The organism is Burkholderia sp. JKS000303, from assembly GCF_002563755.1.
GTDB lineage: Bacteria > Pseudomonadota > Gammaproteobacteria > Burkholderiales > Burkholderiaceae > Burkholderia > Burkholderia anthina_B.
Window position 1 is genome coordinate 1,036,377 of sequence record NZ_PDBZ01000001.1, and the last position, 57,196, is coordinate 1,093,572.

A 57,196-nucleotide genomic window follows, 5' to 3' on the forward strand; every position below is an offset into this window, starting at 1 on the left:
CGACCAGCGCGAACAAGGTGTGATCCTTGCCCATGCCGACGTTCTCGCCAGCGTGCATACGCGTACCGCGCTGACGCACGATGATGCCGCCGGCGTTGATTGCCTGGCCGCCGTACACTTTCACGCCGAGACGTTTCGACTCGGAGTCGCGGCCGTTCCGGGAAGAGCCGCCTGCCTTTTTGTGTGCCATCTGATTGCTCCTTTACCGAGACGCTTACGCGTTGATTGCGTCGATGCGCAACTCGGTGTAGTTCTGGCGGTGGCCGCCATGCTTTTGGTAGTGCTTCCGGCGACGCATCTTGAAGATGGTGACCTTGGCATGACGACCGTGCGACACAACGGTGGCCTTGACGGAAGCCCCACTGACCAGCGGCGCACCGAACTTAATCGATTCGCCTTCGCCCACTGCGAGAACCTGGTCGAGCGTGATTTCAGCGTCAATGTCAGCCGGTATCTGTTCTACTTTGAGTTTTTCGCCAACGGCAACTTTGTACTGCTTGCCGCCGGTTTTTATGACCGCGTACATTGAGAACCTCACTCTGGATCCAATTTTTCCGCACACCACGCGCGGAAAACACGTGATTATACATGGGGTTAGCACCGAAGTCAAAACCGATCCGCAATTGCCGCGCGCAAGCCCTGGCCAGACGGCCAAAATCACGGCTGCGGCACGTCCGGCAGACCGGGATATCGCGGATTCGACTTATAATCCGCGGCATCACCCATTTCGATCATCATGTCGTCGTCCACCGCCTCCCCCACCCTCAGCGCCGCCCACCTGCTCGCCCCGATCGCAAGCGACATGGAGCAGGTGAATCGCGTTATCCGGCAAAGCCTCGCGTCCGACGTACTGCTGATCAACCAGATCGCCGAGTACATCATCGGTGCGGGCGGCAAACGGCTGCGTCCCGCCCTGCTGCTGCTCGTCGCCGGCGCACTCGGCGAAACGTCGCACCAGCGGCACGTGCTGGCTGCCGTCGTCGAGTTCATCCACACCGCCACGCTGCTGCATGACGACGTCGTCGACGAGTCCGAACTGCGGCGCGGTCGCCAGACGGCCAACGCGCTGTTCGGCAACGCGGCGAGCGTGCTGGTAGGCGACTACCTCTATTCGCGCTCGTTCGAGATGATGGTCGGCGTCGGCAAGATGCGCGTGATGGAGATCCTGTCGGAAGCAACGACGATCATTTCCGAAGGCGAAGTGCTGCAGCTTCTCAACATGCACGATGCGGACGTCGACGAGACGCGCTACATGCAGGTGATCCGCTACAAGACTGCGAAGCTGTTCGAAGCGTCGGCACGACTGGGCGCCGTGCTCTCGGGCGCCGATGCGCCGACCGAAGCTGCCGCGGCCGAGTATGGCCGCCGCATCGGCACCGCCTTCCAGATCATGGACGACTGGCTCGACTACGCCGGCACGGCCGAAGCGATGGGCAAGAACGCCGGCGACGATCTGCGCGAAGGCAAGCCGACACTGCCGCTCATCTATTTGATCGAACGCGGCACGCCGGAACAGTCCGCCCTCGCCCGCGAGGCGATCGAACAGGGCGGCACCGATCGCTTCGATACGATTTTCGACGCGATCACGCGTTCGGGTGCGCTCGACCATACGCTCGAATGCGCACGTCAGGAAGCACAGGCTGCTGCCGCCGCGATCACTGCGTTCCCGGATTCGATCTACAAGGAAAGCCTGCTCGCGCTGTGCTCGTACTCGACGTCGCGGCAGTCGTAAACGCGCCGCAAATCAAAGGTGATACCTTGGCTCGAAAAATTTCTTCATCAAGGTATTCCCTTTTGGAAAAAACATCGTTATAGTTACGTTCTTGCTTGAGACGACGCAGCGATCTGAACGAAAACTGCGAAGTTGGAAGGGCAAAAAATCGGGGTGTAGCTTAGCCTGGTAGAGCGCTACGTTCGGGACGTAGAGGCCGGAGGTTCGAATCCTCTCACCCCGACCAGATTTTGAAAAAACCGTGCACCGTGTGCACGGTTTTTTTTTGCCTGTTCGCGCGAACCGTCGCGCCATGTGCGACACATCCCGGCCACCGGCCTCTGCTATATTCCCTCCATCCCTGTCCTTCACTGCCCTTTCTGACGCGTGGACCAAATTCCCTTATGGGCGCAAATCGGCGCCGTCTTCCTGCTTCTCCTCTGCTCCAGCTTCTTTTCCATTTCCGAGACCGCGATGATGGCGCTCAACCGTCACCGGTTGAAGCATCTCGCCGGCCAGGGCGTGCTCGGCGCGAAGACCACGCAGGGCCTGCTCACCCGCACCGACCTGCTGCTCAGCGTGATCCTGATCGGCAACAACCTGTTCAACACGATCATCCCGGTCCTGACGACGTCGCTCGCGCTGCATACGTTCGGCCGTAACAACCTCGCGCTGTCGATCGCAACCGGTGTCGTCGCGTTCCTGATCATCGTGTTCGCGGAAATCGCGCCGAAGATCGTCGGCGCGACCTATCCCGAGCGCATCGCGCTGCCCGCGAGCCTCGTGATCGCGCCGCTGATGCGCGTGTTCAAGCCGGTCGTCTGGTTCGTCAACGCACTCGCGAACGGCGTGCTCTGGGTGCTGCGCATCAACACGAAGAAAGGCCGCGACCAGCGGATGTCGGCCGACGAGCTGCGCGCGATCGTGCTCGAGTCGAGCAGTTTCATGCCGACCAAGCACCGCAGCATCCTGCTCAACCTGTTCGACCTCGAGAACATCACCGTCGACGACGTGATGGTGCCGCGCCGCCAGATCGAGTCGCTCAACTTCTACGCGCCGTTCGACGACATCCTGCATCAGATCGAGACCTGCTATCACAACCGGCTCATCGTGTACGAAGGCGACATCGACAAGGTGCTCGGCGTACTGCACGTGCGCAAGACGCTCACCGCGCTGCACAACCAGGATTTCGACCGCGACACGCTGCGCACGCTGCTCGCCGAACCGTACTACGTGCCGTCGGGCACGCCGGTCGTTCAGCAGCTCCAGTATTTCCAGGAAAGCCGGCAGCGCACCGCGCTCGTCGTCAACGAGTACGGTGAGCTCGAAGGGCTCGTCACGCCCGAGGACATCATCGAGGAACTGATCGGCGAATTCACGACGTCGATGCCGCGCGGCGAACGCGCGGGCGGCTGGGACGAGAACGGCGAATGCATCGTCGCCGCCAGCATGCCGCTGCGCGAACTGAACCGCTGGCTGCACCTGCAACTGCCGACCGACGGGCCGAAGACGCTGAACGGCCTGATCCTCGAAATCCTCGAGGAAATTCCGGAAGGCGACGTGTGCCTGAAAATCCGCGACGTGATGCTCGAGGTGATGCGCAGCGACGATCAGGCCGTGCGCACCGTCAAGCTCTTCAAGCCGCGCAGCACGCGCGCACGCGCCGCCACGCGTTAGCCGAACGGCCGACTGCCGGTGCCGACGACGATCCGTGATCATTGACCGGTCACGATCAACAGGCGGCCGACACGCCGGCTCACATGCATTTCAATTCTCCCGCGGCGCCGCTGCACGCCGAGCGGCCGCCGGCTCCCTCCGACACATCGCCAGCATCGAGCGCCCGCCCGCTCGATGCGGCGAAGCTCGACGATTCGCCCGCCGTCCGGTTGCTGACCGACACGCTTCACGCCGCCCGCGTGCGCGATGCGTCCGACATCCACGTCGAACCGTTCGAATCGGGCTGGCGCATCCGCCTGCGCATCGACGGCGTACTCCATGAACATGCGCGGCCGCCCGCTCATCTACGCGACGCGCTCGTCACGCGGATCAAGGTGCTTGCGCGCATGGACATCGCCGAACGCCGCCTCCCGCAAGACGGTCGACTGCGCATTGCGGTCGACGCCGGCATGCGCGGCGACTATCGGGTCAGCTCACTGCCCACGCTGTTCGGCGAGAAACTCGTGCTGCGTCGCCTGGAAACCCTGCCGCCCGACCTCACGCTCGCCCGCCTCGGCTTCGACACACGGCAGGCGACTGCAATGGAGGCTGCGATACGCGCACCGCATGGCCTCGTACTCGTCACCGGGCCGACCGGCAGCGGCAAGACACTGTCGCTCTACTGCGCGCTGCAGATGCTCGACCGCGACGCGCACAACGTCTGCACGGTCGAGGATCCGGCCGAGATCCAGCTCGACGGCATCAACCAGGTCGGCGTCGCCGAGAAGGCCGGCCTCACCTTCGCGACCGCGTTGCGCGCGCTGCTGCGGCAGGATCCGGACGTCATCATGGTCGGCGAGATTCGCGACGCGGAGACGGCCGACGTCGCGATCAAGGCTGCGCAGACGGGCCACCTCGTGCTGTCGACGCTGCATACGAACAACGCACCGGCGGCCGTCGCGCGACTGCTCGACATCGGCGTCGCGTCGTACAACCTCGCGGCCGCGTTGCGCCTCGTCACCGCGCAACGCCTCGTTCGGCGCCTGTGCATCGTCTGTCGCGTGCGCTCCGACGCGCCCGCGTGCGTGCTGCGCGAAGCCGGCTGCGATTCGGCGGCCCTGGAATCCGGTTGGCGCCCGTTCGTCGCCCGCGGTTGTGCCGCCTGTCACGGCATCGGTTATCGCGGCCGGATCGGCCTGCATCAGACGATGCCGGTTTCAGCGGAGATGGCGGAGCGCATCGTGGCGCGCGCGAGTGTCGGCGCACTCGCACAATGCGCGGCGGCCGAGGGCGTGCCCGGCCTACGCGCTGCAGCGCTCGCACACGTTCGCGACGGCACGACGAGCATGGCGGAAGCGCTCGCCGCGACCCCGGACGCGTAACCGCCATGCGCACGCCCCCGCCCGAAACCCGCTTCACGTGGCGTGGCCGTCGACGCGACGGCACACGATGCAGCGGAACCACCATCGCGTTCGATGCAGCCGCGGCGCGCGCGGCGCTGGCGCGCGACGGCGTCGCGGTGCTGGCACTCGACGTGCGGGGCAGAGCCCGGCCGCCAGCGGCCGGTGCACGAGACGTCACGCGCTTCACGCGTCAGCTCGCAAGCCTGCTGCAAGCCGGGCTGCCGCTCGCGCCGTCGCTCGACATGATCGCCCGCACTCGCACGCGTGACGGGTTACCGCGCATCGCGGCAGGCCTCGCGCGCGAAATCGTCGGCGGTCAGCGCTTCGCCGCCGCGCTCGCACGCTATCCGTCCCAGTTCGGCACGCTGTATCGGCAACTGATCGAAGTCGGCGAAGCGTCGGGTGCGCTCGCCACCGTCCTGACGCGCGTCGCGGAGCATCGCGAACGTGCGGATGCCCAGTGGCGCAAGCTGCGTGCCGCGCTGGCCTACCCGACTGCCGTCATCCTGTTCGCGCTCGCGATCTCGGCCGCGTTGATGGTGTGGGTCGTCCCGACGTTCCGGCAGATCTTCGACGGCTTCGGCGCAGCACTGCCGGCGCCGACCCGCGCCCTGCTCGCGCTGTCATCCGCGACGTCGACATGGGGCGGCACGTTCGTCGCCGTCGCGGCAGCGGCGGGGCTCGCGTCGCATCACGCACTGCGACGCTCCGCGGCGCTGCGCTACGCGCTCGCGCGACGCCTGCTGGACACGCCATTTTTCGGCAGCGCACTCACGCAGTTCGCGGCCGCGCGCTGGTGTCGCTCGCTGGCAACGTTGCTCGGCGCCGGCGTACCGCTCGCCGACGCCTTCGCGACGCTCGAACGCACGGCCGGCCACCCGGTGTTCGAACAGGCCACCACACGCATCGCGGCACGCGTGCTGCGCGGCGCACGTCTTGCCGACGCGATGCATGAGGCCGGTTGTTTCCCCGACGACGTGGTGCAGCCGATCGCCGTCGCCGAGGAAACCGGCGCGCTCGACACGATGCTCGCCGACATCGCCGCGCTATGCGAACGCCAGCTCGACGCTCGCCTCGATGCGATTGCCGCGCTCGGCGAGCCGCTGATCGTGATCGTGCTGGGTGCACTCGTCGGCGGCCTCGTGATCGCAATGTATCTGCCCATCCTTCAGCTGGGCAACGTGGTGTAGCATCGCAACCGACTCTGTCGCCTTTAAAGTTCCCACCCGAGCCCATGACGCCCGCGCCCCTGTACACCGTTTTCGATTCACCCGACAGCACGCTGCTTGCGCTGGCGTTGCTGCCGCCCGCGGTGCAGTACGCGTTCGCTGTCGTACTCGGTCTGTGCGTCGGCAGTTTCGTCAACGTGGTCGTGCACCGGATTCCGGTGATGATGCAGCGCGCGTGGGAAGCGGAAATCGCCGAAGCGACCGGCAACACGCATGCCGTGCCCGACGACGGCTATCCGGCTCACTACGATCTATGGCGCCCGCGCAGTGCATGCCCGCATTGCGGCCACGTCCTGCGCGCGTGGGAAAACATCCCGCTCGTCAGCTATCTGATATTGCGTGGACGCTGCCGGCAGTGCGGCCACGCGATCGGCGTGCGCTATCCGCTCGTCGAACTCGCGGGCGCGCTGCTCGCCGCCGGTTCGCTCGCCGCCTTCGGCCCCACCGGCGCCGCACTCGCCGCGTTCGGTTTATGCGCTGCGTTGCTGGCGATGAGCGCGATCGACATCCGGACCGGCTACCTGCCCGATTCGATGACGCTGCCGCTGCTCTGGGCCGGACTCGCACTGAACCTCGGCGGCACGTTCACGTCGCTGCGTTCGGCCGTGGTCGGCGCGATGGTCGGCTACCTGTTCCTGTGGTCGATCTACTGGCTGTTCAAATGGCTGCGCGGAATCGAAGGCATCGGTTTCGGCGACCTGAAGCTGCTCGCCGCGCTCGGCGCGTGGATGGGCTGGGCCGCACTGCCGCAGGTCGTGCTGTTCGCCGCGGTGACGGGCGCGGTCGTCGGACTCATCGCAACGTGGCGCGGTCGCATGCGCTTCGAGGAGCCGATTCCGTTCGGCCCGTTCCTCGCAGCAGGCGGCGTCGCGACGCTGTTTTTCGGCACCCCTTTTTATTCAGCGCTCGGCGGCTGACATGACACGCATGACACGCCGCCCGCATGCGCATCGTTCGCTGTGTCGTGGCGACGCGATTCGCGTCGTTGCGGTGGCCCGGCGGAGGCTCACATGTTTGCAATAGGACTCACCGGCGGCATCGGCAGCGGCAAGACGACCGTCGCCGATCTGTTCGCCGCGCGCGGTGCATCGCTCGTCGATACCGATCTGATCGCGCACCGCATCACCGCTCCGGCAGGTCTCGCGATGCCAGCTATCGAGCAGGCATTCGGGCCGGATTTCGTCGCGGCCGACGGCTCGCTCGATCGCGCCAGGATGCGCGCACTGATTTTCAGCGACGACGATGCACGCCGGCGTCTCGAAGCGATCACGCATCCGCTGATCCGCGCCGAGACCGATCGTGAAGCTGGCGAAGCGCAGGGCCCGTACGTGATCTTCGTCGTGCCGCTGCTCGTGGAGTCAGGTAATTGGAAGGCGCGCAGCGATCGCGTGCTCGTTGTCGACTGTTCCGTCGAAACGCAGATTGCGCGCGTCATGCGGCGCAATGGCTTCACGCGCGAACAGGTCGAAGCGATCATCGCACGACAGGCGACACGCGAAGCGCGTCTCGCGGCGGCCGACGACGTGATCGTCAACGACGCGACGACGCCCGATGCGCTCGCCGCCGAAGTCGACGCATTGCACCGACGCTATCTCGGATTCGCGGCCGCCGCGCGCTGATCGGCACGCGCGATCGTGATGGTGTACGAAATTGGTGCGTTGCTAGGGTAGAGAGTGAGCATTAGAATGTCCTGCATTGTTTCAATCCCTACCCCAAGAGGCGAGCGCGCTTGATTCTTTACGAGTATCCGTTCAACGAGCGAATTCGCACGCTGCTGCGCCTCGAAGACCTGTTCGAGCGCTTTGCGTTCTTTTTGGCTCAGGAGGACCCGCGTGAGCACCACATCGCGCTGACGACGCTGTTCGAAATCGCCGAGGTGACGGGCCGCGCGGATCTGAAATCGGATCTGATGAAAGAGCTCGAACGTCAACGCCAGACGCTCGCCCCCTTTCGCGGCAATCCGGGTATCGAACAGAACGCGCTCGAAGCCGTGCTCGGCGAAATCGAGCAGACGCTCGCCAATCTCGCGCAGATGCAGGGCAAGACCGGGCAACATCTGGTCGACAACGAGTGGCTTGCCAGCATCCGCAGCCGTGCGGTGATTCCCGGCGGCACGTGCAAGTTCGATCTGCCGTCCTACTATGCGTGGCAGCAATGGCCCGCCGAACAGCGGCGCCAGGACATCACGAAATGGATCATGCCGCTGCTACCGCTGCGCGACGCGGTAGCGATCGTGCTGCGGCTCGCGCGCGAATCGGGGCAGGCGTCGAAAGTGATGGCGATGCAGGGCAGCTATCAGCAGATGCTGTCGGGGCGCACCTACCAGCTGATGCAGGTACGCGTGCCGCCGGAACTGCGCGTGATCCCCGAAGCGAGCGCCAACAAATACATGCTGTGGGTACGGTTCACCATGCAGGACGGCGATGTACGGCCGCGCGCGGTGGACATCGACGTGCCATTCCATCTGACCCTGTGCAATCTGTAACGACCGCGTGCCGGTCCGACGTTTCGTATGACTACCGTTGTGAAATGCCCTTCGTGCGGCGCAAATGTGCGCTGGACGCCTGAAAATCAGTTCCGTCCCTTCTGTTCGGCCCGCTGCAAGCAGCTCGACCTCGGCGCCTGGGCGGCAGAAAAGTACCGGATCGGCGGCTCGTCCGACGAAGGCCCGTCGTCCGAGGAAGACGGCACCGACGACCGTCGCGACAGCTGAGCGGCGCGCGATCCCGCGCGCCAGCGATATGACCCGCCTTTCGGGCGGGCCGTCACGGCATCATTGCGATGCCGCTTCCTTCTCCAGCAGTTCGAGCACCGGCAGCGCCGCCGGCAACAGCGGCGCGACCTCGACCGGCAGTTGCTGCCACACGAACGCCTGCCCTTCCTTGCTGTGCGGCTCGCCCGTCCAGCCCGTCACCTTGCAGAAATAGAGCCGCACGTAAGCGTGCGGATAATCGTGCTCGAGCGTATGCCAGCGATGGCTGGCCGTGACGACGATGCCGAGTTCCTCGTGCAGTTCGCGCGCGAGCGCGTCCTCGACGCTCTCGCCGGCTTCCAGCTTGCCACCCGGGAACTCCCAGTAACCTTCGTACGGCTTGCCCAGCAACCGCTGCGCGAGCAGGTAGCGACCATCCGGCTGCACCATCACGCCCACCGCGACCTCCGTCACCTTGCGGCCGTCAGGCGCGCGCACGGCGCCCGCTGCGGAATCCGTGCTCATGCCTTCTCCTTGCGGCCCGACCAGTCGCGCGCGAACTGCCACGCGACACGCCCCGAGCGGGAACCGCGCTCGAGCGCCCAGACGAGCGCATCGCCGCGCGCCGTTTCGATCTCCGCGTCCGGGCAGCCGAAATGGCGCAGCCAGTGCCCGACGATGTCGAGATAGTCGTCCTGCTTGAACGGATAGAAGCTGACCCACAGGCCGAAGCGCTCCGACAGCGAGATCTTTTCCTCGACGACTTCGCCGGGGTGGATCTCGCCGTCCGGCAGATGCTTGTACGACTCGTTGTCGCTCATGTACTCCGGCAACAGATGGCGGCGGTTCGACGTCGCGTAGATCAGCACGTTGTCCGACTGCGCGGCGATCGAACCGTCGAGCGCCACCTTCAGCGCCTTGTAGCCCGATTCGCCGTCCTCGAACGACAGGTCGTCGCAGAACACGATGAACCGCTCCGGACGCTGCGAGATCAGATCGACGATGTCGCCGAGATCGTGCAGGTCGTCCTTGTCGACTTCGATCAGGCGCAGCCCGTCCTTCGCATACGCGTTCAGGCACGCCTTGATCAGCGACGACTTGCCGGTGCCGCGGGCGCCGGTCAGCAGCACGTTGTTCGCCGGCTTGTTCTGCACGAACTGTCGCGTGTTCTGGTCGATCAGCGCTTTCTGCCGATCAATGTTGTGCAGGTCGTCGAGCGTGATCGACGACGTGGCCGACACCGGCTGCAGATAGCCGCGCCCCTGGCGCGTGCGCCAGCGGAACGCGGTGGCGGCATTCCAGTCGACCGCTGCGGGCGCCGGCGGCAGCATTCCCTCGAGGCGGCCCAGCAGCGCTTCCGCGCGCGTCAAAAACTGTTCGAGCTTGTCCATGTCGTTCGAGCGCCCCCGATCAGGAGCGGTAATCTGCGTTGATGCTCACATAATCGTGCGACAGGTCGCACGTCCAGACGGTCGCCTGCGCGTCGCCGCGGCCGAGCACCACGCGGATCGTGATTTCGCTCTGCTTCATCACGCGCTGGCCGTCCTCTTCCTGGTAGGCCGGGTTGCGGCCACCGGCCTTCGCGACGAGCACGTCGTCGAGGTAGAGATCGATCTTGCCGACGTCGAGATCCGTGACGCCCGCATAGCCGATCGCTGCGAGAATGCGACCGAGGTTGGGGTCGGATGCGTAGAACGCCGTCTTCACGAGCGGCGAATGGCCGATCGCATAGGCGATCTGGCGACATTCCGCGACGCTCTTGCCGCCCTCGACCTGCACCGTCATGAATTTCGTCGCGCCTTCGCCATCGCGCACGATCAGCTGCGACAGCACCTGTGCGACCTGCGTGACCGCGTCGCGCAGCGCCGCATAGGCCGGCGAATCGGTCGACGTGATCGCGGGCAGCGTGCTCTTGCCCGACGCGATCAGGATGAACGAGTCGTTCGTCGACGTATCGCCATCGATCGTGATGCAGTTGAACGAGCGGTCGGCCACTTCCTTCACCAGCGTGTCGAGCACCGGCTGCGCCACGTTCGCGTCGAACGCGAGGAAGCCGAGCATCGTCGCCATGTTCGGCTTGATCATGCCCGCGCCCTTGCTGATGCCCGTCAGCGTGACCGTGTGACCGTCGATCGTGACCTGGCGCGACGTCGCCTTCGGCAGCGTGTCGGTCGTCATGATCGCCTGCGCGGCGTCATACCAGTTCGCGGCCTTGCGGTTCGCCAGCGCCGCCGGCAAACCCGCCTTCAGGCGGTCGATCGGCAGCGGCTCGAGAATCACGCCGGTCGAGAACGGCAGCACCTGCGCGGCGTCGATGCCGGCCAGGCGCGCGAGTTCCGCGCAGGTTTCGCGCGTGTTCACGAGGCCCGGCTCGCCGGTGCCGGCGTTCGCATTGCCCGTATTGATGACGAGCGCGCGAATGCCCGCGCCGCCCGCACGCACCTTTGCGAGGTGCTCGCGGCACACCGTGACGGGTGCTGCGCAGAAGCGGTTTTCGGTGAATACGCCGCCGACCGTCGCCCCTTCGTCGACGGAAATGACCAGCACGTCCTTGCGATTCGGCTTGCGGATGTTCGCTTCCGCCCAGCCTAGCGTGACGCCGGCGACGGGATGCAGTTGGGCGGGATCGATCGACGGAAAATTGACAGCCATGGGGCACACCTGCCGGATGGAAAATGCCGGCATGCGCCGGCATCAATTGGAAGAACCGGCGGCCACACGAGCGGGCCGCCGCAACTCACATCACTGATTCGAGACTGCGAACGAAGCGGCACGCGCGATGCGCGCCGCTGCCGATCATGACAGCTTCCCGTGACATTGCTTGTACTTCTTGCCGCTACCGCACGGGCACGGGTCGTTGCGGCCGACCTTCGGCATCTCGCCGCCGGGGCCGCTGTGGGTCATCGCGCTGCCGACCATGTCGGCCGTCGCAGTAGCCGCCGTCGCCGTGGCGGCCGCGACGTTCGCAACCGGCCCGGCTTCCGCGTAGTCGGCGTGCTGGTACTCGACGTTCTCGAGATGACCGCTGCGTTCCTCGATCTGCTCCGCGGCTTCCTCGAGCTGCTCCGGCGACTGGATCTGCACGTTCATCACGATGCGCGTGACTTCCTGCTTGATCGCGTCGAGCATCGCGGCGAACAGTTCGAACGCTTCTCGCTTGTATTCCTGCTTCGGGTTCTTCTGCGCATAGCCGCGCAGATGGATACCCTGGCGCAGGTGGTCGAGCGCCGCGAGGTGCTCGCGCCACAGGCGGTCGACCGTCTGCAGCATCACCGAACGCTCGAACGCGCTGAACGATTCGCGGCCGACCATCGCGACCTTCGCCTCGTACTGCTCGTCGGCGGCGGTCGTCACGGCTTCGAGAATCTCCTCGGCCGTGATCGACGTCGACTCGTTCACCATTTCCTGGATCGCGAGATCGAGCTGCCAGTCGTTGCGCAGCGCTTCCTCGAGCTCGGGCACGTCCCACTGTTCCTCGATGCTGCCTTCCGGCACGAACTGGCGGACGACTTCGGTGATCACGCCGTGACGCATCGCCGAGATCGTCTCGGTGATGTCATGCGCTTCGAGCAGTTCGTTACGCTGCTGGTAGATCACCTTGCGCTGGTCGTTCGACACGTCGTCGTATTCGAGCAGCTGCTTGCGAATGTCGAAGTTGCGCGCTTCGACCTTGCGCTGCGCGGATTCAATCGAGCGCGTGACGATGCCGGCCTCGATCGCCTCGCCTTCCGGCATCTTCAGGCGGTCCATGATCGAACGCACGCGGTCGCCCGCGAAGATGCGCAGCAGCGGATCGTCGAGCGACAGGTAGAAGCGCGACGAGCCCGGATCGCCCTGACGGCCTGCACGGCCGCGCAACTGGTTGTCGATCCGGCGCGATTCGTGACGCTCGGTGCCGATGATGTGCAGACCGCCCGCGGCCTTCACCTGCTCGTGCAGCGTTTCCCACTCGTCGTGCAGCTGCTTGATGCGGCGCGCCTTTTCATCGGCCGGGATCGCGTCGTCGGCGTCGATGAACGCCGCCTGCTTCTCGGCGTTACCGCCGAGCACGATGTCAGTACCGCGACCGGCCATGTTGGTCGCGATCGTGATGCGCTTCGGACGGCCGGCTTCCGCGACGATCGCGGCTTCACGCTCGTGCTGCTTCGCGTTCAGCACTTCGTGCGGCAGCCCCGCCTGCTTCAGCAGATGCGACAGCAGCTCGGAGTTCTCGATCGACGTCGTGCCGACCAGCACCGGCTGGCCGCGCTCGTAGCACTCGCGAATGTCGCGGATCACCGCGTCGTAGCGCTCCTTGGCCGTCTTGTAGATCTGATCCTGCTTGTCGATCCGCTTCGGCGGACGGTTGGTCGGGATCACGACCGTTTCGAGACCGTAGATCTCGTTGAATTCGTACGCTTCGGTGTCCGCCGTACCCGTCATGCCGGCGAGCTTCGCGTACATGCGGAAGTAGTTCTGGAACGTGATCGACGCGAGCGTCTGGTTCTCGCTCTGGATCTTCACGTGCTCCTTCGCCTCGACCGCCTGGTGCAGGCCGTCGGACCAGCGGCGGCCCGCCATCAGGCGGCCCGTGAATTCGTCGACGATGACCACTTCGCCGTTCTGCACGACGTAGTGCTGGTCCTTGGAGAACAGCGTGTGTGCGCGCAGCGCCGCGTACACGTGGTGCATCAGCGTGATGTTCTGCGGCGCGTACAGGCTTTCACCCTCGCCGATCAGGCCCCACTCGGAGAGCAGTCGCTCGGCCTTCTCGTGGCCCGACTCCGTCAGGAACACCTGGCGCGACTTCTCGTCGAGCGTGTAGTCGCCCGGCTTCTCGACGCCCGTGCCGTCGGATTTCTCTTCGCCGATCTGGCGCTCGAGCAGCGGCGGCAGCGCGTTCATCCGCACATACAGTTCGGTGTGATCTTCGGCCTGGCCCGAGATGATCAGCGGCGTACGCGCCTCGTCGATCAGGATCGAGTCGACTTCGTCAACGACTGCGAAATTCAGTGCCCGCTGCACGCGCGCCTCGGTCTCGTAGACCATGTTGTCGCGCAGGTAGTCGAAGCCGAACTCGTTGTTCGTTCCGTACGTGATGTCCGACGCGTAGGCCTGCTGCTTCTGCTCGTGCTCCATGCCCGACAGGTTGATGCCGACCGACAGACCGAGGAAGTTGTAGAGGCGCGCCATCCATTCGGCGTCGCGCTGCGCGAGGTAGTCGTTGACCGTCACGACGTGCACGCCGCGGCCGGCAAGCGCATTCAGATAGACGGGCAGCGTCGCGACGAGCGTCTTGCCCTCGCCGGTGCGCATTTCGGCGATCTTGCCGTAGTGCAGCACCATGCCGCCGATCATCTGCACGTCGAAGTGACGCATCTTCAGCACGCGGCGGCTCGCCTCCCGGCAGACCGCGAACGCTTCGGGCAGCAGCTTGTCGAGCGACTCGCCGCCGGCGACACGCTGGCGGAACTCATCCGTCTTGCCGCGCAACTGGTCGTCCGTCAGCTTCTCGATCTGCGTTTCGAGCGCATTGATCGTCGTGACGGTCTTTTGGTATTGCTTGACGAGCCGCTGGTTGCGGCTGCCAAAAATTTTCTGGAGAAAACCGGTTGTCATCGGATCGGACCCTGCGTCGCAGCACCGGCGCCCGGCGCGTGATGCGCGCCCCGACGCCCGAGCCTCGGCGGCTTAGCGAATTAGTGGACTCAAACGAGGAATTTTAGCACGCGGGAACGCGTGCGCCCGTGTCCCGGCAGGACGCACGCCACGCACCGGCAAGCGGGGCCGCTACGCGGCCAGCCGCCCGAAAGCCGCGCGTGTGCGGGCCGGCGCGGGTACAATCGGCGTCAACGTCTGCACGCATGCGTGCCCGAAGAATTCCTCGATGAACCGATTTAACAAGCGTTTCGGCCCGCTCGCCGCACATCGCCCGCAACCCGTGTCCGAAGTGCTCAACCGCACCGATGCGTTCGCGGCGCTGCGCGCCGGCGTCGAACAGGTCGCGTCGCTGCAGCGCGACCTCACCGCGCTCCTGCCCGACTATCTTGCGAATCATATCGAGCCGGGCTCCATCAAGGACGGCACCCTGACCCTCTTTGCCGCGCACAATGCGCTCGCCGCCCGGCTGCGGCAGGTCGAGCCGCGGCTGCTCGCCGATCTGCAGAAGCGCGGCTGGCCGGTTTCGGCGCTGCGCGTGCGCGTGCGGCCGAAGGACGCGCCGGAACCGCCTCACGTTAAACAGGCACGGATGACGACGGTCGGCGCCACTGCGTTGCGCGACCTCGCCGATCACCTCGAGCCGTCGCCGCTGCAGGCGGCGCTGGCGCGCATGGCCGCGCGACACGGCGCGAAGTCGTCACGCTGAGCGCGCTGCCCCGGCAGCGGCCCAAAAAAACAAAAAAGCGACCCGAAGGTCGCTTTTTTTATGGCTCGTGCCGGACGCCGATCAGGCGAAGGCCGTCTGCGTGTCGAACGCGAAGCCGCTCGGCGCGGTCTGCGGATCGTCGAACGTGACGATCTCGTACGCATCTTCGTGCGCGAGCAGCTCGCGCAGCAGCCGGTTGTTCAGCCCGTGACCCGACTTGTACGCCGTGTACGACGCGAGCAACGGATGGCCGATCACGTACAGGTCGCCGATCGCATCGAGCATCTTGTGCTTCACGAACTCGTCGTCGTAGCGCAGCCCGTCGTTGTTCAGGATGCGGTACTCGTCGAGCACGATCGCGTTGTCCATGCTGCCGCCGCGTGCAAGCCCCATCTCGCGCAGCATCTCGGCCTCGTGCGCGAAGCCGAACGTGCGCGCACGCGCGATCTCGCGCACGTACGACGTGTTCGCGAAATCGACTTCGAGCTCCTGGCCCGTCTTGTCGACGGCCGGGTGACGGAAGTCGATCGAGAACTTCAGCTTGAAGCCGAAATACGGATCGAGGCGCGCGAACTTGTCGCCATCACGGATTTCAACCGTCTTCTTCACCTTGATGAAGCGCTTCGGCGCGTTCTGCTCTTCGATACCGGCGGACTGGATCAGGAACACGAAGGTCGCCGCGCTGCCGTCCATGATCGGGATTTCCTCGGCCGTCACGTCGACATACAGGTTGTCGATGCCGAGACCCGCGCACGCGGACATCAGGTGCTCGACCGTCGACACGCGCACGCCATCCTTCTGCAGCACCGACGCAAGCCGCGTGTCGCCGATCGACGTCGCCGTGGCGGGAATGTCGACGGGCGTGGGCAGATCGACGCGCGAAAAGACGATGCCCGTGCCCGGCGCGGCGGGACGGAGCGTCAGCTCGATCTTGCGGCCCGAGTGGACACCGATCCCAACGGTCTTCACGATGGATTTGATGGTGCGCTGCTTCAACATGGTGTTCTTCGCCTTGATTGAAGATATCAATCAGGAGTTATATTCGATAGGCGGGATTATAGCGTAATTCCCTATTCAACGCTGTTTGAAACTGCGTATCAATCTGTTTCGGCTGTTTACCCGCGTCGATACGGGACGGGCCGATGCCCGGAACGGAGGCGTTTCCGGTCATCGGCCCGTGTTACAACTATCCTGAGGCCCGGTGAGCGACGTTGCCGTCAGGCAACGGCGCACCGCACGATCAGGACGTCAACGTCGCGAGCACACTCGCCGCATCGCTCACTTCGAACTTGCCCGGCGCTTCGACGACCAGCGTCTTGACCACACCGTCGTCGATCACCATCGCGTAGCGCAGGGAACGGATTCCCATGCCACGCGCGGACAAATCCTGCGTCAGCCCCAGCGCATGAGTGAAAGCAGCGCTGCCGTCCGCCATCATGCGCACCTTGCCCGCGGTGTGCAGATCACGTCCCCATGCGCCCATCACGAATGCGTCGTTGACGGACACGCACCAGAGCTCGTCGATGCCCGCCGAGCGCAATTGCTCGGCGTGCTCGACATAGCCCGGCACATGCTGCGCCGAGCAGGTCGGCGTGAAAGCGCCCGGCAATCCGAAGATCACCACCCGCTTTCCCGCAACCTGGTCGCGCACGCTGTAGGCATTCGGCCCAAGCGTGCACCCTTCGCGCGCGTCGTCGATGAATTCGAACAGTTGCGCGTCGGGCAGCGCGTCGCCCACTTGAATCATGGCTGGTCCCTCATAGCGATACGGTTTTTCAGCGTGTTGCGGACAGCACGTCCCATCCCGCTCCGCTCATGCGAAGAGGGCACGTCTCCCGGCCCGGCGTCGCATCCGACGCGGCCTGTCGTGGTCCGTAGCATCCGTCACGCCGGCGTTACCGCGGCGACCCCGCCGCGGCTTCGCCTGTGTGTGCGTCCGTCAGTCAGCCTGCTTGCGCAGGAAAGCCGGGATGTCGTACGTGTCGACACCCTTCTCCTGCAGCGCCTGCACGTGCGATGCCGCGGTTTCGCGCGAGTTGCGCCACACCGCCGGCGTATCGAGCGCGCCGTAGTCGGCCGTGCTGACGTGTTGCGGCTGTGCATAGCCGTGCGAGACCGCGCTGACCGGCTGGTTGTCGGTACCCGTGCGCAGCAGCGTCATCGGAGCCGATTGCTGCTTCTTCGCCGCACGGCCCAGACCCGTCGCCACGACCGTCACGCGCAGTGCATCGCCCATCGCGTCGTCGTACACCGCGCCGAAGATCACCGTCGCATCTTCCGCCGCGTAGCTCTTGATCGTGTTCATCACTTCGCGCGTTTCCGACAGACGCAGCGAACGGCTCGACGTGATGTTGACAAGCACGCCGCGCGCGCCCGACAGATCGACGCCTTCGAGCAGCGGGCTCGCCACGGCCTGTTCCGCCGCGAGGCGCGCGCGATCGACGCCGGCAACCGTCGCCGTGCCCATCATCGCCTTGCCCTGCTCGCCCATCACCGTCTTCACGTCTTCGAAGTCGACGTTCACGAGGCCATCGACATTGATGATTTCGGCGATGCCCGCGACTGCGTTGTTCAACACGTCGTCTGCGCACTGGAAGCACTTGTCCATCTCGGCGTCATCGCCCATCACGTCGAACAGCTTGTCGTTCAGGACGACGATCAGCGAGTCGACGTGATCCTCCAGTTGCTGCGAGCCTGCTTCCGCGACGCGCATGCGCTTGCCGCCTTCGAACTCGAACGGCTTGCTGACGACGCCAACCGTCAGGATGCCCATCTCTTTCGCGATCTGCGCGACCACCGGCGCTGCGCCCGTGCCCGTGCCACCGCCCATGCCTGCCGTGATGAACACCATGTGCGCGCCACGCAGTGCGTCCGCGATGCGCTCACGTGCTTCTTCCGCTGCAGCCTTCCCCATCTCCGGCTTCGCGCCGGCGCCAAGGCCGGTGTTGCCGAGCTGGATCACGGACGGCGCACGCGCACGCGACAGCGCCTGTGCATCCGTGTTCATCACGATGAAGTCGACGCCCTGCACGCCGCGGTTGATCATGTGCTGCACGGCATTGCCGCCAGCGCCGCCAACGCCCACCACCTTGATGATGGTGCCGTTGGTTTCGGTTTCCAGCATTTCGAATTCCATTGTTGCCTCCGTCAAGAAAATAAACCTGCTCGGCCGTTATTCGGCAGGAGATCGGGCAACCCCCTGTCGCGCGCCAGCCGCCGGCACCAGCGCGAATTTCGATTCGTTTCTTGCGTCAGAAGTTGCTCAGGAACCATTCCTTCATCCGCGAGAAAACCTGCCCCGCGTTGCCGGACTGCACGGCGACCTTGCGGCCGCGCATGCGCTGAGCACTGCCTTCGACGAGCAGGCCCATCGCCGTCGAGTAGCGCGGATTGCGCACCACGTCGGCTAGGCCGCCTGCATATTCCGGCGCGCCGATGCGCACCGGCTTCAGGAAAATGTCTTCGCCGAGCTCGACCATGCCGGGCATCATCGACGCCCCGCCGGTAATGACCACGCCGGAGCTCAGCAGTTCTTCGTAACCCGACTCGCGCACGACCTGCTGCACGAGCGAGAACAGTTCCTCGACGCGCGGCTCGATCACGGCGGCGAGCGCCTGGCGCGACAGCGTGCGCGGACCGCGTTCGCCGAGGCCCGGCACTTCGACCATCTCGTCCGGATCGGCGAGCGCCTGCTTCGCGATCCCGTAGCCGACCTTGATGTCTTCCGCATCCGGCGTCGGCGTGCGCAGCGCCATCGCGATGTCGCTCGTGATCTGGTCGCCGGCGATCGGAATCACCGCGGTGTGACGGATCGCGCCTTCGGCGAAGATCGCGATGTCGGTCGTACCGCCGCCGATGTCGACCAGCACCACGCCGAGATCCTTCTCGTCTTCCGTCAGCACGGCCAGCGACGACGCCAGCGGCTGCAGGATCAGGTCGTTCACTTCCAGCCCGCAGCGGCGCACGCACTTGACGATGTTCTGCGCGGCACTGACCGCGCCCGTCACGATGTGCACCTTCACCTCGAGGCGGATGCCGCTCATCCCGATCGGCTCGCGCACGTCTTCCTGGCCGTCGATGATGAATTCCTGCGTGAGGATGTGCAGCACCTGCTGGTCGGTCGGGATGTTGATCGCCTTCGCGGTCTCGATCACGCGCGCGACGTCGGTCTGCGTGACTTCCTTGTCCTTGATCGCGACCATCCCGCTCGAATTGAAGCTGCGGATGTGGCTGCCCGCGATCCCCGTAAACACGTTGGTGATCTTGCAGTCGGCCATCAGCTCGGCTTCCTCGAGCGCGCGCTGGATCGACTGCACGGTGGCCTCGATGTTGACCACCACGCCCTTCTTCAGACCTTTCGATTCGCTCTGGCCGAGGCCGATGACCTCGTAATGGCCTTCGCCCTTCAGCTCGGCGACGATGGCCACCACCTTCGACGTGCCGATGTCGAGGGAAACCAGCAGATCCTTGTAGTCTTTGCTCATAAAGTGCTCTTGCGTGTGATCTCTCGTTACTTCTTGCGCTTGTCGGTATCGGTCAGGAACCGCATGCCTGCCGCACGAATCGCGAATCCGTTCGGATAACGCAGGTCCGCGTACTCGATGTCGTTGCCCCAACGCTCCGTGACGGCCGGCCACGCGGCGACGAGGCGCTGGCTCCGGTCGTGCAGGGTTTCGCTGGTGCGTTCCTTGCCCAGCTCGACCTGCATGCCGTTCGACAGCTTCACCGTCCACGCGTAACGCGCCGACAGCGTCACTTCTTCAGGCGCCGCCTTCAACGGCGCAAACCAGTTCGTGAAGTCGCGATACCGCGTGACGACTTCCTTCGCACTGCCCTCCGGGCCATCGAACGCGGGCAGTTCGTGATCCAGCTCGCCCTGGTTCGCGGTGAACAGCTCGCCATCGGTGCTCACGAGCTGCGCGCTACCCCAGGTCCCGAGCGGTTTGTACTCCTCGAGCGTGACAGCCAGCGCATTCGGCCACACCCGCCGCACGCTCGCGTGCCGCACCCACGGCATCTGCTCGAACGCGGCACGCGCCGTGTCGAGATCGACCGTGAAGAAATTGCCCTTCAGCCTGCCGACCACGCCGGCGCGCACCGTCGGCGTGTTGATGTGCTCGGTGTCGCCGTCGATCCGGATTTCGCGCAGCGCGAACGTCGGACGCTGGATCAGCCAGTAGCAGCCGGCCGCCGCCAACACGAGCAGCAACAGCGCGTACAGCGCGCTGGCGGCAAGGTTGAGTTGGCGAACGTTGTTCCACATACGTCGTTCCGTTCCTGCGTCAGTCGTTGAGCGTGAGCGACAGCACCTTCACGACCAGCTCCGAATAGCTGATGCCGATCGAGCGCGCGGCCTTCGGCGGCAGCGAATGGTCGGTCATCCCGGGGGCCGTGTTCACTTCCAGGAAATACGCGTTGCCGGCGGCGTCGAGCATGAAGTCCGCGCGGCCCCAGTCGGTGCAGCCCAGCACGTCGAAGGCGCGGCGCGCGATGCGCTTCAGTTCGGTTTCCTGTTCGGCCGGCAGCCCGCACGGGATCAGGTACTGCGTATCGTCGGCGACGTACTTCGCGTGGTAGTCGTAGAACTCGCCGGCCGGCACGATCTTGATCAGCGGCAGGTCGAGATCGCCGGCGATGCACGCGGTGTATTCACCGCCGCCCTCGATGCTCTTCTCGACGATCACGATCTTGTCATGCGTCGCCGCCTCCGACAGTGCGGCGGGCAACGCGTCGGCCGTCTTCACCTTCAGCACCGCGACGCTCGACCCCTCGCTCGCCGGCTTCACGAACAGCGGCAGGCCGAGCTTCGCGACGATCTCCGTTGCACGCGCCGCGTAATCGTCGCCGCGCATCACCGTTTCGAACGGCGGCGTCGGCACGCCCGTCTGCTGCCACACGAGCTTCGTGCGGAACTTGTCGAGACCGAGCGCCGAGCCGAGCACGCCGCTGCCCGTGTAGCGGATCCCGTAGAAATCGAGCGCGCCCTGGATCTGGCCGTTCTCGCCGTAGCCGCCGTGCAGCGCGTTGAACGCGCGCACGAAGCCTTCGTCCTTCAGCGCCGACAACGGCCGCTCGGCCGGGTCGAACGGATGCGCGTCGATGCCCGCATCGCGCAGGCCCTGCAGCACGAGGCGGCCCGAGGTAAGCGACACCTCGCGCTCGGCGGATTCGCCGCCGAACAACACCGCCACCTTGCCGAAACGTTTCGGATCGATCCCGCTCATGTCATCCCTTCTGTTGCGTGTTCTGCACGATCTTCGCCGGCACACCGCCGATCGAACCCGCGCCCATCGTGATCACCACGTCGCCGTTCTGCGCGACCTTTGCCAATGCATCCGGCACGTCGTCGACCGACGCGACGAACACAGGTTCAACCTTGCCCGCGGCGCGCAGCGCGCGCGACAGCGCGTCGCCGTTGGCCGTCGCGATCGCCGCCTCGCCGGCCGCATAGACTTCCGTCAGCACCAGTGCGTCGACCGTCGACAGCACGTTGACGAAGTCGTCGAAACAGTCGCGCGTGCGCGTATAGCGGTGCGGCTGGAACGCCAGCACGAGGCGCCGCCCCGGGAACGCACCGCGCGCGGCCGCGACCGTCGCGGCCATCTCGACCGGGTGATGACCGTAGTCGTCGATCAGCGTGTACTGGCCGCCGGCCGCGCACGGCACCTCGCCGTAGCGCTGGAAGCGCCGGCCGACGCCGTTGAACTCCGCCAGCGCCAGCTGGATCGCGTCGTCCGACACGCCGAGATCAGTCGCGATCGCGATCGCCGCAAGCGCGTTCTGCACGTTGTGCAGGCCCGGCATGTTCAGCACCACGGCGAGCGGCGCACGGCCTTCGCGGATCACCGTGAAATGCATCCGGCCGTCGCGCGCGTCGATGTCTTCCGCGCGCACCTGCGCGTCCGGCGACAGCCCGTAGCGCACGACCGGCTTCGAGATGAACGGGATGATCTGGCGCACGTTCGGATCGTCGACGCACACCACCGCGCTGCCGTAGAACGGCAGGCGCTGCGTGAATTCGATGAACGCCTGCTTGAGCCGCGCGAAATCGTGGCCGTAGGTGTCCATGTGGTCGGCGTCGATGTTCGTGATGACTTCGATCACCGGATACAGGTTCAGGAACGACGCGTCCGACTCGTCGGCTTCGGCGACGATGAAGTCGCCCGTGCCGAGCCGCGCGTTCGCGCCGGCGCTGATCAGCCTGCCGCCGATCACGAAAGTCGGGTCCAGCCCGCCCGCCGCGAGCACGCTCGCGACGAGGCTCGTCGTCGTGGTCTTGCCGTGCGTGCCGGCGATCGCGATGCCCTGCTTCAGGCGCATCAGCTCCGCGAGCATCACCGCGCGCTGCACGATCGGCACGCGCTGGTGACGCGCGGCCAGTACTTCCGGGTTGTCCGAGCGCACGGCCGTCGATACGACGACCGCATTCGCGCCCTCGATGTTCGCCGCATCGTGGCCGATCGCGATCCGCGCGCCGAGCGCCTCGAGACGATCGGTCACCGCGTTGCGCGACAGGTCCGAACCGCTGACCTCGTAGCCGAGGTTGACGAGCACTTCGGCGATGCCGCTCATGCCCGCGCCGCCGATCCCGACGAAATGAATATGTTTGACGATGTGTTTCATTGCAGTTCTTCCAGGTTCGCGCCGGCCACCTTCGCGCAGACGCGCGCGACTTCGTCGGTGGCCTCGGGCTTCGCCAGCGAGCGCGAACGCTCCGCCATGTCCGCGAGCGACGCCCGCGACTGGCCGCGCAGCCAGTCGGCAAGCAGTTCCGCCGACAGGTCGCGTTGTTGCACCAGCACCGCTGCCCCCGCATCGGCGAGGAACGCGGCGTTGGTCGTCTGGTGATCGTCGACCGCGTACGGGAACGGCACGAACAGCGCCGCCACGCCCACCGCCGCGATCTCCGACACCGTCATCGCGCCGGAGCGGCAGATCACGAGATCCGCCGCCGCGTAAGCGGTCGCCATGTCGTCGATGAACGGCACGAGCCGCACATCGTCGCCGCCGGCGAAACCGGCCGCTTCATAGTTCGCCTTCAGCGCGTCGATGTGCTTCGCGCCGGCCTGGTGCACGATGCGCGGGCGCTCGCCCGGCGTCAGCAGCGCCAGCGCGCGCGGCACGACTTCGTTCAGCGCGGCGGCGCCGAGACTGCCGCCGACGGCCAGCACGTTCAGCGGACCGCTGCGCGATGCATAGCGTGCTTTGGGCGTTTCCGTGCGCGCAAGTTCCGCGCGGATCGGGTTACCGGTCCATTCCGCGTGCGGCAGCGCACCGGGGAACGCGACCAGCACGCGCTTCGCGAATTTCGCGAGCACCTTGTTCGCGAGGCCCGCGATCGAATTCTGTTCGTGCAGCACGAGCGGACGGCCCGACAGCGCGGTCATCACACCTGCCGGGAACGTGATGTAGCCGCCCATCCCGAGCACGACGTCCGGCCGCACGCGGCGCAGCGCGCCGAGGCTTTGCCAGCATGCGCGCAGCAGGTTCAACGGCAACGTCAGCTTGGTCTTCAGGCCCTTGCCGCGCAGCCCGCCGAAGCGCACGTACTCCATCGGAATGCCGTGCTTCGGCACGAGCGTCGCTTCCATCCCGGCCGGATTGCCGAGCCATACCACGCGCCAGCCCGCCGCTTCCATCCGGTGCGCGACAGCGAGCCCCGGGAACACGTGGCCCCCGGTGCCGCCTGCCATCACCATCAGCGTGCGTCGCGACGCGGTCATACTTTCCCTCCGCGCATCAGTACGCGATTTTCATAGTCCACCCGCAGCAACACCGCGAGCGCGACGCAGTTCAGCAGAATGCCCGAGCCGCCGTAGCTCACGAGCGGCAGCGTCAGGCCCTTGGTCGGCAGCAGGCCGAGGTTCACGCCCATGTTGATGAAGGTCTGCGCACCGAACCAGATACCGATGCCCTTCGCCATCAGGCCCGCGAACGTGCGATCCAGCGCGAGCGCCTGGCGGCCGATCTCGAACGAGCGGCGCACGATCCAGTAGAACAGCAGGATCACGACCAGCACGCCGACGAAGCCGAGTTCCTCGCCGATCACCGCGAGGATGAAGTCGGTATGCGCTTCCGGCAGGTAGTTCAGCTTCTCGACGCTGCCGCCGAGGCCGACGCCGAACCACTCGCCGCGGCCGAACGCGATCAGCGAGTGCGTGAGCTGGTATGCCTTGCCCTGCGCGTAGCGTTCGTCCCACGGATCGAGATACGCGAAGATCCGCTCGCGACGCCACGGCGACAGCCACACGAGCATCGTGAAGGTGCCGACCGCCGTCGCGACGAGGCCGCCGAACAGCTTGCCGTTCACGCCGCCGAGAAACAGCACGCCCATCGCGATCGCGGCGACCACCATGAACGCGCCCATGTCAGGTTCGAGCAGCAGCAGCGCGCCGACGAGACCGACCGCGAACGCCATCGGCAGGAAGCCCTTCGCGAAGCTCTGCATGTACTCCTGCTTGCGCACCGTGTAGTTCGCCGCGTAGATCGTCACCGCGAGCTTCATGATTTCCGACGGCTGCATGTTCGTGATGCCGAGCGGAATCCAGCGGCGCGCGCCGTTCACGCCCTTGCCGATGTGCGGAATCAGCACGATCACGAGACCGACGAGCGCTATCAGGAAGAGATGCGGCGCGTATTTGTCCCACGTCGAGATCGGCACGCGGAACGCGATCACCGCCGCGATGAACGCGACGACGAGCGAGATGACGTGGCGCATCAGGAACGCGTAATCGTGGTACGACGCGTATTTCGGCGAGTCGGGCATCGCGATCGACGCCGAATACACCATCACGACGCCGAGCCCGAGCAGCGCGATCGCGACCCACAGCAGCGAGTAATCGAAGTCGAGCATCCGCGAACGGCTCGGCCGCACGCCGTTGACGACGCTCGCGAGGCCGCCTGTCGCGGCACGCGTGGCCGATGCGACGCGGCCGCCCGCGGCATTGCCGCCGGTGTCGCGTCGATCGTTGAAACGGGAGACGAGGCGATCGGACCAGCTCATGACGTCGCTCCTTTGTCGATGGCGATTTCATCCACCGCCGCGCGGAACACGTCCGCGCGATGGGCGTAGTTCTTGAACATGTCGAGGCTCGCGCAGGCGGGCGACAGCAGCACCGCGTCGCCCGGTTCGGCGAGCTCGGCGGCGGCATGCACCGCGCCTTCGAGCGTCACGTGATCGACGAGCGGCACGCCGGTTTCGGCGAGCGTGTCGCGGATCGCCGGCGCATCGCGGCCGATCAGCATCACCGCACGGCACCAGCGCGCGACCGGCGCGACCAGCGGCGCGAAATCCTGCCCCTTGCCGTCGCCGCCCGCGATCAGCACGATCTTCTGTGCAAGCCCGTCGAGCGCGGCCACCGTTGCACCGACGTTCGTTCCCTTGCTGTCGTCGACGTAGTCGACGTCGTCGATCGTCGCGATCACTTCGACGCGATGTGCCTCGCCGCGGTATTCGCGCAGCGCGTGCAGCAGCGGCGCGGCCGGCAGGTCGATCGCTCGTGCGAGCGCGAACGCGGCCAGCGCGTTCGCCGCGTTGTGCAGCCCGCGGATGCGCAGCGCGTCGGCCGGCATCAGGCGCTTCTGCGCGATGTCGGGCGTATGCACGCCGTCGCGCTTGCGCCGGCGGCTCGTCATCGTCTCGTCCGGCGCATCGCGGTCGACCGCCTCCACCAGCCATGCGATGCCGTTATCGCGCGAGAGCCCGTAGTCGCCGTCCTGCACCGGTTCGTTCAGGCCGAACGTGACCGTGCGTGCCGCATCGGCAGCGCCCGCCGCCGGCGCGAACTTCATCACGGTCGCATCGTCGCGGTTCAGCACGCGCGTCGTCGTCGCACCGAAGATCCGGCCCTTCGCCGCCGCATACGCGTCGAAGCTGCCGTGCCAGTCGAGGTGATCCTGCGTGATGTTCAGGATCGCGGCTGCATCGGGCGCGAACGTGCGCGCGGTTTCGAGCTGGAAGCTCGACAGTTCGAGCACCCACACGTCGGGCAGCGCGGTGTCGTCGATCGCGCCCGCGAGCCGGTCGAGCATCGCCGGGCTGATGTTGCCGGCGACGGCAACCTTCTTGCCGGAGCGCTGGCACAGCAGGCCCGTGAGGCTCGTCGTCGTGGTCTTGCCGTTGGTGCCGGTGATCGCGAGCACCTTCGGCTGATAGCCGCTCGTGCCGAGCGCGCGCAGCGCCTGCGCGAAGAATTCCAGTTCGCCCCACACCGCGATCCCGCGCTCGTTCGCGGCCGCGACCAGCGCGGCGAGTTCCGGTTCGAGCGGCGACAGGCCGGGGCTCAGCCCGACGATCTCGACGCCGCCGTCGAGCAGTGCGGGCGCGAACGGCCCGCCGACGAACTCGGCATCGATCCCTTCAGCCTGCAACGCGGCAAGGTTCGGCGGCGCCTCGCGGGTATCGGCAATACGCAGCCGGCACCCGTGCCTCGCGCACCACCGCGCGATCGCGAGACCCGACTCTCCGAGCCCCAGCACGAGCACCATCGGCCGTTGCCGATCTCCAAACATCTCGCCAGACATCCTTGTTACCTTTCCTTTACCGCAGCTTGAGGGTGGACAGACCGAACAGGCACAGCATCAACGTGATGATCCAGAAACGCACCACGACCTGCGTTTCCTTCCAGCCGGACAATTCGAAATGGTGATGCAGCGGCGCCATCTTCAGCAGGCGGCGCCCTTCGCCGTAACGCTTCTTCGTGTACTTGAACCACGACACCTGCAGCATCACCGACAGCGTTTCCGCGACGAAGATGCCGCCCATGATGAACAGCACGATTTCCTGGCGCACGATCACCGCGACCGTGCCGAGCGCGCCGCCGAGCGCCAGCGCGCCGACGTCACCCATGAACACCTGCGCGGGGTGCGTGTTGTACCAAAGGAACGCGAGCCCTGCCCCGCCCATCGCGGAACAGAAGATCAGCAGTTCGCCCGCGCCCGGAATGTGCGGAAACAGCAGGTATTTCGAATAGACCGAACTGCCCATCACGTACGCGAACACGCCGAGCGATGCGCCGACCAGCACGACCGGCATGATCACGAGACCGTCGAGGCCGTCGGTCAGGTTCACCGCGTTGCTCGCGCCGACGATCACGAAATAGGTCAGCACGATGAAGCCCCAGACGCCGAGCGGATAGCTGATCGACTTCAGGAACGGCAACATCAGGTCGGCACGCGCGGGCAACCCCATCGACAGACCGCTCCGCACCCACGCCATGAACAGGTCGAACACGCGCACGTTGCTCGCTTCGGATACGCTGAACGCGAGATAGACGGCCGCGAACAGCCCGATCACCGACTGCCAGAAATACTTTTCGCGCGACGACATCCCGCGCGGGTCCTTGTGGACGACCTTGCGGTAGTCATCGACCCAGCCGATCACGCCGAAGCCGAACGTGACGAGCATCACGATCCAGATGAAGCGGTTCGTCAGGTCACCCCACAGCAACGTCGCGACCGCGATGCCGATCAGGATCAGCACGCCGCCCATCGTCGGCGTACCCGACTTGACGAGATGGCTCTGCGGGCCATCCTTGCGGACCGCCTGCCCGACCTTCATTTGCGTCAGCTTGCGGATCACCCACGGTCCGCACACGAGCCCGATCCCGAGCGCCGTGATGGTTGCCCCCACGGCTCGGAACGTCAGGTACGTGAACAAGCGCAAAAAGCTTGCGTCTCCTTGCAGCCATTGCGCCAGCGCCAGCAGCATGCTTCCTTCCTTCTACTCAGTGTGCGGCGGGCGCGGTGCCCGCTGCGGGTTGGTTCGTCAGCGCGTCGACCACGCGCTCCATCTTCATGTACCGCGAGCCCTTCACGAGCACCGTCGCCTGCGCGCCGTAGCCCGCTGCAAGCAGCGCGTCGACCAGCGGGCCAACGTCGCCGAAATGGCGGGCCGTGTCGCCGTACGCGGTACAGGCATCGCGCGACGCGTCGCCGAGCGCGAACAGCGCATCGATTCCGCGCTCACGCGCATATGCGCCGATCTCGCGGTGAAATGCCGGCCCTTCGTCGCCGACTTCGCCCATGTCGCCGACCACCAGCACGCGCGGCACCGGTTGCGCGGCCAGCACGTCGATGGCCGCGCGCATCGAGTCGGGGTTCGCGTTGTAGGTGTCGTCGACGATCGTCGCGCCTGCGAGACTGCCGGCGCTCGCCTTGCGGACCTGCAAGCGGCCCTTCACCGGCTCGAACGATTCGAGGCCCTGCTTGATCGCCGCCAGCTCGACCCCGGCTGCGAGCGCCGCGGCCGTGGCCGCCAGCGCGTTGCGGGCGTTGTGCTCGCCGAGCGCGCGCAGCCGCAGCGTCACCGTGCCCGACGGCGTGTCGATCGCAAGTTCGCCGCCGTGCAGGCGACCTTTGACCTGCGCATCGACCTGCCGATCGGCGTCGTGCAGCGCGAAATCGAGGATCCGGTTACCGGTCGCCGCGACACGCCAGATGCTGGCGTACGCGTCGTCCGCCGGAAACACCGCGACGCCGTCCGGCGTCAGCGCGTGGATCACCGCCGCGTGTTCGAGTGCGACGGCTTCGACCGTCGCCATGAATTCCTGATGCTCGCGCTGCGCGTTGTTGACGAGCGCAACGGTCGGCGCCGCGATGCGCGCGAGGATGTCGGTCTCGCCCGGGTGGTTCATCCCGAGCTCGATCACCGCGATGCGATGCGCGGCCGACAGGCGCAACAGCGTCAGCGGCACGCCGATGTCGTTGTTCAGGTTGCCGGCCGTCGCGAGTCTTGCGTCGGCACCGACTGCCGCAGCGAAGATCGACGCGATCATTTCCTTCACGGTCGTCTTGCCGTTGCTGCCCGTCACCGCGACGAGCGGCACCGCGAATTGCTTGCGCCAGCCGTGCGCGAGCGCGCCGAGCGCGGCACGCGTTTCGCCGCCTTCGATGACCGGCATCGCAAGGCCCGCCGGCGCATGCGCGACGAGCGCCGCGGTCGCGCCGCGCGCGGCCACGTCACCGAGGAAGTCGTGCGCGTCGAAGCGCTCGCCTTTCAGCGCGACGAACAGGTCGCCCGGGCCGACCGTGCGGCTGTCCGTCGAGACGCGCTCGAACGTGGTGGCCGGATCGCCGTGAACGGTGGCGCCCGGGATCAGGCGGGCGGCTGCGCCGAGACTGAGCATCGTCATTCGCCAGCCCCCTTGCCGTGCGTCGCGCGCGCCGCAAGTGCGAGCCGCGCGTGATCCTGATCGGAGAACGTGCGTTTCTTGCCCATGATTTCCTGCGTCGCCTCGTGGCCCTTGCCGGCCAGTACGACGACATCCTCGCGGGCGGCTCCGCGCACGGCCTGCAGGATCGCGCTCGCGCGATCCTCGATGCGACGTGCGTGATCGGGCACGGTCATGCCCGCGATGACCTGGTCGATGATGCGCTGCGGATCCTCGCTGCGCGGGTTGTCGCTCGTGACGACGATTTCGTCGGCGAGCCGCTCGGCGATCGCGCCCATCAGCGGACGCTTCGTCGCATCGCGATCGCCGCCGCAGCCGAACATGCAGACGAGCTTGCCGCCGCGCGCCGCGGCGATCGGGCGCAGCGCGTCGAGCGTCTTCTCGAGCGCGTCGGGCGTATGCGCGTAGTCGATCACGACCAGCGGTTCGTCGTTCTGCAGGCGGCCGCCGAGACGCTGCATCCGGCCGTTGACGGACTCGAGCCGTGCAATCTCGGCCACGGCCGCGTCGAACGGTACGTCGGCCGCGAGCAGCGAGCCAAGCACCGCGAGCAGGTTGCTGACGTTGAACGTGCCGAGCGTGCCGACTTCGACGTCCGTGTCGCCCCACGACGAGCGCAGGTGAAATGCGGTGCCCGTGGCGGTCGCGCGCACGTCGAGCGCGATCAGTTCGCGATCGGCGTCGGGCGCCTGCGCGTCGCCGATCCCGTACGCGATCGTGCGCACGCGGCCGGCCAGCTTCTCGAGCAGGCGGCGGCCGGCAGCGTCGTCGCGGTTGACGACCGCCGCGCGCAGCCCGCGCCACGCGAACAGTTTCGCCTTCGCGGCTTCGTACGCGTCGAACGTGCCGTGATAGTCGAGGTGATCCTGCGTGAGGTTCGTGAATACGGCGATGTCGAACGCCGTGCCGTTCACGCGCCCCTGATGCAGCGCGTGCGACGACACTTCCATCGCGATCGCCTTCGCGCCGACGTCGCGCAGTTGCGCGAGGCTGCGCTGCAGCTGCGGCGCGTCCGGCGTCGTGAAACCCGTCGGCACCAGGTGGCCCGGCATGCCCGTGCCGAGCGTGCCGATCAGCGCGCACGGCTGGTGCAGCGCCGTCAGCGCGGCGGCGATCCATTGCGTGCACGACGTCTTGCCGTTCGTGCCGGTCACGCCGACCGCGAGCAGGCTGTCGCTCGGATCGCCGTACCAGCCGCTGGCGATCTCGCCGGCCAGCTGGTCGAGCGCCGGCACCGCGAGCGCGACGGGTGCGGCCGGTGCCGCTGCGAGACCGTCCGGCTGATACAGCACGGCGGCCGCGCCACGGGCGACGGCGTCGGCAATGAAAGCGCGATTGTCTGCCCCGTCGACCGCATAGCCGAGAAACACGTCGCCGGCCTGCAGGCTGCGCGTGTCGGCATGCAACTGCGCCGCGGGGGCCACATGCTGACGCAGCCACGCGAGCGCGGCTGCGATCTGCTGATGCGCCGGATGGGAACTGCGAGCGGCGCTCATCGAACAACTCCTGGTGAATTACGCGTCGTGCTGGACACGATCATATGCTTCGCGGTGCCGCCTGCCGCCAGCTTTTGCGGGCCCGGCTTGTCGGCGGGCGCGCCCGGCGTATCGTCGGAGACGACGAGCTGCTTGATCGGCATGTTCGGCGGCACGTTCAGCGCGCGCAGCGTATCGCCCGCGATCGCCGAGAATACGGGGCCCGACACCTGGCCGCCGAAGTGGCTGCCGGCGGTCGGTTCGTCGACCGACACCGCGACCACGATGCGCGGATTCGGCATCGGCGCCATCCCGACGAACGACGCGCGGTACTTGCGCGTATAGCCGTGGCCTTCATGCTTGTACGCGGTGCCGCTCTTGCCGCCGACGCGATAGCCGGGCACGGCGGCGTCCGGCGACGTGCCGCCCGGCGCGACCACGGTCTCGAGCATCGTGCGCACTTCGCGCGCGGTGTTCGCCGAGAACACCTGCGTTCCCGTGACCTTCTGGTTGGGGTCGGTCTTGAAAATGGTCACCGGCATCTCTTCGCCGTCGTGCGCGATCGCGGTGTACGCCCGCGCCAGCTGGAACAGCGACACCGACAGGCCGTAGCCGTACGACATCGTCGCCTGCTCGATGCGGCGCCAGCTCTTCCATGGGCGCAGGCGGCCGGCCGCGGCGCCCGGGAAGCCGACCTTCGGCGCCTGGCCGAGGCCGATGCTGGTATACATGTCCCACATTTCCTCGGGCCGCATCGTCATCGCGATCTTGGTCGCGCCGATGTTGCTCGACTTCTGGATCACGCCACCGACCGTCAGCGTGCCGAAGCCCGCATCGTCGCTGATCGGCGCGCCGTCGAGCACGAAGTGCCCGTTGCCCGTTTCGACGAGCGTGTTCGGCGTCACGCGATGCAGGTCGAGCGCGAGCGATACCGTGAACGGCTTCATGATCGAGCCCGGCTCGAACACGTCGGTGAGGATCCGGTTGCGCAGCTGCTCGCCCGTCAGGTGCGAGCGGTCGTTCGGGTTGTAAGTCGGATAGTTGACCAGCGCGAGCACCTCGCCGGTACGCACGTCGACGACCATCGCCGCGCCGGCCTTCGCCTTGAACTTCTCGACGGCGGCCTTCAGGTTTGCGTATGCGATGTACTGGATCTTGCTGTCGATCGACAGGTCGACGTCGGTCCCGTTGTGCGGCGGAATCTGTTCGGCGACGTCCTCGACGATGTGCCCCATCCGGTCCTTGATCACGCGGCGCACGCCCGACGTGCCGGCCAGCATCTTCTGGTCGCCCAGCTCGACGCCTTCCTGCCCTTCGTCCTCGACGTTCGTGAAGCCGATCAGGTGGGCGGTGATCTCGCCTTCCGGATAGAAGCGCTTGTATTCGTTGCGCTGGTAGATGCCCGGGATATCGAGTGCCGCGACCTTGTCCGCGACGTCGATCGGCACCTGGCGCCTTACATAGACGAAACCCTTGTCTTCCGACAGCTTCACGCGCAGTTCCTTCGGCGTCATGCCGAGGAGCTTGCCGAGCTGGTTGATCTTGTCCGCGTCGAGATCGTCCGGCACCGCGTCGGGAATCGCCCAGATCGCGCGCACGGGCAGGCTCGTCGCGAGCACGAGCCCGTTACGGTCGAGAATCTTGCCGCGCGTGGCCGGCAGTTCGAGCGTGCGCTGGTAGCGGCTTTCGCCCTGCTTCTGATAGAACGCGTTGCCCGGCCCCTGAATCCAGAACGCCCGCGCGGCCAGCGCGACGAACGCCATGAACAGCATGAACACGACGAGCTTCGAGCGCCACATCGGCAGGTGCACGCCGAGCACCGGGCTCGACGAGAATTTCACGTCCTGACGCTTCTGCGACGGTTTCATCGCACGCCTCCGTTGCCCTTGGTGGCCGCGTCGGCCGAAGCGGGAATCGGCGCGTCGATCGCCTTCACGGCGCCCGGCGGCAGCGTCAGGTATTGGGTACGGCCCGTCGTGATCGGCTGCATCTTCAGCGAATCGTTCGCGAGTTGCTCGATGCGCGAGGTCTTCGACAGCGCGCTCTGCTGATACTGAAGCTGTGCATAGTCCTGCTGGAGCTGACGCTCCTGCGACTGCGCGCGCTGCAGCTGGATGAAGAACTGGCGCTGCTGATTCGTCGAGTTGACGACCGACAGTGCGCACCCCATCACGATGATCAGCAGGAAGATATTGAAGCGGCTCATGGCGTGACGCGCTCCGCGATGCGCATCACGGCCGACCGGGCGCGCGGATTCGCGACGACTTCCGCTTCACTCGGAAACTGACGGCTGATTATCTTGAGCGGCGGGCTCGGGAGGTCGACGGCACGGATCGGCAGGCGACGATCGACCGCAGGCGCACTCGCGTGCGCCTGCATGAATCGTTTGACGATCCGGTCCTCGAGTGAATGAAAGCTGATGACCACCAGCCGCCCCCCTTGCTCCAGCAACGACAATGCCGCGCCTAGTACGACTTGCAGGTCCGCAAGCTCTTGATTGACGTGAATCCGTATAGCCTGAAAGGTGCGGGTTGCCGGATCCTTGCCCTTCTCACGGGTTTTGACGACGTGACCCACGATTTGGGCAAGCTCGCCCGTGGTGTCGAGAGGCCCAAGACGGTCGGACTCTGCCCGGCGAGCAACAAGCGCCTTTGCAATCTGAAAAGCAAACCGTTCTTCCCCATAATCCCGTATCACCTCCGTCAGTTCCTGCACCGATGCCCGTGCGAGCCATTCAGCGGCCGACTCGCCGCGCGTCGGATCCATTCGCATGTCCAGCGGACCATCGGCGCGAAAGCTGAAGCCGCGCGCCGGATCGTCCACCTGCGGCGAGGACACGCCCAGGTCCAGCAACACACCCGACACCTTCTCGACGCCGCGCGCCGCAAGCGCGTCGCGCATCGATGCAAAGCTGTCATGCACGATCGAGAAGCGCGCATCCTCGATGCGCTGCGCCGTCTCGATCGCCCTCGGATCCTTGTCGAACGCGATCAGCCGTCCGGCGGGCGCCAGCCGCGCGAGTACCGCGCGGCTATGACCGCCACGCCCGAACGTGCCGTCGACATACACGCCGTCCGGTCGCGTCACGAGCGACTCGACTGCTTCGTCCAGCAACACGGTCCGATGCTGCAATTCGTTTCCCATCGCGGGCGTCTCCGTCACCGCAATCAGAACGTGAAATTCTTCAGCGCGTCGGGCATGCCCTGCGCCATCGCTGCCTGCTCCTTCGCGATGTAGGTCTGCGAATCCCACAGCTCGAAGTGACTACCCATTCCCAACAACATGACTTCCTTTTCAAGTCCGGCTGCCATCCGCAGCTCGGGCGATACAAGAATCCGGCCCGCGCTGTCGAGATCGACATCCATCGCATTACCGAGAAAAATCCGCCGCCACCAATGTGCGTCCATCGGCAGCGCGGCGATCTTGGCGCGGAATACTTCCCATTCAGGGCGTGGAAACAGCAACAGGCAGCCGTCCGGGTGCTTGGTCACAGTCACCCGTCCTTCTGCCTGTCCTTGCAGCGCTTCGCGATAGCGAGCTGGCACCGACATCCGCCCTTTCGCATCGAGCGTCAGCGCCGACGCCCCTTGGAACACTTTCCGCTCTCCCGTTCAGGGCACCGAAGCACCCGCTCAACGCTCAGAATTTAGCCGGAATTGCCCGCCAAATCACACAAAAATACACTTTCTCACACTGTCTCCCACTTTAGAGGAAGGGTTTGGCACGGTCAAGGGAGCGGTCCGGTTTTTTGACGAATTTTGTTAGTTAGAACAAGGACTTACGCGAACATGCTCATGCGGCCCCTCATTCCAAAAACCGTTATAAATGAATGAGCTAGTGCAACTTGTGAAGGTGATACGTGAGAAAGGCGGGCCAGACTGGCGTTCGGACGGGGCTTTCGGGGGCGGGAAAACGCGGAAAAAACGGGCGGTATCGGGGACGGCGGACCGGGGCGGCGCCGTGCGCCGCCCCGGTCCAAATCTCAGAGATAGTACGCAGTGCTCGTCATGACTTTCGACGCTGCGCGCATCAGCATTCGCGCGGGCAGCGGCAGTTCGATTCCGCCGGCGTCGGTCGCGGCCTTGCCGTGTTTCACCTCGTCGGCACGCATCTGCTCGACGATCGCGCGCGACGCCGTGTCGGTCGCCGGCAGCTCGGACAGATGAGAGTCGAGGTGGCTCTCGACCTGGCGCTCCGTCTCCGCCATGAAGCCGAGGCTGACCTTGTCGCCAAGCGTACCGGCTGCCACGCCGACCGCGAGCGCGCCGACGTACCACAGCGGGTTGAGCACGCTCGGGCGCGAATCGAGTTCCTTCAGCCGATGCGCGGTCCAGGCGAGATGGTCCTCCTCCTCGCGTGCGGCTTCCTCGAACATCGTTTTCGACGTCGACGAGCGCGCGGTCAGTTTCTGCGCCTGGTAGAGCGCCTGCGCACACACTTCGCCGACGTGATTCACGCGCATGAGTCCTGCCGCATGCGTGCGCTCCGCGGGCGTGAGTTCGCCGGCCGGCGGCTCCGCCGGCACGGGCACTGCGCGGCTCATCCGGCTGACGCCGGTCAGCGATCGCAGGCCGCGATCGAATTCGCTGATCAGTTCATCCAACACCATCCTGTTCTCCTGGCTGCGTGTGCTGCCGCGGGCGGCAAGAACACGTGATCCGCTGCGTAACCGACTTGATTATTCAGCGGAAATTGCGGTTAACCCGTGATTTTAACCATTGTTGCATAAAGGAAACATGGCAGCCTTGGGGTGCGGCATTTCGCTTTGTGGCAAAAAACGGTTTTGCTACATTACGAGCGACTTCTTGTGAAGTTGATGGGGCCCGTCAACACAACATAACTATCTGCCCCGTCAAAAAAAATTCAGTGATTCTTGGAGATCCGTTAATGAAAAAGTCGCTTCTCGCGCTCGTCGCGCTGGGCGCGTTTGCTGGCGCAGCCCATGCGCAAAGCAGCGTGACGCTTTACGGCATCATCGATGAAGGCCTTCTGTTCAACAACAACGCAGGCGGCAAGCACCTGTACAGCCTGGGCAGCGGCGTGATGCAAGGCAGCCGCTTCGGCCTGCGCGGCACCGAAGACCTCGGTGGCGGCCTGAAGGCGATCTTCACCCTCGAAAACGGTTTTGACGTGAACAGCGGCAAGCTCGGTCAGGGTAGCCTGATGTTCGGCCGCCAGGCTTTCGTCGGCCTGTCGAGCAACTACGGTACGGTGACGCTGGGTCGTCAGTACGACTCCGTCGTCGACTTCGTCGGCCCGCTGGAGGCAGGCGACCAGTGGGGCGGCTACATCGCAGCTCACCCGGGCGACCTCGACAACTTCAACAACGCCTATCGCGTGAACAACGCGGTCAAGTTCACGAGCGCAAACTACGGCGGCTTCACGTTCGGCGGCTTGTATAGCTTCGGCGGTCAGGCAGGCCAGTTCTCGAAGAACCAGGTCTGGTCGCTCGGCGCAGGCTACAGCAACGGCCCGTTGGTCTTGGGCGTCGGCTACTTGAACGCACGCACGCCGAACCAGTACGGCGGCATGTTCAACAACGGTTCCACGTCGGCTTCGGTCTCGTCGCCGGTCTACGGCACGTACGCGAACAATGCGAACACGTACCAGGTCATCGGTGCTGGCGGCGCCTACACGTTCGGCGCAGCGACGATCGGCGCGACGTACTCGAACGTCAAGTTCAAGGGCTTCTCCGCGGGTCCGTTCGTGAACCAGACCGCGACGTTCAACAACGGCGAAATCAACTTCAAGTATCAGTTGACCCCGGCACTGATCGTCGGCGCAGCGTACGACTACACGCAAGGCAGCAAGATCGACGGCAACTCGGCAGCCAAGTACCACCAGGGCTCGCTGGGCGTCGACTACTTCCTGTCGAAGCGCACGGACGTCTACGCGATCGGCGTGTATCAACACGCATCGGGCACCGTGCTCGACGCGGATGGCGATCCGGTCCAGGCAACCGCCTCGATCAACAACCTCGCAGGCTCGAGCACCAGCAACCAGGTCGCAGCCCGCGTGGGTATCCGTCACAAGTTCTAATCAGCTTGCCTGACAAGCCGCAGCATATTGAAGGCGCCTTCGGGCGCCTTTTTCTTTTGCGGTCCGAAAGGAGTGCGTTTCGCGGCACCGCGTCGCCGACCGATCGACTCGTCCACGTCCACGCTACTTCGCCGGCACCCGTGCACCGCGCATGCGTTGAAGCACAGCAGCGACTGCAGCGCTCGATGGCGAAGCAGCCATCGACGATCCGGCGAAGTGCGCTCCGCCGGCACGCGTCCGACGCATGGCGTTCAGGCCATATCAGGTGAAGGTGTAACGGCGGCAACGGCATCTGCCGCTCGCCCGCCACAAAAGAAAAAGCCCGGCACATGCCGGGCTCGTTCGTTCGACTTCGGTGTTACGCGCGGCCGTCGCGCAGTTCGCGCCGCAGGATCTTGCCGACGTTCGTCTTCGGCAACTCGGTGCGGAACTCGACGAGTTTCGGACGCTTGTAGCCGGTGAGCCGCTCCTTGCAGTACGCGAGGATGTCCTTGTCGGTGAGCGCCGGGTCCTTCTTCACGACGAACAGCTTCACGGCTTCGCCCGAATGCTCGTCCGGCACGCCGACCGCCGCTACTTCGAACACGCCCGGATGCGATGCCACCACGTCCTCGACCTCGTTCGGATACACGTTGAAGCCGGATACGAGGATCATGTCCTTCTTCCGGTCGACGATCTTCACGTAACCGCGCGCGTCCATTACGCCGACGTCGCCCGTCTTGAAGAAACCGTCAGCGAACATGACCTTCGCGGTTTCGTCCGGACGATTCCAGTAGCCGGCCATGACCTGCGGCCCGCGGATGCAGATTTCGCCGGGCTCGCCGAGCGCGACGTCGTTACCGGCGTCGTCGCGAATCGCCACCTCGGTCGACGGCAGCGGCAACCCGATCGTCCCGCTGTACTCGGTCGCCGTCACGGGGTTGCAGGTCGCCACCGGCGACGTTTCGGACAGGCCATACCCTTCGATGATCGCGGTATGGGTCTTCTCGTACCAGCGCTTCGCGACGCCTTCCTGGATCGCCATGCCGCCACCGTTGGCGATCACGAGCTTCGACAGGTCGAGCTGGTTGAATTCGGGATGATTCAGCAGCGCGTTGTACAACGTGTTGACGGCCGGAATCGTCGAGATCTGGTACCCCTTCAACTCCTTGATCATGCCGCCGATGTCGCGCGGATTCGGGATCAGGATCCCCATGCCGCCCGTGCGCATCGTCAGGAAGCCGCAGACGGTCAAGGCGAACACGTGATAAAGCGGCAGCGCGACGACCGTCACGAACTGCTTTACGTCGGGGTGCTTCTCGTGGGCCGGATGGTGCCACGCGCCGGCCTGCAGCACGTTCGACACGATGTTCCGGTGCAGCAGCGTCGCGCCCTTCGCGACACCCGTCGTACCGCCCGTGTATTGCAGGAACGCGACATCGTCGGGGCCGAGCTTCTGCGGCTTGAACGTTTGCCGTGCGCCTTCCGACAGCGCGGCCTTGAAGCGCGTAAACGACGGAAGCTGCCAGGCCGGCACCATCTTCTTCACGTTGCGCACGACGTAGTTGACGAGCCAGCCCTTGATGCCCAGCAGGTCACCCATCGACGCGACCACGACATGCTTGACCGCGGTATTCGCAATGACGGCCTGAAGCGTCGACGCGAAGTTCTCGAGAATGACGATCGCTTCCGCCCCGCTGTCCTTCAGCTGGTGCTCGAGTTCGCGCGGCGTATAGAGCGGGTTCACGTTGACGACGGTGTAGCCCGCGCGAAGCACCGCGACGATCGCCACCGGATACTGCAGCACGTTCGGCATCATGAGTGCGACGCGCGCGCCGCGTTTCAGACCGCGCGACTGCAGCCACGCGCCGAACTGGCGCGACAGCGCATCGAGCTCACCGTACGTGATGCTCTTGCCCATGCAGACGAACGCCTTCCGGTCGCGATACTGCCGGAAGCTTTCGTCGAGGAGATCCGGAATGGATGGATACGGGGACGTGTCAATTTCGGCTGGAACGCCGGGTGGGTACGATTTCAGCCAAATTTTGTCCATGCCGCGCGTCTCCTCACAGATTTTCGAATGGTCGTGCTAAAACGCATCGTAGCGGCTCGCCCGTCCCGAGACAACAGGGTTAGATGCCCACTTCGAACTTTCAGACAAATTCGTCTGATCATACTCATAAATTCGGTCAAATCCGCTCTACTTCCACAAGACAATCGTAAAACGTCGCCGAATTGCCGAGATCGGTCAGAGCCTGACTCGTCACTTCATTCGCGTTCCGGCCATCCGGCGAGAGCTTCTTCCACCAGATCGACAACCCGACGACGAGTCCGGCCCGCGCGCGATCGGTCACGCGCGCAAGCGCCTGCATCGATCCGCGGTCGTTGAAAACGCGGACGACGTCGCCGTCGCCGATATCGCGCGCGTCGGCGTCGGTCGGATGGATATCGAGATGCGGCTGGCCTTCCGTGTTGCGCAGGCTGTCCACGTTCACGAACGTGCTGTTCAGGAAGTGCCGGGCCGGCGGCGAAATCATCGCAAGAGGATAGCGGGCGGCGAGCTCGGGCGCCGCTTCCTCCGATTCGAAGGGCGGCAGGTAGTCCGGCACCGGATCCATACCCATCTGCTCGAGCCGTGCGCTGTAGAACTCGCACTTGCCGGACGGCGTACGGAAGCCGCCGTTCGCGAACGGTGCGTCCGCCACGTTGAGCTTGAGCCACCCGGCGCGCTTCAGGGTGTCCCAGTCGCTGTCGAGCGCGGGGTCATCCCAGCGAAGCGCCGCACGCGCGACGTCTTCGTCGCTGTGATACAGCGCCGGCTCGTCGAGCGCCATGCTGCGCGCGATCCCGCGAAAGATCTCGGTGTTCGACCGCGCGTCGCCCACCGGCGCAATCGCGGGCAGATTCGCCATCACGTAGGTGTGACCGTACGATTTGTGGATGTCGAGATGTTCGAGCTGCGTCGTGGCCGGCAACACAATGTCGGCGAAATCGACCGTATCTGTCTTGAAGTGTTCAAGAACAACAGTGAACAGGTCTTCACGCGCGAAGCCCGCTGCGACCTTCGACGAGTCCGGCGCGACAGCCACCGGATTCGAGTTGTAGACGATCACCGCTTCGACCTTCGGGCCGAACGCCGTGTCGCCCGGGTGCAACAGCGCGTCGCCGATCGCGTTCATGTTGATGATGCGCGGCAGTTTGTGCGGCCATCCGGGCATCAAATCAGGACGCAGCAGCGCCGTCTGATTGACCGGCGCGGATTCCGACGACGACAGCAGCAACCCGCCCGCCCGATCCCGCCACGCGCCCGTCAGCGCGGGCAGGCTCGCGATCGCGCGCACGGCGTTGCCGCCACCACGCACGCGCTGCATGCCGTAATTGAGGCGAATCGATGCCTTGCGGGTCGCGCCGTAGCGACGTGCGAGTTCGACGAGTTCCGACGCGTCGATGCCGCAAATCTGCGCAACGCGCTCCGGCGGATAGGACAAGGCTCGCGCCTTGAGGGCATCGAAGCCGAGCGTATGCTGCGCGATGTAGTCGTGATCGAGCAGATCTTCGGTGATCAGCACATGCATCATGCCGAGCGCGAAGGCGCCATCGGTGCCCGGCTTCAGCGCAATGTGCTGATGGCACTTTTCGGCCGTCAGCGAGCGATAGGGGTCGATCGCGACCAGGCGTGCGCCGCGGCGCTTGGCTTCCTGCGCCCGAGTCCAGAAGTGCAGGCTCGATGCGATCGGATTGGCGCCCCAGATCAGGATCAGTTCGCTTTCCTCGAAGTGCTCGAGATGCATTCCGACGCTGCCGCCGTACGTGTAGCGCAGGCCCGCCGCGCCGGCCGCCGCGCAGATCGTACGCTCGAGCCGGGAGGCGCCGAGTTTGTGGAAGAAGCGTTGCGCGATGCCTTCGCCCTGCACGAGCCCCATCGTCCCCGCATAGCTGTACGGCACGATCGCTTCCGGCGCGCGCGCGGCGATTTCCCCGAGGCGGCGACCGATCTCGTCGAATGCCTCGCTCCAGCTGATCGGCACGAAGCGCCCTTCCCCCTTCGCACCGACACGCTTGAGCGGAACGGTGAGGCGATCCGGATGATGGACGCGGTCAGCGTATCGACTGACTTTCGTACACAACACGCCTTGCGTAGGCGGATGGTCCGGGTCACCGGTGACCTTGATCGCCTTGCCGTTCTCGACAGTCACGCGCATGGCGCATGTGTCCGGGCAATCGTGAGGGCAAACGGCCCGGGCTATCTGAGTGGCGGCGCTCATCGTTCTGGATGCGTGGATGGAGATTCGCGAATTTTACGTGGCCGTGCCGAATAAGGCTTCATTTCGCACGGATTTCCAGCCTGTTTTGAGATAAAACGGGATGAGGGAATGGTTGATCTCGACCTCGACACGACTCCGATGGGCTGGTGCGACGGTATCGACGGACGAATACATGATGAAGGACGCCGGTGAACTGCCTCGACGAGGGCGGCGAGTCGCCTTTTGGGACGTGAAATGCGTGGAGATATGCCTGGAAACGGCACTAGATCGCGGGATGCGCTCGGGGCGGGGCGGTGGGGCTTAAGGAGAGGTAGCGGCACGCATGGGCGAGGCCGCGAACAGTATGCCCCGCCCACCTGCATTTCCGCCGCTCAAATGCAAAAACCCCCGCCTTTCGGGCGGGGGTTCTCGGCTTAGGGAGCCTGACGATTACCTACTTTCACACGGGAATCCGCACTATCATCGGCGTAGAGTCGTTTCACGGTCCTGTTCGGGATGGGAAGGGGTGGGACCGACTCGCTATGGTCATCAGGCAAAGAGGGTTGTTGTGCTGCTTCGCAGCACAACCAATCTTGGAAGAAGCAGTAATTTTTTGAGTTGTGTGTATCGCACACACGAGAATCCAACCCGTCCGACGCGCTATCCAGCGCGAAACAGACTTGTTATAGGATCAAGCCTTACGGGCAATTAGTATCAGTTAGCTGAACGCATTACTGCGCTTACACACCTGACCTATCAACGTCCTGGTCTCGAACGACCCTTCAAGGGGATCTAGTCCCCAGGGATATCTCATCTTAAGGCGAGTTTCCCGCTTAGATGCTTTCAGCGGTTATCTCTTCCGAACATAGCTACCCGGCGATGCCACTGGCGTGACAACCGGTACACCAGAGGTTCGTCCACTCCGGTCCTCTCGTACTAGGAGCAGCCCCCTTCAAATATCCAACGCCCACGGCAGATAGGGACCAAACTGTCTCACGACGTTTTAAACCCAGCTCACGTACCTCTTTAAATGGCGAACAGCCATACCCTTGGGACCGGCTACAGCCCCAGGATGAGATGAGCCGACATCGAGGTGCCAAACACCGCCGTCGATATGAACTCTTGGGCGGTATCAGCCTGTTATCCCCAGAGTACCTTTTATCCGTTGAGCGATGGCCCTTCCATACAGAACCACCGGATCACTATGACCTGCTTTCGCACCTGCTCGACTTGTCGGTCTCGCAGTTAAGCACGCTTATGCCATTGCACTATCAGCACGATTTCCGACCGTACCTAGCGTACCTTCGTACTCCTCCGTTACGCTTTGGGAGGAGACCGCCCCAGTCAAACTGCCTACCATGCACTGTCCCCGACCCGGATCACGGGCCAAGGTTAGAACCTCAAACAAACCAGGGTGGTATTTCAAGGACGGCTCCACCGAAACTAGCGTTCCGGTTTCATAGCCTCCCACCTATCCTACACAGATCGGTTCAAAGTCCAATGCAAAGCTACAGTAAAGGTTCATGGGGTCTTTCCGTCTAGCCGCGGGTAGATTGCATCATCACAAACACTTCAACTTCGCTGAGTCTCGGGAGGAGACAGTGTGGCCATCGTTACGCCATTCGTGCAGGTCGGAACTTACCCGACAAGGAATTTCGCTACCTTAGGACCGTTATAGTTACGGCCGCCGTTTACCGGGACTTCAATCAAGAGCTTGCACCCCATCATTTAATCTTCCGGCACCGGGCAGGCGTCACACCCTATACGTCCACTTTCGTGTTTGCAGAGTGCTGTGTTTTTATTAAACAGTCGCAGCCACCAGTTTATTGCAACCCCTTCACCCTTTGCCCGCAGGGGCATCAAGCTACAAGGGCGTACCTTATCCCGAAGTTACGGTACCAATTTGCCGAGTTCCTTCTCCCGAGTTCTCTCAAGCGCCTTAGAATACTCATCTCGCCCACCTGTGTCGGTTTGCGGTACGGTCATCGTTAGACTGAAGCTTAGAGGCTTTTCTTGGAACCACTTCCAATTGCTTCGCTCCCTAAGGAGCTCGCGCCACACCCTTGAATCCTGCGCCCGGATTTGCCTAAGCGCCTTCTCCAATGCAGCGACCGGGACTTCCAACACCCGGACAACCTTCCGCGATCCGTCCCCCCATCGCATCTAACAATGGTGCAGGAATATTGACCTGCTTCCCATCAGCTACGCATTTCTGCCTCGCCTTAGGGGCCGACTCACCCTACGCCGATGAACGTTGCGTAGGAAACCTTGGGCTTACGGCGAGGGGGCCTTTCACCCCCTTTATCGCTACTCATGTCAGCATTCGCACTTCTGATACCTCCAGCATCCCTTCCGAGACACCTTCGCAGGCTTACAGAACGCTCTCCTACCATGCGTGCAAAGCACGCATCCGCAGCTTCGGTATATAGCTTAGCCCCGTTACATCTTCCGCGCAGGACGACTCGATCAGTGAGCTATTACGCTTTCTTTAAAGGGTGGCTGCTTCTAAGCCAACCTCCTGACTGTTTTAGCCTTCCCACTTCGTTTCCCACTTAGCTATATTTGGGGACCTTAGCTGGCGGTCTGGGTTGTTTCCCTCTTGACACCGGACGTTAGCACCCGATGTCTGTCTCCCGTGATTGCACTCTTCGGTATTCGGAGTTTGCTATGGCGGGGTAATCTGCAATAGACCCCCCAACCATGACAGTGCTCTACCCCCGAAGGTGAGACACGAGGCACTACCTAAATAGTTTTCGGAGAGAACCAGCTATTTCCAAGTTTGTTTAGCCTTTCACCCCTATCCACAGCTCATCCCCTAACTTTTCAACGTTAGTGGGTTCGGACCTCCAGTACGTGTTACCGCACCTTCATCCTGGCCATGGATAGATCACTTGGTTTCGGGTCTACGCCCAGCAACTGAACGCCCTATTCGGACTCGCTTTCGCTACGCCTGCCCTATACGGTTAAGCTTGCTACTGAACGTAAGTCGCTGACCCATTATACAAAAGGTACGCCGTCACCCCTTTCGAGGCTCCGACTGTTTGTATGCATGCGGTTTCAGGATCTATTTCACTCCCCTCCCGGGGTTCTTTTCACCTTTCCCTCACGGTACTGGTTCACTATCGGTCGATCACGAGTATTTAGCCTTGGAGGATGGTCCCCCCATCTTCAGACAGGATTTCACGTGTCCCGCCCTACTTGTCGCACACCTAGTTCTTTCGTACTGTTTTCGCCTACGGGGCTATCACCCGCTATGGCCACACTTTCCAGAGTGTTCGGCTAACAATACAAATAAAGAGTGCAAGGCTCATCCCATTTCGCTCGCCACTACTTTGGGAATCTCGGTTGATTTCTTTTCCTGCGGTTACTTAGATGTTTCAGTTCACCGCGTTCGCTTCGCATAGCCTATGTATTCAGCTATGGATACTCCAAAAGGAGTGGGTTTCCCCATTCGGACATCTACGGATCAAAGCTTGTTTGCCAGCTCCCCGTAGCTTTTCGCAGGCTACCGCGTCCTTCATCGCCTGTGATCGCCAAGGCATCCACCACATGCACTTGTTCGCTTGACCCTATAACGAGTCTGTCTCATCGACAGTTCGTTACAGGTTGAGTTCTCGCATTTGTGCCGTATTCCAATTGAGTCAAACATAGAGTTCGAATCATCTTGAGATACATCGATACAATCACAACCCGGATAGTTTTCACGTCCATCTCATAGACGCTTCCGCTATCCAAATTACTTACTTCTTCCAGATTGTTAAAGAACGACAGCCGATATGGTGTTACTCATATCACTCTGACTGGCTCAATCGCCAATGACAAACGTTCGACGAAGTCGAACGCTTGTCATTGAAGATTGGTGGAGGCAGACGGGATCGAACCGACGACCCCCTGCTTGCAAAGCAGGTGCTCTCCCAGCTGAGCTATGCCCCCATGTACAGGTATGCCTCAGGGTGTACCGTCCGCCAAGACGGTGGTGGGTCTGGTTGGATTCGAACCAACGACCCCCGCCTTATCAAGACGGTGCTCTAACCGACTGAGCTACAGACCCTGAGTCTGTCTTTAATTTACAGCCGATAAGCGTGAGCGCTCAACTTTGCGAGAAGCTCTAGAAAGGAGGTGATCCAGCCGCACCTTCCGATACGGCTACCTTGTTACGACTTCACCCCAGTCATGAATCCTACCGTGGTGACCGTCCTCCTTGCGGTTAGACTAGCCACTTCTGGTAAAACCCACTCCCATGGTGTGACGGGCGGTGTGTACAAGACCCGGGAACGTATTCACCGCGGCATGCTGATCCGCGATTACTAGCGATTCCAGCTTCATGCACTCGAGTTGCAGAGTGCAATCCGGACTACGATCGGTTTTCTGGGATTAGCTCCCCCTCGCGGGTTGGCAACCCTCTGTTCCGACCATTGTATGACGTGTGAAGCCCTACCCATAAGGGCCATGAGGACTTGACGTCATCCCCACCTTCCTCCGGTTTGTCACCGGCAGTCTCCTTAGAGTGCTCTTGCGTAGCAACTAAGGACAAGGGTTGCGCTCGTTGCGGGACTTAACCCAACATCTCACGACACGAGCTGACGACAGCCATGCAGCACCTGTGCGCCGGTTCTCTTTCGAGCACTCCCACCTCTCAGCAGGATTCCGACCATGTCAAGGGTAGGTAAGGTTTTTCGCGTTGCATCGAATTAATCCACATCATCCACCGCTTGTGCGGGTCCCCGTCAATTCCTTTGAGTTTTAATCTTGCGACCGTACTCCCCAGGCGGTCAACTTCACGCGTTAGCTACGTTACTAAGGAAATGAATCCCCAACAACTAGTTGACATCGTTTAGGGCGTGGACTACCAGGGTATCTAATCCTGTTTGCTCCCCACGCTTTCGTGCATGAGCGTCAGTATTGGCCCAGGGGGCTGCCTTCGCCATCGGTATTCCTCCACATCTCTACGCATTTCACTGCTACACGTGGAATTCTACCCCCCTCTGCCATACTCTAGCTTGCCAGTCACCAATGCAGTTCCCAGGTTGAGCCCGGGGATTTCACATCGGTCTTAACAAACCGCCTGCGCACGCTTTACGCCCAGTAATTCCGATTAACGCTTGCACCCTACGTATTACCGCGGCTGCTGGCACGTAGTTAGCCGGTGCTTATTCTTCCGGTACCGTCATCCCCCGACTGTATTAGAGCCAAGGATTTCTTTCCGGACAAAAGTGCTTTACAACCCGAAGGCCTTCTTCACACACGCGGCATTGCTGGATCAGGCTTTCGCCCATTGTCCAAAATTCCCCACTGCTGCCTCCCGTAGGAGTCTGGGCCGTGTCTCAGTCCCAGTGTGGCTGGTCGTCCTCTCAGACCAGCTACTGATCGTCGCCTTGGTAGGCCTTTACCCCACCAACTAGCTAATCAGCCATCGGCCAACCCTATAGCGCGAGGCCCGAAGGTCCCCCGCTTTCATCCGTAGATCGTATGCGGTATTAATCCGGCTTTCGCCGGGCTATCCCCCACTACAGGACATGTTCCGATGTATTACTCACCCGTTCGCCACTCGCCACCAGGTGCAAGCACCCGTGCTGCCGTTCGACTTGCATGTGTAAGGCATGCCGCCAGCGTTCAATCTGAGCCAGGATCAAACTCTTCAGTTTAAACCTGTTACTGTTTTCGGTTCAGTTAAGAACCGGTCGCTCACTCAAAGCTGACAGGAATATGAATTGCTTCATAAACCTGACTTACTTTAGTGTGAGACTCTTGATACTTTCGCTATCTGATCCGAGGATCAGCTCGCGTCCATCAAGCGCCCACACTTATCGGCTGTTAATTTTTAAAGAGCATTTCTGCGAGGAACTTCGTGTCTCTCAGCAGCGCTGCGTTTTCAGCAGCAGAGAAGCGAGATTATGAACCGTCTTTTTCAACTCGTCAACAACTTTTTTAACTACTTCGTTGCGACGGTTGGGGTTCAACGCCTTGTGCGCCGGGGCTCTACAGCAACCTCGACCGCACTGCTTCCCTTCCTTCTTCTCTCGCGCTGCGTTTCCGTTAGCGCGAAAGAGGCGTGATTCTAAGCACCCACCCCGATCTCCGCAAGCCCTTTGTGAAAATATTTTGAAAAAGCCTCCGTGCGCTGCCGCGCACGGAGGCTTTGGGCTCTCGGCATCGAGGGATCGCGCCGGCGACGGCTACCCGCCGCCCGCCCTGCACCGCCCCGCCGCAGCCGGATCAGCGGTTCTTGAACTCCGGCTTGCGCTTCTCGACGAATGCCGCCATCCCTTCCTTCTGATCTTCCGTCGCGAACAGCGAATGGAACAACCGCCGCTCGAAATGGACGCCTTCGGCCAGCGTCGTTTCGTACGCGCGATTCACCGACTCCTTGACCATCATGACCGCCGGCAGCGAAAACTCGGCGATCGTCGTCGCAGCGGCAATCGCCTCGTCGAGCAGCTTGTCGGCCGGCAACACGCGCGACACGAGCCCGGCCCGCTCCGCTTCGGCCGCGTCCATGAAGCGCGCGGTCAGACACATGTCCATTGCCTTCGCCTTCGACACCGCGCGCGGCAGCCGCTGCGTGCCGCCCGCCCCCGGCATCACGCCGAGCTTGATCTCGGGCTGGCCGAACTTGGCGGTATCCGCCGCGAAGATGATGTCGCACATCATCGCGAGCTCGCAGCCGCCGCCGAGCGCAAAGCCCGACACGGCGGCAATGATCGGTTTGCGGATCTCGCGGACAGTCTCCCAGTTGCGGGTGATGTAGTCGCCGCGGTAAACATCCATATAGGAATAGGTCGCCATCATGCCGATGTCGGCGCCGGCGGCGAATGCCTTCTCGCTCCCCGTCACGACGATCGCACCGATACCGTCGTCCGCATCGAACGCCTTCAGCGCAGCGCCCAACTCATCCATCAGCGCATCGTTCAGCGCATTCAGCGCCTTCGGACGATTCAGCGTGACCAGCCCGACTCGCCCCCGGGTCTCCACCAGGATGTTCTCGTAAGACATCTATTCCTCCTCGATCAATGAAATGAGAAACGCCTCGCACATGCGGATAGTTTGATGCTACCATTCTCCGACCAACCGGTCGGTTAATTAATCAAACCAATTCCCCTCAACGTCCATCAGGCTGCCGTCATGACCCATGCACTGTTCACGAAGCACGAAGACACGCTGAAACACGCCCTCGCCGCCATCGAGAGCCGCGGGTACTGGAGCCCGTTCGCCGAAATGCCGAGTCCCAAAGTGTACGGGGAAAGCGCCAACGCCGATGGTGAGGCCGCGTTCAAGGCGCACCTCGACAACACGTTCGCGCTCGACCAGCCGGCGTCCGGCGAGACGGTCGGCGCGGAGCAGTCGCCGTACGGGATCGCGCTGGGCATCCGCTATCCGAAATCGACGCCCGACGAGCTCATTGCCGCGGCAGCCGCCGCTCAGCGCGCGTGGCGCGAAGCCGGCCCCACGGCCTGGATCGGCGTCAGCCTCGAAATCCTCGCCCGCCTGAATCGCGCGAGCTTCGAAATCGCCTATAGCGTGATGCACACCACCGGCCAGGCGTTCATGATGGCGTTCCAGGCCGGCGGCCCGCACGCACAGGACCGCGCACTCGAAGCAGTGGCCTACGCATGGGACGAACTGCGCCGCATCCCGGCCGACGCCCATTGGGAAAAGCCGCAAGGCAAGAACCCGCCGCTCGCGATGCACAAGCGCTACACGATCGTGCCGCGCGGCACCGGCCTCGTGCTCGGCTGCTGCACGTTCCCGACGTGGAACGGCTACCCGGGCCTGTTCGCCGATCTGGCAACCGGCAACACGGTGATCGCCAAACCGCATCCGGGCGCGATCCTGCCGCTCGCGATCACGGTCCGCATCGCACGCGACGTACTGCGTGAAGCCGGCTTCGATCCAAACGTCGTCACGCTCCTCGCGACCGAGCCGAACGACGGCGCACTCGTGCAGGACCTCGCACTGCGCCCCGAAATCAGGCTGATCGACTTCACGGGCAGTACGCAAAACGGCACGTGGCTCGAGCGCAATGCCCACCAGGCACAGGTGTATACGGAGAAGGCAGGGGTCAACCAGATCGTGATCGACTCGACCGACGACCTGAAGGCCGCGGCCAAGAACATCGCGTTCTCGCTCGCGCTGTACTCCGGTCAGATGTGCACCGCACCGCAGAACATCTACGTGCCGCGCGACGGCATCCGCACCGCGGACGGCCATGCGAGCTTCGACGAAGTCGCCCAGGCGATCGCCGTCTCCGTGCAAAAGCTCACCGGCGACCCGGCGCGCTCGGTCGAACTGATCGGTGCGATCCAGAACGATGGCGTGACCGCGCGCATCGACGACGCCCGCAAGCTCGGCCGTGTGCTCGCCGACAGCCAGGCACTTCAGCACCCCGCCTTCCCCGACGCCCGCGTGCGCACGCCGCTCGTGATACAGCTCGACGTGGCCGACCGCGCAAAATTCACGCAGGAGTGGTTCGGCCCGATCTCGTTCGTGATCGCGACCGACTCGACCGCGCAGTCGCTCGATCTCGCCGGCGCGATCGCCGCCGAGCACGGCGCGCTGACACTCTCCGTCTACAGCACCGACGACAAGATCCTCGACGCTGCACACGATGCAGCGGTGCGCGGCGGCGTCGCGCTGTCGATCAACCTGACGGGCGGTGTGTTCGTGAACCAGTCGGCCGCGTTCTCCGACTTCCACGGCACCGGCGCGAACCCGGCAGCCAACGCGGCGCTGGCCGATCCGGCATTCGTCGCCAACCGGTTCCGCGTGGTTCAAAGCCGCGCCCATGTTGCGCCGAAGGCAGCGCCCGCGGAAGCCGGCCAAACGGCATAACCCGAATGGCCGACGTGCAAACGCCGCCACGTTCTCTACCATGAACGAATCCGCCAACCGGCGGGTTCGCTGCCCATCGATACGCCCATGACTGACGCCTACATCTGCGACGCAATTCGCACTCCCATCGGCCGCTACGGCGGTGCCCTGAAAGACGTTCGAGCCGACGATCTCGGCGCGGTGCCGCTCAAGGCGCTGATCGAACGCAACAGCAACGTCGACTGGTCGGCGATCGACGACGTGATCTACGGCTGCGCGAACCAGGCCGGCGAGGACAACCGCAACGTCGCGCGCATGTCCGCGCTGCTCGCGGGCCTGCCGACCGCCGTGCCCGGCACGACGCTGAACCGCCTGTGCGGCTCGGGCATGGACGCGGTCGGCACAGCCGCGCGCGCGATCAAGGCGGGCGAGGCACGCCTGATGATCGCGGGCGGCGTCGAAAGCATGACGCGCGCGCCGTTCGTGATGGGCAAGGCCGCGAGCGCGTTCGCGCGCCAGGCCGCCATTTTCGACACGACCATCGGCTGGCGCTTCGTCAATCCGCTGATGAAACAGCAATACGGCGTCGACTCGATGCCCGAGACGGCGGAAAACGTCGCGGTCGACTACAACATCAGCCGCGCCGACCAGGACCTGTTCGCGCTGCGCAGTCAGCAGAAGGCCGCCCGCGCGCAGCAGGACGGCACGCTCGCCGCGGAAATCGTGCCGGTCACGATTGCGCAGAAGAAAGGTGACGCGCTCGTCGTGTCCGTCGACGAGCATCCGCGCGAAACATCGCTCGACGCGCTCGCGAAGCTGAAGGGCGTCGTGCGCCCGGACGGCTCGGTGACGGCCGGCAATGCGTCGGGCGTCAACGACGGTGCATGCGCGCTGCTCCTCGCCAACGCGGAAGCCGCCGAGCAGTATGGGCTGCGCCGCCGCGCACGCGTCGTCGGCATGGCGACCGCCGGTGTCGAGCCGCGCGTGATGGGCATCGGCCCCGCGCCGGCCACGCAGAAACTGCTGCGTCAACTCGGCATGACGATCGACCAGTTCGACGTGATCGAGCTGAACGAAGCATTCGCGTCGCAAGGTCTCGCAGTATTGCGCATGCTCGGCGTCGCCGACGACGATCCGCGCGTGAACCCGAACGGCGGTGCAATCGCGCTGGGCCATCCGCTCGGCGCATCGGGCGCCCGGCTCGTGACCACGGCGCTTCACCAGCTCGAGCGTACGGGTGGCCGGTTTGCGCTCTGTACGATGTGTATCGGCGTCGGCCAGGGCATCGCGATCGCGATCGAACGCGTGTAACCGTCGCGTCGCGCGCCTATAACGAAGTCATGAAGGAGACACTGCATGTCATATCAGGCGATCCAGCTGGATATCGATCAGACTGCCCGCGTGGCCACGATCACGCTCAACCGTCCGGACAAGCTGAACAGCTTCACGCGGGCGATGCACCGCGAACTGCAGTCGGCACTCGATGAAGTCGAAGCAGCCGGTGCGCGCGCGCTGATCCTGACGGGTGCGGGGCGCGGCTTCTGCGCGGGCCAGGATCTGGCCGACCTCGACTTCACGCCGGGCGCAGCCACCGACCTCGGTACGTTGATCGAAGAGCACTTCAATCCGCTGATCCGCCGCCTGCAGCGCATGCCGATTCCGGTGATCGCCGCGGTCAACGGCACGGCGGCCGGCGCCGGCGCGAATCTCGCGCTCGCATGCGATCTCGTGTTCGCCGCGCGCTCGAGCAGCTTCATTCAGGCTTTCGTCAAGATCGGGCTCGTACCCGATTCGGGCGGCACATGGTTCCTGCCACAACGCGTCGGCATGGCACGCGCGCTGGGGCTTGCCCTCACCGGCGACAAACTCGGCGCCGAACAGGCCGAGCAATGGGGCTTGATCTGGCGGGCAGTCGACGACGACGCACTCGCCGCGTCGGCCCGTCAGGTCGCGACCCAGCTCGCGCAGCAACCGACGCTCGCGATTGCAGCGATCAAGCAGTCGATGCGCGACAGCGTCACGAACACGCTCGACCAGCAGCTCGACCTGGAGCGCGACCTGCAACGCAAGCTCGGCCAGTCGCACGACTACGCGGAAGGCGTCCAGGCGTTCATCGAAAAGCGTGCACCGCGCTTCGAGGGGCATTGACATGACCACCGCCACCGACACGCTCGACCCAGATTCGCTCGCCCGCGCCACGGCGCAGGCCATGTACGACGCGGACGCCTGCAGCCGCGCCTTCGGGATGGAAATCGCCGAAGTGCGCGCCGGCTATGCACGCCTGCAGATGCGCGTGCGGCCGGAGTTCCTGAACGGGCATCAGACCTGCCACGGCGGAATCATCTTCACGCTCGCCGATTCGACGTTCGCGTTCGCATGCAATTCGTACAACCTGAATACCGTTGCGGCCGGCTGTTCGATCGAATACCTGCGCCCCGTACACGGCAACGACTTGCTGACGGCCGAGGCGATCGAGCAGACGCGCAGCGGCCGGCACGGGATCTACGACATCCGCGTCACGAACCAGACCGGCGACACCGTCGCGATGTTTCGCGGCAAATCGGCCCAGATCAAGGGCACGGTTCTTCCGGAAGATCGCTGACGTTCACGGCTCGCTCATAACAAACACTGGAGACACGCATGACAACCCCGCTACCGCTCGAGCCGATCGAGACCGCCTCACGCGACGAGCTGACCGCGCTGCAGCTCGAACGCCTGAAGTGGTCGCTCCGGCATGCGTATGAACATTCCCCCGTCTATCGCCGCAAATTCGACGAAGCGGGCGTGCACCCCGACGACCTGAAGACGCTCTCCGACCTGTCGCGCTTCCCGTTCACGACCAAGAGCGACTTGCGCGACAGCTATCCGTTCGGGATGTTCGCGGTGCCGCAGGACCAGATCTCGCGCATTCATGCGTCGTCGGGCACGACGGGCAAGCCGACCGTCGTCGGCTATACGGCGCGCGACATCGACACGTGGGCGAATCTCGTCGCGCGCTCGATCCGCGCGGCCGGCGCGCGCCGCGGCGACAAGGTCCACATCAGCTACGGCTACGGGCTTTTCACCGGTGGGCTCGGCGCCCACTACGGCGCCGAGCGCGCGGGATTGACGGTGATTCCGTTCGGCGGCGGCCAGACCGAGAAGCAGGTGCAACTGATCCAGGATTTCCGGCCCGACATCATCATGGTGACGCCGAGCTACATGCTGTCGATCGCCGACGAGATCGAGCGTCAGGGTCTCGATCCCGCACAAAGCTCGCTGCGCATCGGTATTTTCGGCGCGGAGCCGTGGACCAACGACATGCGCGTCGCGATCGAGCAGCGGATGGGAATCGACGCGGTCGACATCTACGGGCTGTCCGAAGTGATGGGCCCTGGCGTCGCGTCGGAATGCGTCGAGACCAAGGACGGCCCGACCATCTGGGAAGACTACTTCTACCCGGAAATCATCGACCCCGAAACCGGCGAAGTGCTTCCGGACGGCGAACTCGGCGAGCTGGTCTTCACGTCGCTGACGAAGGAAGCGCTGCCGATCATCCGCTACCGCACCCGCGACCTGACGCGGCTGCTGCCCGGCACCGCGCGCACGATGCGCCGGATGGAGAAGATCACCGGCCGTTCGGACGACATGATGATCGTGCGGGGGGTGAACGTCTTCCCGACGCAGATCGAGGAGCAACTGCTGAAGCAGCGCGCACTCGCCCCGCACTATCAGATCGTACTGACGAAGGAAGGCCCACTCGACGTGCTGACGCTCAACGTCGAGCCGTGCCCCGAAACGGCGCCGGACACGGTGGCGATCGACGCGGCCAGGCAGGCGCTCGCATACGACATCAAGTCGCTGATCGGCGTGACGGCCGTGATCAACGTGCTGCCCGTCAACGGGATCGAGCGCTCGGTCGGCAAGGCGCGTCGCGTCGTCGACAAGCGCAAGGGCTGACGCACACCGCGGCACGCCGGTCGCGCGGAGCAACATCCCGCGCCCCAAGAAAAAACAGCCCGATCGGCGATGCCGATCGGGCTGTTTCGTTCTGACGTGCCGGCCATACGCCGTATCTACCGGCACCGCTGCGCTTCACGAGTTCGGGAACAGCAGCCACATCCGGCCGACCTGCTTCATCCGCCCGGCCAGATCGCCTGCGTCGTCGCCGAGCCCCCAGAAATAGTCGGCTCGCACGCCGCCCTTGATCGCCGAACCCGTATCCTGCGCGAATACGAGCCGGTTCATCGGCGTATTCGTGAGCGGACGCGTGGTCTGCAGGAACACGGGCGTGCCGAGCGGGATCGACGACGGATCGACCGCGATCGAGCGCTCCGGCGTGAGCGGCACGCCGAGCGCGCCGATCGGGCCGTCCGCGCCGCCGTGCGGCGCATCTTCCTTGCTCGGCATGTCGCGGAAAAACACGAAGCGCGGATTGGTGTCGAGCAACGCGTCGACGCGGGTCGGGTTCGCCTTCGCCCAAGCCTTGATGCCCTGCATCGTCGCCTGCGCCGGCGTCAGCTCGCCGCGATCGAGCAGCCACCGGCCGATCGAACGGTACGGCTGATTGTTGGTGCCGCCGAAGCCGACCCGCATCACCGAACCGTCCTCGAGCAGCACGCGCCCGGAACCCTGAACCTGCAGGAAGAACGCTTCGATCGGATCGTCGACCCACACGAGTTCGTTGCCGTTCAGGATGCCGGCGCGCTCGAGCTGCGCGCGAGGCGGCAGCGCGGCACCGGCGCGATAGCCGGCAGGCCAGCGATAGAGCGCGTACTGATACGGACCGCGACGCACACGGGAACCGTGCAGCAACGGCTCGTAATAACCGGTCACGAGCCCGTCGAGGGTGCCGTCGGTATTCGCCAGTTGAAACGGCGTGAAATACGTTTCGAAGAACGCGCGCGCGCTGCTGACGTCGAGCTCGTCGAGACGGTCGGCGGCCGCGCAAGCGCGCTGCCACGCCGGCTGGCGCGCGAGCCGCACGCAGTTCTGCCGCAGCGCGGCCGCAGCGCCGATCAGCGAATCGTCCTGCCAGCCCGGCACCTGCTGCCAGGCGACCGGCGTGAGCCGCTTCGCGGCGATCTGCCCCGGCACGATCGCCGCGCCGGTCGGCGGCTTCAGCGCCGACGTCCGCGTCGGCGCGCTGCCGCATGCGGCCAGCAGTACCGCCGCTGCGGCTGCCGCCATCCAGCCGGCCACCCGGGGCCCAAACCACATACAATGTCCGTTCTTGATGGAAACCGCCATGTCAGATTTTCTCGACCAATATCCGATGCTCATCTTCGCGCTCGAAGCTTTCGTAGCGCTTGCCCTGCTGATCTTCATCGTCGTGTGGACGTCGTCGGGCAGGAAGAAGCACGCCCGCAACAACGACCGCCAGCCGCGCTGACCCGCTCCCGCACGCTCAATGCAGCGTGCGCGGCATGTGCAGCGCAAACTCGTCGACCGGCGCGTCGAACCGCTCGCCGTCCTCCGCCACGCAGAAGTACGCGCCACGCATCGTGCCGACCGGCGTCGCGATCACGGCCCAGCTCGTGTATTCGAACTGTTCGCCCGGCTGCAGCAGCGGCTGGTGCCCGACGACGCCGAGCCCTTTCACTTCCTGCACGTGGTTGTCGCTGTCCGTGATGATCCAGTGACGCGCGATCAGCTGCGCCGCGACCTGTCCGGTGTTGCGGATCGTCAGCGTGTACGCGAATGCGTATTGACGTCGATCGGGGTCGGATTGTTCCGGCAAGTAGCTGGTTTTCACCGAAACGGTGAATTGATACTGACTCATGGTGTTTCCGCTGTAAGTAACCGCCCGCGCCAACTCGAGCGGCGAGGCCGCGGGCGCGCCGCACTGGTTCGGCATTCTATGCGGAATCGGGCCGCAACCGCACGGCCTGTCGCCGCGCATCGGGTCGCCGGACGGTAGAATGGCGGTTTTGCGTCGCAGCGTCCCCGCTCCCCTGTCATGACTCAATTCCGCATCGCTCCCAGCATCCTGTCGGCCGACTTTGCACGGCTCGGCGAAGAAGTCCGCAACGTGGTCGCCGCCGGCGCCGACTGGATTCACTTCGACGTGATGGACAACCATTATGTGCCGAACCTCACGATCGGCCCGCTCGTCTGCGAGGCGATCCGCCCGCACGTGCAGGTGCCGATCGACGTGCACCTGATGGTGCGCCCGGTCGACCGGATCGTGCCCGATTTCGCGAAAGCCGGCGCGAACCTGATCAGCTTCCACCCGGAAGGCTCCGATCACATCGACCGTACGCTGTCGCTGATCCGCGATCACGGCTGCAAGGCCGGCCTCGTGTTCAATCCGGCCACGCCGCTGAACTATCTCGACCACGTGATGGACCGCCTCGACTTCGTGCTGCTGATGTCGGTGAACCCGGGCTTCGGCGGCCAGTCGTTCATTCCGGAAACGCTGAACAAGCTGCGCGAAGCACGCGCCCGCATCGACGCGTACACCGAGCGCACCGGCCGCGAGATCCTGCTCGAAGTGGACGGCGGCGTGAAGACCGACAACATCGCGGAAATCGCAGCGGCCGGCGCGGACACGTTCGTCGCCGGTTCGGCGATCTTCGGCAAGCCCGACTACCGCAAGGTGATCGACGAGATGCGCGCGGCGCTCGCCACCGTCGAGCGGAGCTGACGCCGTGGCCGATTCCTCGCTGGCCGGTCACGCACCGGCCGAAGCCGACGGCCCGATCCGTTTCGCGACGCCGCGCATCGACGCCGCGCTGATCGACCTCGACGGCACGATGGTCGACACGGTCGACGATTTCACGGCCGGGCTGAACGGGATGCTCGCGCAACTCGGCGCGCCGGCGACGTCGCGCGACGAGGTGATCGGCTACATCGGCAAGGGCTCCGAGCACCTGATCCAGAGCGTGCTGAAGCCGCGCTTCACGCCCGACGAAGCGCACGCGCGCTTCGACGATGCGCTCGCGATCTACCAGACCGAATACGCGAAGATCAACGGCCGCCACACGCGCCTCTACCCGGAGGTGGCAGCCGGCCTCGACGCGTTGCACGCGGCTGGCATCCGGCTCGCGTGCGTGACGAACAAGCCGCACCGCTTCGCGGTCGAGCTGCTCGAGCAATACGGGCTGATCGATCGCTTCGGCATCGTGCTCGGCGGCGACAGCGTCGCGCGCAAGAAACCCGATCCGCTGCCGATGCTCACGGCGTGTGATGCACTCGGCGTCGCGCCCGACGCGGCGGTCGCGATCGGCGACTCGGAAAACGATGCGCTGGCGGGCCGCGCGGCCGGCATGGCGACGCTGACTGTGCCTTACGGCTACAACCACGGCAAAGCTATACAAACGATAAATTCGGATGGTATAGTCGATTCGTTGCTGGTCGCAGCCCGCGCGATCACCGCGCACAACGCCGGCCGGCCAACCATCTGATTATTTCTTCCATCCGCATGTTTCTGAATAAAAAACGGAGTCTGAGCAGCATCGACCG

At 64.4% G+C, this 57,196-nt stretch carries 47 protein-coding genes, 3 tRNA genes and 3 rRNA genes (1 of these 53 running past the window's edge); 19 read left to right on the forward strand and 34 right to left on the reverse strand.

Annotated elements, in window-relative coordinates:
* On the reverse strand, positions 1 to 190 hold the 5' portion of the coding sequence (rpmA, locus tag BX604_RS04940) for a 50S ribosomal protein L27 (protein ID WP_006476999.1). The gene continues 74 nt to the left of window position 1, outside the view; only the first 190 of its 264 coding nucleotides appear in the window; the start codon lies at positions 188 to 190; the stop codon falls past the left edge of the window.
* A gap of 24 nt (positions 191 to 214) precedes the next feature.
* Complete coding sequence (gene rplU, locus BX604_RS04945; RefSeq protein ID WP_027783472.1) at positions 215 to 526, reverse strand: 50S ribosomal protein L21; 312 nt, start codon at positions 524 to 526, stop codon at positions 215 to 217.
* A 210-nt stretch (positions 527 to 736) separates the two neighbouring features.
* Between rplU and BX604_RS04950 the strand changes: the two genes are divergently transcribed.
* The 9 genes from BX604_RS04950 to BX604_RS04990 all read left to right on the forward strand — a co-directional run bounded on the left by BX604_RS04950 (position 737) and on the right by BX604_RS04990 (position 8,712).
* Positions 737 to 1,732 (forward strand): polyprenyl synthetase family protein, encoded by a 996-nt coding sequence (locus BX604_RS04950; protein WP_098549835.1) that lies wholly within the window; start codon positions 737 to 739, stop codon positions 1,730 to 1,732.
* A 149-nt stretch (positions 1,733 to 1,881) separates the two neighbouring features.
* A tRNA-Pro gene (locus tag BX604_RS04955) sits at positions 1,882 to 1,958 on the forward strand.
* Between the two features lie 140 nt (positions 1,959 to 2,098).
* On the forward strand, positions 2,099 to 3,388 hold the full coding sequence (locus BX604_RS04960; RefSeq protein ID WP_098549836.1) for an HlyC/CorC family transporter: 1,290 nt from the start codon (positions 2,099 to 2,101) through the stop codon (positions 3,386 to 3,388).
* Positions 3,389 to 3,471: 83 nt separating this feature from the next.
* A complete protein-coding gene (locus tag BX604_RS04965; protein ID WP_098549837.1) occupies positions 3,472 to 4,749 on the forward strand; it encodes a GspE/PulE family protein in 1,278 nt (425 codons plus the stop codon).
* 5 nt (positions 4,750 to 4,754) lie between these two features.
* Positions 4,755 to 5,960, forward strand: coding sequence for a type II secretion system F family protein (locus BX604_RS04970; protein ID WP_098549838.1), 1,206 nt, complete (start codon positions 4,755 to 4,757; stop codon positions 5,958 to 5,960).
* A gap of 44 nt (positions 5,961 to 6,004) precedes the next feature.
* Complete coding sequence (locus BX604_RS04975; protein ID WP_098549839.1) at positions 6,005 to 6,916, forward strand: prepilin peptidase; 912 nt, start codon at positions 6,005 to 6,007, stop codon at positions 6,914 to 6,916.
* 93 nt (positions 6,917 to 7,009) lie between these two features.
* The gene (coaE, locus tag BX604_RS04980) at positions 7,010 to 7,618 is read left to right on the forward strand and encodes a dephospho-CoA kinase (protein ID WP_098549840.1); all 609 of its coding nucleotides are present in this window, start codon (positions 7,010 to 7,012) and stop codon (positions 7,616 to 7,618) included.
* Between the two features lie 110 nt (positions 7,619 to 7,728).
* Positions 7,729 to 8,484: a cell division protein ZapD gene (zapD, locus tag BX604_RS04985; RefSeq protein WP_098549841.1), complete on the forward strand. Its 756-nt coding sequence runs from the start codon at positions 7,729 to 7,731 to the stop codon at positions 8,482 to 8,484.
* Between the two features lie 27 nt (positions 8,485 to 8,511).
* Positions 8,512 to 8,712, forward strand: a complete 201-nt coding sequence (locus tag BX604_RS04990; protein WP_098549842.1) for a DNA gyrase inhibitor YacG — start codon at positions 8,512 to 8,514, stop codon at positions 8,710 to 8,712.
* Between the two features lie 60 nt (positions 8,713 to 8,772).
* On the opposite strand, the gene BX604_RS04995 is transcribed toward BX604_RS04990, so the two are convergent.
* The 4 genes from BX604_RS04995 to secA form a co-directional block, all read right to left on the reverse strand.
* Positions 8,773 to 9,216, reverse strand: a complete 444-nt coding sequence (locus tag BX604_RS04995; RefSeq protein WP_096506172.1) for an NUDIX domain-containing protein — start codon at positions 9,214 to 9,216, stop codon at positions 8,773 to 8,775.
* Positions 9,213 to 10,082 (reverse strand): ATP-binding protein, encoded by an 870-nt coding sequence (locus BX604_RS05000; protein ID WP_098549843.1) that lies wholly within the window; start codon positions 10,080 to 10,082, stop codon positions 9,213 to 9,215. Before BX604_RS05000 ends, BX604_RS04995 begins: the two co-directional genes overlap by 4 nt.
* 19 nt (positions 10,083 to 10,101) lie before the next feature.
* Positions 10,102 to 11,343, reverse strand: coding sequence for a bifunctional glutamate N-acetyltransferase/amino-acid acetyltransferase ArgJ (gene argJ, locus BX604_RS05005; RefSeq protein WP_098549844.1), 1,242 nt, complete (start codon positions 11,341 to 11,343; stop codon positions 10,102 to 10,104).
* A 144-nt stretch (positions 11,344 to 11,487) separates the two neighbouring features.
* Positions 11,488 to 14,289 carry a preprotein translocase subunit SecA gene (secA, locus tag BX604_RS05015; RefSeq protein WP_098549846.1) on the reverse strand — a complete coding sequence of 934 codons (2,802 nt, stop codon included), beginning with the start codon at positions 14,287 to 14,289 and terminating at the stop codon, positions 11,488 to 11,490.
* Positions 14,290 to 14,557: 268 nt separating this feature from the next.
* Between secA and BX604_RS05020 the strand changes: the two genes are divergently transcribed.
* Positions 14,558 to 15,037, forward strand: coding sequence for a DUF721 domain-containing protein (locus tag BX604_RS05020; RefSeq protein WP_098549847.1), 480 nt, complete (start codon positions 14,558 to 14,560; stop codon positions 15,035 to 15,037).
* Positions 15,038 to 15,118: 81 nt separating this feature from the next.
* Here the strand turns inward: BX604_RS05020 and lpxC are convergent, their stop codons facing one another.
* From lpxC to coq7, 18 genes are all read right to left on the reverse strand, one after another.
* Positions 15,119 to 16,036, reverse strand: a complete 918-nt coding sequence (gene lpxC, locus BX604_RS05025) for a UDP-3-O-acyl-N-acetylglucosamine deacetylase (protein ID WP_096506164.1) — start codon at positions 16,034 to 16,036, stop codon at positions 15,119 to 15,121.
* A gap of 241 nt (positions 16,037 to 16,277) precedes the next feature.
* Positions 16,278 to 16,784 carry a peroxiredoxin gene (locus tag BX604_RS05030; RefSeq protein ID WP_098549848.1) on the reverse strand — a complete coding sequence of 169 codons (507 nt, stop codon included), beginning with the start codon at positions 16,782 to 16,784 and terminating at the stop codon, positions 16,278 to 16,280.
* A 192-nt stretch (positions 16,785 to 16,976) separates the two neighbouring features.
* Positions 16,977 to 18,173, reverse strand: coding sequence for a cell division protein FtsZ (gene ftsZ / locus BX604_RS05035; RefSeq protein WP_011883181.1), 1,197 nt, complete (start codon positions 18,171 to 18,173; stop codon positions 16,977 to 16,979).
* A gap of 115 nt (positions 18,174 to 18,288) precedes the next feature.
* Positions 18,289 to 19,521 carry a cell division protein FtsA gene (gene ftsA, locus BX604_RS05040; protein WP_059500905.1) on the reverse strand — a complete coding sequence of 411 codons (1,233 nt, stop codon included), beginning with the start codon at positions 19,519 to 19,521 and terminating at the stop codon, positions 18,289 to 18,291.
* A 26-nt stretch (positions 19,522 to 19,547) separates the two neighbouring features.
* A complete protein-coding gene (locus BX604_RS05045) occupies positions 19,548 to 20,300 on the reverse strand; it encodes a cell division protein FtsQ/DivIB (protein ID WP_096506160.1) in 753 nt (250 codons plus the stop codon).
* A gap of 19 nt (positions 20,301 to 20,319) precedes the next feature.
* Positions 20,320 to 21,261 carry a D-alanine--D-alanine ligase gene (locus BX604_RS05050; protein ID WP_098549849.1) on the reverse strand — a complete coding sequence of 314 codons (942 nt, stop codon included), beginning with the start codon at positions 21,259 to 21,261 and terminating at the stop codon, positions 20,320 to 20,322.
* A 1-nt stretch (position 21,262) separates the two neighbouring features.
* Entirely contained in the window at positions 21,263 to 22,660 is a 1,398-nt protein-coding gene (murC, locus tag BX604_RS05055; RefSeq protein ID WP_098549850.1) for a UDP-N-acetylmuramate--L-alanine ligase, read from the reverse strand.
* Positions 22,657 to 23,760, reverse strand: coding sequence for an undecaprenyldiphospho-muramoylpentapeptide beta-N-acetylglucosaminyltransferase (gene murG, locus BX604_RS05060; RefSeq protein WP_098549851.1), 1,104 nt, complete (start codon positions 23,758 to 23,760; stop codon positions 22,657 to 22,659). Before murG ends, murC begins: the two co-directional genes overlap by 4 nt.
* Positions 23,757 to 25,040 carry a putative lipid II flippase FtsW gene (ftsW, locus tag BX604_RS05065; protein ID WP_096506152.1) on the reverse strand — a complete coding sequence of 428 codons (1,284 nt, stop codon included), beginning with the start codon at positions 25,038 to 25,040 and terminating at the stop codon, positions 23,757 to 23,759. Before ftsW ends, murG begins: the two co-directional genes overlap by 4 nt.
* Positions 25,037 to 26,548 carry a UDP-N-acetylmuramoyl-L-alanine--D-glutamate ligase gene (gene murD, locus BX604_RS05070; protein ID WP_098549852.1) on the reverse strand — a complete coding sequence of 504 codons (1,512 nt, stop codon included), beginning with the start codon at positions 26,546 to 26,548 and terminating at the stop codon, positions 25,037 to 25,039. The genes ftsW and murD overlap by 4 nt, the downstream gene beginning before the upstream one ends.
* Before the next feature lie 28 nt (positions 26,549 to 26,576).
* Complete coding sequence (mraY, locus tag BX604_RS05075; protein WP_098549853.1) at positions 26,577 to 27,746, reverse strand: phospho-N-acetylmuramoyl-pentapeptide-transferase; 1,170 nt, start codon at positions 27,744 to 27,746, stop codon at positions 26,577 to 26,579.
* A 16-nt stretch (positions 27,747 to 27,762) separates the two neighbouring features.
* The gene (locus tag BX604_RS05080) at positions 27,763 to 29,169 is read right to left on the reverse strand and encodes a UDP-N-acetylmuramoyl-tripeptide--D-alanyl-D-alanine ligase (RefSeq protein WP_098549854.1); all 1,407 of its coding nucleotides are present in this window, start codon (positions 29,167 to 29,169) and stop codon (positions 27,763 to 27,765) included.
* Positions 29,166 to 30,704, reverse strand: a complete 1,539-nt coding sequence (locus tag BX604_RS05085) for a UDP-N-acetylmuramoyl-L-alanyl-D-glutamate--2,6-diaminopimelate ligase (protein WP_098549855.1) — start codon at positions 30,702 to 30,704, stop codon at positions 29,166 to 29,168. Before BX604_RS05085 ends, BX604_RS05080 begins: the two co-directional genes overlap by 4 nt.
* Positions 30,701 to 32,551, reverse strand: a complete 1,851-nt coding sequence (locus tag BX604_RS05090; RefSeq protein WP_098549856.1) for a peptidoglycan D,D-transpeptidase FtsI family protein — start codon at positions 32,549 to 32,551, stop codon at positions 30,701 to 30,703. Before BX604_RS05090 ends, BX604_RS05085 begins: the two co-directional genes overlap by 4 nt.
* Entirely contained in the window at positions 32,548 to 32,889 is a 342-nt protein-coding gene (ftsL, locus tag BX604_RS05095) for a cell division protein FtsL (protein ID WP_098549857.1), read from the reverse strand. The genes BX604_RS05090 and ftsL overlap by 4 nt, the downstream gene beginning before the upstream one ends.
* Positions 32,886 to 33,827, reverse strand: a complete 942-nt coding sequence (gene rsmH, locus BX604_RS05100; RefSeq protein ID WP_098552701.1) for a 16S rRNA (cytosine(1402)-N(4))-methyltransferase RsmH — start codon at positions 33,825 to 33,827, stop codon at positions 32,886 to 32,888. Before rsmH ends, ftsL begins: the two co-directional genes overlap by 4 nt.
* Positions 33,828 to 33,850: 23 nt before the next feature.
* Positions 33,851 to 34,279, reverse strand: a complete 429-nt coding sequence (gene mraZ, locus BX604_RS05105) for a division/cell wall cluster transcriptional repressor MraZ (protein ID WP_006400450.1) — start codon at positions 34,277 to 34,279, stop codon at positions 33,851 to 33,853.
* Positions 34,280 to 34,665: 386 nt separating this feature from the next.
* Positions 34,666 to 35,292, reverse strand: a complete 627-nt coding sequence (gene coq7 / locus BX604_RS05110) for a 2-polyprenyl-3-methyl-6-methoxy-1,4-benzoquinone monooxygenase (protein WP_098549858.1) — start codon at positions 35,290 to 35,292, stop codon at positions 34,666 to 34,668.
* A gap of 278 nt (positions 35,293 to 35,570) precedes the next feature.
* Between coq7 and BX604_RS05115 the strand changes: the two genes are divergently transcribed.
* The gene (locus tag BX604_RS05115; RefSeq protein ID WP_098549859.1) at positions 35,571 to 36,722 is read left to right on the forward strand and encodes a porin; all 1,152 of its coding nucleotides are present in this window, start codon (positions 35,571 to 35,573) and stop codon (positions 36,720 to 36,722) included.
* Positions 36,723 to 37,080: 358 nt separating this feature from the next.
* Here BX604_RS05115 and BX604_RS05120 read toward each other — a convergent pair whose 3' ends face one another.
* From BX604_RS05120 to BX604_RS05160, 8 genes are all read right to left on the reverse strand, one after another.
* Positions 37,081 to 38,754 (reverse strand): long-chain fatty acid--CoA ligase, encoded by a 1,674-nt coding sequence (locus BX604_RS05120; protein ID WP_098549860.1) that lies wholly within the window; start codon positions 38,752 to 38,754, stop codon positions 37,081 to 37,083.
* Between the two features lie 136 nt (positions 38,755 to 38,890).
* Positions 38,891 to 40,966, reverse strand: a complete 2,076-nt coding sequence (locus tag BX604_RS05125) for a molybdopterin-containing oxidoreductase family protein (RefSeq protein ID WP_098549861.1) — start codon at positions 40,964 to 40,966, stop codon at positions 38,891 to 38,893.
* 420 nt (positions 40,967 to 41,386) lie between these two features.
* Positions 41,387 to 41,499 (reverse strand): 5S ribosomal RNA (gene rrf, locus BX604_RS05130).
* Positions 41,500 to 41,632: 133 nt separating this feature from the next.
* Positions 41,633 to 44,514: ribosomal RNA gene (locus BX604_RS05135) — 23S ribosomal RNA — on the reverse strand.
* Positions 44,515 to 44,802: 288 nt separating this feature from the next.
* A tRNA-Ala gene (locus BX604_RS05145) sits at positions 44,803 to 44,878 on the reverse strand.
* 41 nt (positions 44,879 to 44,919) lie between these two features.
* Positions 44,920 to 44,996: transfer RNA gene (locus BX604_RS05150), tRNA-Ile, on the reverse strand.
* 61 nt (positions 44,997 to 45,057) lie between these two features.
* Positions 45,058 to 46,590, reverse strand: a 16S ribosomal RNA gene (locus tag BX604_RS05155).
* Together the 16S, 23S and 5S rRNA genes with 2 tRNA genes alongside form the textbook arrangement of a ribosomal RNA operon.
* Before the next feature lie 571 nt (positions 46,591 to 47,161).
* Positions 47,162 to 47,938 (reverse strand): enoyl-CoA hydratase, encoded by a 777-nt coding sequence (locus tag BX604_RS05160; RefSeq protein ID WP_098549862.1) that lies wholly within the window; start codon positions 47,936 to 47,938, stop codon positions 47,162 to 47,164.
* A 129-nt stretch (positions 47,939 to 48,067) separates the two neighbouring features.
* Between BX604_RS05160 and paaN the strand changes: the two genes are divergently transcribed.
* The 5 genes from paaN (at position 48,068) to paaK (ending at position 53,692) form a co-directional block, all read left to right on the forward strand.
* The gene (gene paaN, locus BX604_RS05165; RefSeq protein WP_098549863.1) at positions 48,068 to 49,774 is read left to right on the forward strand and encodes a phenylacetic acid degradation protein PaaN; all 1,707 of its coding nucleotides are present in this window, start codon (positions 48,068 to 48,070) and stop codon (positions 49,772 to 49,774) included.
* An 87-nt stretch (positions 49,775 to 49,861) separates the two neighbouring features.
* Positions 49,862 to 51,064 (forward strand): 3-oxoadipyl-CoA thiolase, encoded by a 1,203-nt coding sequence (gene pcaF, locus BX604_RS05170; protein WP_098549864.1) that lies wholly within the window; start codon positions 49,862 to 49,864, stop codon positions 51,062 to 51,064.
* Between the two features lie 45 nt (positions 51,065 to 51,109).
* Positions 51,110 to 51,901: a 2-(1,2-epoxy-1,2-dihydrophenyl)acetyl-CoA isomerase PaaG gene (gene paaG, locus BX604_RS05175; protein WP_098549865.1), complete on the forward strand. Its 792-nt coding sequence runs from the start codon at positions 51,110 to 51,112 to the stop codon at positions 51,899 to 51,901.
* Between the two features lies 1 nt (position 51,902).
* Positions 51,903 to 52,355: a hydroxyphenylacetyl-CoA thioesterase PaaI gene (gene paaI, locus BX604_RS05180; RefSeq protein ID WP_098549866.1), complete on the forward strand. Its 453-nt coding sequence runs from the start codon at positions 51,903 to 51,905 to the stop codon at positions 52,353 to 52,355.
* Between the two features lie 38 nt (positions 52,356 to 52,393).
* Complete coding sequence (paaK, locus tag BX604_RS05185; protein WP_098549867.1) at positions 52,394 to 53,692, forward strand: phenylacetate--CoA ligase PaaK; 1,299 nt, start codon at positions 52,394 to 52,396, stop codon at positions 53,690 to 53,692.
* A 135-nt stretch (positions 53,693 to 53,827) separates the two neighbouring features.
* On the opposite strand, the gene mltA is transcribed toward paaK, so the two are convergent.
* Positions 53,828 to 54,952, reverse strand: a complete 1,125-nt coding sequence (gene mltA / locus BX604_RS05190) for a murein transglycosylase A (protein ID WP_244109182.1) — start codon at positions 54,950 to 54,952, stop codon at positions 53,828 to 53,830.
* 28 nt (positions 54,953 to 54,980) lie between these two features.
* On the opposite strand from mltA, the gene BX604_RS39450 reads away from it, so the two are divergent.
* Positions 54,981 to 55,124 (forward strand): hypothetical protein, encoded by a 144-nt coding sequence (locus tag BX604_RS39450; protein ID WP_014898203.1) that lies wholly within the window; start codon positions 54,981 to 54,983, stop codon positions 55,122 to 55,124.
* 15 nt (positions 55,125 to 55,139) lie between these two features.
* Here BX604_RS39450 and apaG read toward each other — a convergent pair whose 3' ends face one another.
* Positions 55,140 to 55,514 carry a Co2+/Mg2+ efflux protein ApaG gene (gene apaG, locus BX604_RS05195; RefSeq protein WP_014898204.1) on the reverse strand — a complete coding sequence of 125 codons (375 nt, stop codon included), beginning with the start codon at positions 55,512 to 55,514 and terminating at the stop codon, positions 55,140 to 55,142.
* A 177-nt stretch (positions 55,515 to 55,691) separates the two neighbouring features.
* On the opposite strand from apaG, the gene rpe reads away from it, so the two are divergent.
* A complete protein-coding gene (rpe, locus tag BX604_RS05200; RefSeq protein ID WP_011883156.1) occupies positions 55,692 to 56,378 on the forward strand; it encodes a ribulose-phosphate 3-epimerase in 687 nt (228 codons plus the stop codon).
* 4 nt (positions 56,379 to 56,382) lie between these two features.
* Complete coding sequence (locus BX604_RS05205; protein ID WP_098549868.1) at positions 56,383 to 57,138, forward strand: phosphoglycolate phosphatase; 756 nt, start codon at positions 56,383 to 56,385, stop codon at positions 57,136 to 57,138.
* Positions 57,139 to 57,196 lie beyond the last annotated feature (58 nt).

What these genes read in the sequence shown, in the direction of transcription:
- paaI (WP_098549866.1), top strand. Translation starts at nt 51,903, where the DNA reads ATGACCACCGCCACCGACACGCTCGACCCAGATTCGCTCGCCCGCGCC.
- BX604_RS04965 (WP_098549837.1), top strand. Translation starts at nt 3,472, where the DNA reads ATGCATTTCAATTCTCCCGCGGCGCCGCTGCACGCCGAGCGGCCGCCG.
- BX604_RS05125 (WP_098549861.1), bottom strand. Translation starts at nt 40,966, where the DNA reads ATGAGCGCCGCCACTCAGATAGCCCGGGCCGTTTGCCCTCACGATTGC.
- argJ (WP_098549844.1), bottom strand. Translation starts at nt 11,343, where the DNA reads ATGGCTGTCAATTTTCCGTCGATCGATCCCGCCCAACTGCATCCCGTC.
- pcaF (WP_098549864.1), top strand. Translation starts at nt 49,862, where the DNA reads ATGACTGACGCCTACATCTGCGACGCAATTCGCACTCCCATCGGCCGC.
- apaG (WP_014898204.1), bottom strand. Translation starts at nt 55,514, where the DNA reads ATGAGTCAGTATCAATTCACCGTTTCGGTGAAAACCAGCTACTTGCCG.
- BX604_RS05050 (WP_098549849.1), bottom strand. Translation starts at nt 21,261, where the DNA reads ATGAGCGGGATCGATCCGAAACGTTTCGGCAAGGTGGCGGTGTTGTTC.
- ftsL (WP_098549857.1), bottom strand. Translation starts at nt 32,889, where the DNA reads ATGAGCCGCTTCAATATCTTCCTGCTGATCATCGTGATGGGGTGCGCA.
- BX604_RS05020 (WP_098549847.1), top strand. Translation starts at nt 14,558, where the DNA reads ATGAACCGATTTAACAAGCGTTTCGGCCCGCTCGCCGCACATCGCCCG.
- murC (WP_098549850.1), bottom strand. Translation starts at nt 22,660, where the DNA reads ATGAAACACATCGTCAAACATATTCATTTCGTCGGGATCGGCGGCGCG.
- coq7 (WP_098549858.1), bottom strand. Translation starts at nt 35,292, where the DNA reads ATGGTGTTGGATGAACTGATCAGCGAATTCGATCGCGGCCTGCGATCG.
- BX604_RS05000 (WP_098549843.1), bottom strand. Translation starts at nt 10,082, where the DNA reads ATGGACAAGCTCGAACAGTTTTTGACGCGCGCGGAAGCGCTGCTGGGC.
- rplU (WP_027783472.1), bottom strand. Translation starts at nt 526, where the DNA reads ATGTACGCGGTCATAAAAACCGGCGGCAAGCAGTACAAAGTTGCCGTT.
- mltA (WP_244109182.1), bottom strand. Translation starts at nt 54,952, where the DNA reads ATGTGGTTTGGGCCCCGGGTGGCCGGCTGGATGGCGGCAGCCGCAGCG.
- BX604_RS04950 (WP_098549835.1), top strand. Translation starts at nt 737, where the DNA reads ATGTCGTCGTCCACCGCCTCCCCCACCCTCAGCGCCGCCCACCTGCTC.
- paaK (WP_098549867.1), top strand. Translation starts at nt 52,394, where the DNA reads ATGACAACCCCGCTACCGCTCGAGCCGATCGAGACCGCCTCACGCGAC.
- BX604_RS05090 (WP_098549856.1), bottom strand. Translation starts at nt 32,551, where the DNA reads ATGAAACCGTCGCAGAAGCGTCAGGACGTGAAATTCTCGTCGAGCCCG.
- lpxC (WP_096506164.1), bottom strand. Translation starts at nt 16,036, where the DNA reads ATGTTGAAGCAGCGCACCATCAAATCCATCGTGAAGACCGTTGGGATC.
- BX604_RS05085 (WP_098549855.1), bottom strand. Translation starts at nt 30,704, where the DNA reads ATGAGCGCCGCTCGCAGTTCCCATCCGGCGCATCAGCAGATCGCAGCC.
- BX604_RS04975 (WP_098549839.1), top strand. Translation starts at nt 6,005, where the DNA reads ATGACGCCCGCGCCCCTGTACACCGTTTTCGATTCACCCGACAGCACG.
- BX604_RS04995 (WP_096506172.1), bottom strand. Translation starts at nt 9,216, where the DNA reads ATGAGCACGGATTCCGCAGCGGGCGCCGTGCGCGCGCCTGACGGCCGC.
- ftsZ (WP_011883181.1), bottom strand. Translation starts at nt 18,173, where the DNA reads ATGGAATTCGAAATGCTGGAAACCGAAACCAACGGCACCATCATCAAG.
- BX604_RS04970 (WP_098549838.1), top strand. Translation starts at nt 4,755, where the DNA reads ATGCGCACGCCCCCGCCCGAAACCCGCTTCACGTGGCGTGGCCGTCGA.
- BX604_RS05120 (WP_098549860.1), bottom strand. Translation starts at nt 38,754, where the DNA reads ATGGACAAAATTTGGCTGAAATCGTACCCACCCGGCGTTCCAGCCGAA.
- secA (WP_098549846.1), bottom strand. Translation starts at nt 14,289, where the DNA reads ATGACAACCGGTTTTCTCCAGAAAATTTTTGGCAGCCGCAACCAGCGG.
- BX604_RS05160 (WP_098549862.1), bottom strand. Translation starts at nt 47,938, where the DNA reads ATGTCTTACGAGAACATCCTGGTGGAGACCCGGGGGCGAGTCGGGCTG.
- ftsW (WP_096506152.1), bottom strand. Translation starts at nt 25,040, where the DNA reads ATGAGCTGGTCCGATCGCCTCGTCTCCCGTTTCAACGATCGACGCGAC.
- murD (WP_098549852.1), bottom strand. Translation starts at nt 26,548, where the DNA reads ATGTTTGGAGATCGGCAACGGCCGATGGTGCTCGTGCTGGGGCTCGGA.
- murG (WP_098549851.1), bottom strand. Translation starts at nt 23,760, where the DNA reads ATGACCGCGTCGCGACGCACGCTGATGGTGATGGCAGGCGGCACCGGG.
- mraY (WP_098549853.1), bottom strand. Translation starts at nt 27,746, where the DNA reads ATGCTGCTGGCGCTGGCGCAATGGCTGCAAGGAGACGCAAGCTTTTTG.
- BX604_RS39450 (WP_014898203.1), top strand. Translation starts at nt 54,981, where the DNA reads ATGTCAGATTTTCTCGACCAATATCCGATGCTCATCTTCGCGCTCGAA.
- coaE (WP_098549840.1), top strand. Translation starts at nt 7,010, where the DNA reads ATGTTTGCAATAGGACTCACCGGCGGCATCGGCAGCGGCAAGACGACC.
- BX604_RS05080 (WP_098549854.1), bottom strand. Translation starts at nt 29,169, where the DNA reads ATGACGATGCTCAGTCTCGGCGCAGCCGCCCGCCTGATCCCGGGCGCC.
- paaG (WP_098549865.1), top strand. Translation starts at nt 51,110, where the DNA reads ATGTCATATCAGGCGATCCAGCTGGATATCGATCAGACTGCCCGCGTG.
- BX604_RS04990 (WP_098549842.1), top strand. Translation starts at nt 8,512, where the DNA reads ATGACTACCGTTGTGAAATGCCCTTCGTGCGGCGCAAATGTGCGCTGG.
- ftsA (WP_059500905.1), bottom strand. Translation starts at nt 19,521, where the DNA reads ATGAGCAAAGACTACAAGGATCTGCTGGTTTCCCTCGACATCGGCACG.
- paaN (WP_098549863.1), top strand. Translation starts at nt 48,068, where the DNA reads ATGACCCATGCACTGTTCACGAAGCACGAAGACACGCTGAAACACGCC.
- BX604_RS05115 (WP_098549859.1), top strand. Translation starts at nt 35,571, where the DNA reads ATGAAAAAGTCGCTTCTCGCGCTCGTCGCGCTGGGCGCGTTTGCTGGC.
- BX604_RS05030 (WP_098549848.1), bottom strand. Translation starts at nt 16,784, where the DNA reads ATGATTCAAGTGGGCGACGCGCTGCCCGACGCGCAACTGTTCGAATTC.
- rpe (WP_011883156.1), top strand. Translation starts at nt 55,692, where the DNA reads ATGACTCAATTCCGCATCGCTCCCAGCATCCTGTCGGCCGACTTTGCA.
- rsmH (WP_098552701.1), bottom strand. Translation starts at nt 33,827, where the DNA reads ATGGGAAACGAATTGCAGCATCGGACCGTGTTGCTGGACGAAGCAGTC.
- BX604_RS05045 (WP_096506160.1), bottom strand. Translation starts at nt 20,300, where the DNA reads ATGTGGAACAACGTTCGCCAACTCAACCTTGCCGCCAGCGCGCTGTAC.